Here is a 57671-nt window from a genome sequence, read left to right on the forward strand (position 1 = left end):
CAGGGAATTGATGGAAAAAAGCCAATCGAAATGATAAATCCGTTACCGAAATAAGTAACTTTTACAATTTCGACGAAGGAGAAATCTTCGCAAGTAGCTCTACAAAGCATATCAAAAAACAAAAATTCAAAAGAAAGAAAAATCCTAAAAAAATATTTATCTTTAGCCAAAAAAAAGCTACATCAAGAAGGCTATCATAGCTATTACATTTACGTACTAACAAACAAATACAAAACCGTTTTCTACACAGGAGTTACAAATAATTTAAGAATCCGCTTAAGTCAGCATAAAGAAAACAATATCAATGGAAGCAAGACTTTCACATCAAAATACAACGCAACATTCTTATTATATTATGAAAAGTTTACTTGGATTCAAGAAGCAATTGCTCGCGAAAAAGAAGTAAAAGACTGGCGCAGAGAAAAGAAAATCGAATTGATAAAAACTATTAATCCTGATTTGGATTTTTTGAATTATTTATTTGAATAATATTTCCAATCTTTGTAGAGCTACTTGCGAAGATTTGCTTCTCCTATTAGATATCGCTCGAGTCTCCTTCGTCGAAATGATATGATTGTGCATAATTAAGAAGTGATTAAAAGCTTTTTGGACTACTAAAACACTTATTTTTGAAGAAACACTATATTTGAAATAGAAAAGAAAATTGCAATATTTACAAACTATGAATTCCTTCGAGATTATTTATGATTTTGCATCCAGCGCAGGATTCAAAAAGCTTCAAATATTACTTTTTCCAATTGGATTTTTCTTATTCACAAGATTTCTCCTATTCTTGATTGAAAATGACAAAGATGAAGATTTATTCAAAAATCCCGAACAGCAAAAATTTAAAGTATATTTAATGCAATACGCTTCAATATTTATTTTTATAGTTTTCCTAATAATGTTCGGCAGTAAATATTACAAAACCTACAACTTATATAATACCTCTTTATTTAAAACTGAAGGATTTGTAACCAATTTTCATCCAATGCCTGAAGGTGGCCACGATAGCGAAAGATTTTCTGTTAATGGAGTGCAATTCCAATTCTCAGATTTTGATATTTCACATTTTGGATATAATAATGCAAAGTCGCATGGAGGAGCAATAGATAAAAATAAATATGTTAGAATAAGTTACATTAAAGTAAACAACTCAAATCAGATTTTAAAATTAGAAATCAGAAAATAAGAAACAGTTTTCTAATAACATTTCCAATCTTTGTAGAGCTACTTGCGAAGATTTCTCCTTACGTCGAAATGACAAGATTGTGGATAATCGTAACTTAAAAACTAAAACTTCAAATAACAATTCACCTCAGAAAAATCATATATTTACTCTTCAATAAAATCAAAAAAATTAAATACCTTTGAAACTATGAGCACGACATCAAAACCAAAACATATCGGCAGAAACATCAGCCGAATCAGAGAGCTTAAAGGTATGAAACAGGAAGCGCTTGCAATTGCAATTGGTGTAAGCCAGCAATCTGTCTCTAATTGGGAAGCTAGCGAAACGATTGAACAAGAAAAACTTATAGAAATTGCAAAAGCTTTAGGGGTAACTAAAGAAGCAATCGAAAATTTTTCAGAAGAAAATGTGATTAATTATTTCAATACATTTAACGAATCCGTTTCTGGAAGTTTCATAACTAATAATGAATGCACATTCAATCCACTTGATAAAGTTGTAGAACTTTACGAACGTTTGGTTCAGGCAGAAAAAGATAAGGTTGAATATTTAGAAAAATTATTAAAAGGGAAATAATTACTTCAAATATAAATTTTACGAAAGCACAGAGATTTACTTTGTGCTTTTTTTAAGCCCAGAAACAAAATGTCATATCTTCTTCTTGCTCTTTTTATTGTCATCGTAAATTGCTCCATTTTTTATTTTTTAAAATCTGAAAACGGACTAAAAAAAATACTTTTATATGCATTAGTCTATTTTATCATTGCTCTAATCTTTACAAAAATTTATATTTTACTAGATTTCAAAGCAATGCCAAATGATTTTGGGTTCTTTTTACTTTTAATGTTTAGTTGGACTATGATATTAATGCATTTTATAAAAAATCTAAACAACAGAAGAGTAAATATTGCCAAGCGATTACAGATGGAAGATAATCAACTTATCACACCTTCTGCTTATCTTACATTTATTGTGATCTCTGTAACTGCCTTTCAATTGTATTTAATTTTATCAAAAACTATCAATGTTTTTAGAAGTTAAGCAGAACGCTAAAATTTATCCCAACAAATAAAATTCTTATTTTAGCATCCAAAATCAAACCCAAAAATAAATGAAACCTACAATTCTACTATCAACACTATTACTATTATTCGCAACCAATTCATTCAGCCAAACTCTAGCCGATTTAAAACTAAAACCAAAAGAAATTCCAAAAGGCGGTTATATGGTAAGCGATGGTAATGTTTGCATTACACCGCAAGCTTGTAGTTTTTATAATGATATTGAAACCTACAGTAACATTGTTGGAACAATAAAAAGTAAAGCCATTCAGAGTTTTAAAAGCAAAGCAGATCGTGGTTCTATTATGTATTTTGAATTTGATCACGTTTTTAAAGGCGATCGTTTTCTGCAAGGTTTACTTTGGGGAAAAGCAGGCGAACCAACCGATGAGCATCCGGAAGAATATGTTGTAAAAGGAAAATTTCTAATTATTTGGAGCTTAAAGGCAGATAGTCCACTAAAAGAAAAATCGGAAACCAAAATAGAAACGCTTTTACCATAAAATTCTAATCAGAGTTTATTCTCAAAAATATTCGAAATAAATCACACATGAAAAAAATACTTTTTATTCTTATATCTCTTTTAGCAATAAGCTGTAGCAGTGACGATAATAGTCCTAAAACCGATAAAACTTCTATAAATCTTATAACGGGAATTAATTTTAGACTAACTACAGACGATATGGGATTGAAACTCGGTAACCCAAATAGTCTTGTAAAAAACAACTTTTTAATTTACCCTAATCCTGCACGTAGCACGCTTTACATTTCGACACAAGGTACTATTACGGCAGTATGGTTAGTTCCTGCAAATCCCGAAAAAATTTATCAGGATGTTGACTTCGGTACTATTTTAAACAATAGCCTGTACAGTGAAGAGACGATTATCTCAAATTCAAAACTTTCTTTCAATGACTTGTCTACAAATAACCCTAAACTCGATATAAGAACTCTTACTACAGGATATTATAAAGTTTTCGTTAAAATTGGAGGTGTTATTTATTGGGATAATTTATATGTATACACTGACGCAGAAGATAATGAAGAGCATTTTAACACAATCAAGAATTTTTGGAAATAGGTCTAAAATTATCTTAACGACATTTTAAGACATTAAATAGTATCTTCGTGTTTAAAAATTTATCATATTAAAAAATACAAAATGAAACCACAAATACGAATTCTAATTTATTCTATACTTTTCTTTTTATACCTTACTTCTACGCACCTTTTGCTTGAATTAAACGAAAAGTTTAAAGGTGATCCGTTTGTAACTTTAGGAGCTGGTTTTGGTATTTTAAATCTTATTTATGCTTTCACAGCTTTAAAATGGAAACCTTTGCTTAATGCACTTTGCGCTGTCGGAATTGCGGCTCTAGCAATGTTTCTTGCTCTACAGTTTACCAATTTGCATCTCTTTGTAAATTACGATCCTTATCAGGTTAAAACTGCTATTTTTGCTAATGCCATTTTTTCTATTATTTTTTGGGAGATTGTATATCGGGTGAAGATTAGGAAATCTAAATAATATATTTTAATTGCCTCCAGATTTAGCTGGAGATTCATAAAAAGTCCCAAAAAGGCTTTAGCCAAATCGTCTTTTTTGGCTAAAGCCTTTTTTATATCAATACTCTACCTCCAGCTAAAGCTGGAGTCAATTCATAAAAATCATTTTAGAGGATGACATTCAATAATCTATAAAACCATAAATTTTCGTACGTATTTTTTTATATTAGCATTTTAAAATTTATCTAAGCCTAATATGAAAATTAGAACTCTACTCCTTTTATCATTACTAAGTATTTCTTGTAAAAAAGAAACAAAAACCGAATCTGAAACTCCTAAAATTGCTTCAAAAGATTCTTTGGAAGTGACTGAAAAGAAAAAACCAGAAATGCAAAAAGCAGATACGATTGTACTTTCTACAAAACATAAAACCAATAAAATTTTATGTAATCTTGACGGAGATAGTCTAGACGAAACTGTAGAAATCTTTAGAAGCACAAACAACCAAAAAAGCGGTTTCAAAATCACTTACGGAAACGGAAAAAGAACCGATTATTTAGGTTTTGGACATGATATTTTAGGAAGAGGTTTTGATGAAATTGATTGGGCTGGAATTTTTGAAAAAGCGCCTAAAAATGAAGTTTATTTTGACAACGTAAATGAAGATGGCGACATTATCGGCGAAGAACAAGTTGCAGAAGAAGACAAAATAAAATTGCCAAACGACGGAATCTTTATTCATGCCGAAGAAAGCTGCGGAGGCGGTGTTATCTATCTGAAAAACGGAAAATACGAATGGATTCAGCAGGAATAAACAAATTCTGATTATAGATTCTCAAATAGTAAAACATGAAAAACATTCTCATTATATTACTTTCAACAATTCTCTTTTCAAGCTGTAAACAAGATAAAAAAGACGAAGTAAAAACTGCCGTTTCAAATGAAAAACTTTCAACTGAAAAACCTTTTATTTTGACAGTTGAAAAAATCGATTCTACTCAATTTCCCGCTTCCATAAAATATGAAGGTTTTATAAAAAATGCTGTTCGCTGGAAAGATAAATCAGGAGATAATATTGTAATTACTACAGAAACTGGTTACCATTTCAACAAAAAATTTGTACACGAAACTGATGGTTCTGATGCTGAATTATTTGCGTATCATTTTATAGTTTCTGGCAACGAAGTGAAACAAACTTGGAAAGTGTACGATTATATTTCAGATTGCCCAGTTGATATTGTTGCTTCATTTGTTAAAAACACTTTTCAAGTCACAGATTTAGACAAAAACGGAACCGCCGAAATCTGGCTCATGTACAAAACAGTTTGTCATGGCGATGTTAGCCCTTGCGACATGAAGATTATTATGTACGAAGGCAATACAAAATATGCTATGCGTGGCGAAAATAAAGTTGCCGTTGGCATAGATGATAATGGCAAAAAACAGTTTGAGGGCGGTGAATATAAACTGGATGAAAACTTTAAAAAAGGTACAAAAGTTTTTAAAGAGTTTGCTCAAAAATTATGGAGTGATAATGTAATTGAAACTTGGGAAGATTAATTTTTTCTTTCACATCAAAATCTCTATCCTGCTCCTCAAATAAATTAGAAAAAGGCATAGTTGTTGAAAGTTAAATAAAATATATTTGCAACTTCAAAAAACACACTATGCAAAAAATTACTTTTCTGGTTTCTATATTGTTTTTAGCCCTTTCTTCATGCGGGGTAAAAACAACACAATCAATGCTTAGCGACGGAAATTACGACGGTGCAATTGATCGCGCTGTCGAGGCACTTCGCACCAAAAAAGATTCAAAAGGAAAACAAGATTATGTTTATCTACTTGAAGAAGCTTTTGCAAAAGCTAAAGATCGCGATTTGCGCAATCTAGAAATGCTGAATAAAGAAAATAATCCTGCAAATGCAGAACGCATCTACAACACTTATATACAGCTAAATAACCGTCAAGAAAAAATTAGACCAATTCTGCCTTTGCCTTTATTGAAGCTGGGACGAAATGCAAATTTTCCGTTTGATAATTATTCGAATGAGATTGTAAATAGTAAAAATGCGCTTTCGAAATACTTATATGAAAATGCTTCGGGGCTTTTAAAATCAAACAACAAATTGGATTTCAGAAAAGCTTACGATGATTTTGCGTATTTAGAAAGCATAAACCCAGGTTACAAAAACACCAAAAAACTGATGGACGACGCTCAGTTTAAAGGAACTGATTTTGTTGATGTTTACGCGAAAAACGAAACGGAAATGGTGATTCCGAAAATGCTTCAGGAAGATTTATTGGATTTTAAAACCTACGGATTAAATGATAAATGGACGGTTTATCATAGCGCAAGACAAAAAAATGTGAATTATGACTATAGTTTAATTTTGAGTTTTAGACAGATTGCGATTTCGCCAGAGCAAATTAAAGAGAAAGAATTTGTTAAGGAAAGACAAGTTAAAGACGGCGTAAAAACGCTTTTGGACAGTCGCGGAAGACCCGTAAAAGACAGTTTAGGCAAAGAAATTAAAGTAGATAATTATAAAACGCTTCGTGCAACGGTTTACGAATTCAGACAGTTTAAGTCTTGCCTTGTAACAGCAAAAGTGGATTATGTAGATTTAAAAAGTAATCAGTTGGTGCAGACTTTCCCGATAAGCAGCGAATATGTTTTCGAGAATATTTATTCAACTTACAAAGGAAACAGAGGTGCTTGCGATAATAATTATTTAGGGTATTTTGACAAACGTGCTGTTGCGTTTCCTAATAACGAACAAATGGTTTATGATACGGGCGAAGACTTGAAAGCCAAGCTAAAAGACATCATTGTAAAGAATAAATTTAGAAAATAGAGGAGATTCTAAAAATAGCTTTTTGTTTTCATTAAACTGTATTTTTATTTTCTGATAATTTTAACATTTATAATTTAAAATACTATTTTCGCATAAGAAAACAATTATTTTTTTGCGCTGATTTTATGAAAATTTCCAAAGAGTCTATTATTTCATTACTTATCTTATTATTTTTTGTTTTTAATTCGTGCAGCAGTACTGATGATCCGCAATATGTACCTCCAACGCTAGTAAATTTTGAAGAAAGTGGGCTATTAGGTCAGCCAATTTCTATTGGGCTTGAGAATTTTGAAGTAGATAAATTACAGGTCTTTTTTGATACGGAAAAAGCAAGAATTGACGGAAGTTCCGAAAAAGGGATTACTGTTATTGTACCGCGAACTCTTAAAAGAAGCAATCCAACATTAAAGATTATTGACCTTAACGAAAACAAAACAATTTTCGAAAAGACTTTTTTACTAAAAAAACCAGTTATTAAAAATTATAGCAGCGAAAGCATCTCTTTTAATGAAACACTTAGTATTTATGGAGAAAATTTTGATACCGATAAAGATTTCGTTTCGGTTTTTGTAAACGACGAAAAAGCAGTAATTGTAAACAGCGATTATAATAAAATAGAAATACAAATTCCGACCAAACTTGTAAAAGCCAATCTAGAAGTAAAAGTTAAATCACAACTACAGGAAACTTCTTCCGCTCCTTCATTAGTTCTAAAAAATCCTGTTATTAAAAGTGTACAAAGTAATGAAGCCTGGCTTGGTCAAATTATTTATGTAGATGCCGAAAATATTAATCCAAATCAAGAATTTGGAGAAGTATACGTTAATGGAATTAAAAGCTATTTTTCTGTAAGAGATAACAAACTGGAAATTTCGATGCCTCCAGGACCTTTTAAGGATTTCATAATTACAAATATCACCTACAAAACTGCAGGTTTGACGACTAGTTTTGATTCTAATATTAAAATTTTAGGTGAGTATATTGTGGTAGACTATATAGAAAATGCAAACGTGCCTTTTACTGTTTTTGTTCACAACAATAAAGCGTATGCACTTAAACACCCTACTTCTGAAAATGGTGAATTTAATCGTAATTATACATTGTTAGAATTTTCTCCAAGTACTGAAAAATGGACTGAGTTATCAACTTTTCATTATAACGGATATATTGTAAACGCTGTATATGACAACGATGACACACTTTACTTATACAAAATGTCGGTAAGCGATCAGTCATTTTCGTTATCTAAGCTAAATCTTAATTCATTTAAAGAAACACAGCTAACATTGCCTAGCAATAAAATTGTTGCACCTATATTTTTTGCCTATCAAGATAGTCTCTATCTGCTCAGTGGCTTAAATAATAATGATGGTCAAATTTCTGTTCGTGACCAAAAGTATAAATACTCTAAAAATTCAAATAACTGGACTACGCTTTCTTCCTCAGCCTTTGAAGGTCTTCCACTAGTAAGCCAATATAGTGCAGGAGGCAACCCTTGCGACTATATTTTTAATGGTGGAAATATCTATATTTCGTACGGAATCAATTTCAAGACTTATAAAATTGCACCAAATCTAAGTGTAACCACTTATCCTTATCAACACTATTTTGAATACGACAATAATATTTTCGGACGCTACAATAATTTTTTCAACTACTTGTACAACATTGTAACAAATGCATCAAAACCAATGGCCCTTGATAGTCTGTTTGGCTACGGAGAATCTTTTTTTACAATAAACAATGAAGTTTATTACTTAAAAAACAGCTCAACGGCATATTATCAAAATAGTTTATATACACAAAAACTTGGAAAAGATTTTTTAAATGGATTATAAAAAAGGACAATTAATATACATTCTAATTGCGTTTATTTTTTTTGGATGTTCCAATGATAACGAAGTAGATAATAGTCAGCCAGCAATATCAATTACAAATTTTGTAGCCTCTTATAATCAGGTCAAAATTGATTGGACACTTCAAAGACCGGAAGGTATTATTATTGATAATTTGACGATATCTCGAATAGAAAAAAATGGCGAATCTGATCTTTATCAAGAAAAGCTGATTGCAAATCTGCCTTCAAATGAAACCTCATTTATTGATACTGATGTTCCCTATAAAGATGAAGTTTCTTACTCTGTTCGAATCATGTACAGAGATGAAAGAGTTACACCAGTTACTTACGACAATGAAATAAAAAGTGAGCCAAAAAAATTCATTCGTGACATAGTAAAATTCGATAGAGTTCCCTTTCAGGTTCAAAAAGATCCCACTCAGCCAAATATTTTTCATATTTTGAATAAAGAAAGAACTGGTTCTTTGGTAAAATATAATGCTGTAAAAAATAGTATTGAGCACAAAAGAACTTTTGAAAATGGTTTCTTTTTAAATAATAAATTCCACATTGTAAACAATAACGAAATTTACCTTGCAAACACTCAAGGTAAAATATACAAAATAAACCTTAACAGCTATGAAATACTAGACTCATATTTAGCAACAGTCGCTGATAATCTAAATTCTTTTTCTGTTTCAGGAAATCGTATTTACTATCAAGACGATGAAGATTGGTGTATTTATGATACCTCTACAAGGATATCTATAAAAACCGGATATCTTAGTAATTCTGACTACTCCGAATATATGGGTAACGACAAAACTTTCTTTCTATATTGCCAAAATGAACAATATGGATCGATGGGATTTGCAAGTTATACTGCAGAAAATTGTCCTGGATTTATGGATTGCTCACCAGTTACTTACTATTACACTCCATGGGCTCTAAAACCAAATTCTATTGATGCTAATATCTTTTCTTGGAATGCTGACAGATCAAAATGTATTTCTTCAATAAACGGCGCTGTTTTTAATACTAATACATTAAAACCAGAAATAAGATTAAACGACATTACAGGCAAACACTATTTCCAGTTTGCTTTTGATGCTAATAACAATATCTATGCTACTGTACAAGGCGAAAAAAAGATTCATAAATTTGACTCACAATACAAATTAGTTGAAGTTATTGACACAAAATTGTACCCACTATTTCCTTTGCTTACTACTGACGGATTAAAAGTTATAGGGAGTTATAAACCCGTCTCTTATTGGAGCTTTGGATATGGCTATAACTTTGATTTTAATATAAAAAGCGCTGTTGAGACATTTTAGGCAGTATTTCTATTCTTTTGAAGAATCTCTTAGGATGTATTAATACATCGATGTAATTTATAAAAGACACATTTTCATGTGTCTTTTTTTATTGCACTTCATTTATATAATAAAAAATTTCACATTTTTTTATTGCGCAACCAAAAAGTTGCGTATATTTGCAACTGATTAGTTGCGAATAAATATTCAAAAAAATGAAAAGAGATATTTTTCAAGCTATTGCCGATCCGACGAGAAGAGCAATATTGGTTTTGATTTCTTCTACTGCATTGACACCAAATGCTATTGCAGAGCAGTTTCAAACTACAAGACAGGCGGTCTCTAAACACATTAAAATTTTGAATGAATGTGATTTATTGGAAGAAAAAAAATTGGGCAGAGAAATTTATTATCAGCTCAAAATTGAGAAAATGAAAGAAGTTGATCAATGGCTGGAGCAATTTAAAGCAATTTGGGAACAGCGTTTTAGCCAATTAGATCAAGTATTACTTAACTTAAAATCTAAAGACAATGAAAACTGATTTATTAATGATTTTTTCTGTAGACAAGGAAAATAAAAGGGTGGATGTAAAACGCGAATTCAATGCACCGTTGTCAAATGTTTGGTCTGCTTGGACAAAAGCTGCAATTCTAGATTTATGGTGGGCACCAGCTCCATTTAAATCTGAAACAAAAAGCATGGAGTTTAAAGAAGGCGGAAGAAGATTGTACGCAATGGTTGGTGCTGAAGGTGCACAAGGCTGGAGCACTTTTGATTATACTTCGATTTCTCCGAAAACAAATTTTAAATACACTTCTACTTTTTGCGATGCCGAAGGCAATCCAAATTCTGCTTTTGGAAGTTCTTTTTGGGATGTTTCATTCTCTGAGCAGGGAGATTCTACCATTGTTGACATTGTAATTACAAGAGACAGTTTTGAAGAACTGGAAAAAATAATCGAAATGGGATTCAAACAAGGATTTACATCAGCGATGGAAGGTTTGGACAAAATCTTAGCCGAAAAATAAAACCATTTCTAACGAATTATTATTAACGAATTAAAATCTAAAGAAAATGAAATCAAATCTTTTAATGAATTTTACTGTAGATAAAGAAAATAATACTGTAAACGTAAAACGCGAATTTAATGCTTCGCTGCCTCAAGTTTGGTCTGCGTGGACAGAACCTCAGATTCTAGATTTATGGTGGGCGCCGGCTCCTTGGAAATCTAAAACAAAAAGCATGGAGTTTAAAGAAGGCGGACGTAGATTGTATGCCATGCTTGGACCAGAAGGTGAAGAGCATTGGGCTATTGCTGATTTTACCTCAATTGACCCGAAAACTAATTTTAAATATCTAGATGCTTTTAGCGATAGTGAAGGAAATCTAAACGAAGAATTTCCACGTTCTGACTGGAATGTGACTTTCTCTGAAAAAGACGGTTCTACTTTTGTTGATGTTATCATCAAACACGAAAAACTATCTGACTTAGAAATGATTATTCAAATGGGATTCAAAGAAGGTTTCACCATTGCAATGGAAGGTTTGGATGCTATTTTTGCAGAAAAAAATAAGAATTAAAAAAAAATCCTACTATTTGTTAAATCCTGCTTTTTTGCAGGATTTTTTTGTATTTTCGATTTGAAAATTAATTTTCTAATCTAAAAAACTAAAAAATACACAAATGATGAAATTTTTCACCTTTCTGTTTTTGTTCATTTCTGCCGCTGTTTTTTCTCAAAACAGATACGAGCTTTCTGACGAAGGGCAAGACAAACTCTATCTTTCCGATTCTATTTCAAATCTAGCTAAAGCTGGAAAAATCACAGATCATCCGATTGTGGTGGTTGACGGAATTCCGCATCGCTTTGAAGATCTTGAAAAAGAAAGACTTGTACTTTCTAAAATTGAAATCAAAAAAATTATTGCTCTTGAAAAAAAAGCTGGAATCAGTATTTATGGCAATTACGGCGAAGCTGGCGTTTTAATTGTTACTACAAATAGAAGCAGTTATTACAAGCCTGAACAAGAAGTGAAACAAGAATAAATAATGAAATTCCCCTCCAGCCCAGAAGATCTCAGAAATGAAATTTTTGAATCTGTAGATAAAACTAAAAAAAATGGAGACCTGAGAATTAGACAGTTAATTCAAGTATTGAAAAACGTAAATAACGAAATAATTATTGAAGGAGTTTTGAAAGTTTTTGGAAATGAGAATCGTAGCGACACCATTTACAGCGACCAAAAATATGCAGGACTAATTCTTCAAGAAATTAATCCCAAAACAGATAAAAATGTCGATTCAATTCTAGATTTCACTTTAAAAAACTGGAATGAAAGTGTTTTTGAACTTCCTTTTTGGATGCAGAAAAATTATGGAAATCAAATTTTAAAAAAAGGATTTAAAGAATATAAAACCAAAAATTTATCTGATATTGAAATTGATAATTTAAAAACAATGGAATGGTGTTTAAAAATAGAATCGTAAAGATTTTTTACAATTAAATAGTTTTGAAATCTCTTAATTAAAACTAATTTTATAAAAACATTTTACATCATTTTATAATGAACAATTTTTTTGCTATCGCATTTTTGCTTTTTTCTTCCACATTACTATTCAGCCAAAAAAAACAAACCAAAACTAACGAAATTTCTAAACCATTCGTTTTAGGTGTTATCGATGAAATTCAATCTAAAGAATTAAACGAAAAAAGAATTTTAAACATCTATCTTCCTGAAGGCTATAATCCATCTGAAGACACAAAATATCCTGTCATTTATTTATTGGACGGTTCTGCCGACGAAGATTTTATTCATATTTCGGGATTGGTGCAGTTTAATAGTTTTGAATGGATCAATCAGGTTCCTAAATCAATCGTAGTGGGAATTGCTACCGTTGACAGAAAAAGAGATTTCACTTTTCCAACTACTATCGAAAAAGACAAAACTCGTTTTCCAACAACAGGACATTCCGATCAGTTTATTGCTTTTATCGAAAAAGAATTACAACCTTTTATTGAGAAAAAATACAAGACAAATGATTCTAAAACCATCATTAGCCAATCTCTTGGCGGATTATTAGGAACTGAAGTTCTGCTTAAAAAACCGACTCTTTTTAATAAATACATTATTGTAAGTCCGAGCTTATGGTGGAACAATGGCTCATTGCTTGATTTGGATTCTGAAATGCTGAAAGAAAATTTCAATCAGCAAACTGAAATCTATATAGCAGTCGGCAAAGAAGGATTAGCTCCAACAGAAATTCCGCATGTCATGGAAGTTGATGCTAATTTATTGGCTGAAAAACTAAAAGAATCGAAAAGCAAAAGTGTAAAAACATACTTCGATTATTTCCCAGAAGAAAACCACGGATCAATTCTACATACAGCTGTTTCTAATTCTTTCAAATTCTTTTACCCGAAAAACAAAGAATAATATTTTTTTACAATTATCAATTGTTAATTGACAATTGATAATTGTAAATTTATCCTAGCCACCCCTCACGATCCAAACTTCTATATTGAATAGCTTCTGCAATATGAGATGAAACAATATTTTCAGAATGATCTAAATCGGCAATGGTTCTCGAAACTTTCAAAATTCTATCATAAGCTCTGGCCGAAAGATTTAATCTTTCCATGGCTGTTTTAAGCAATTCTTTTGAAGGTTCATCCAAAACACAAAACTCTCGAATCAGTTTACTGCTCATTTGTGCGTTATAGTGAACATTTTCAACGGTTTCAAATCTTTTGGTTTGAATTTCTCTTGCTGCTGTAACTCGTTTACGAATTTCGACACTGCTTTCTGCTTTTCGTTCGTCTGATAATTTCTCAAACGGAACGGGCGTAACTTCTATATGAATATCAATTCTATCTAATAAAGGTCCAGAAATTTTGCTCATATAACGCTGCATTTCATGCGGAGAAGAAGTATTCGGCATACTTGGATCGTTAAAAAATCCGCTTGGACTTGGATTCATACTTGCCACCAACATAAAAGACGATGGATACGTAATGGTAAACTTAGCACGCGAAATTGTTACTTCTCGATCTTCCAATGGCTGACGCATCACTTCTAAAACATCACGTTTAAATTCTGGCAATTCATCTAAAAACAAAACACCGTTATGCGCCATCGAAATTTCACCAGGCTGAGGATAACTTCCGCCACCAACTAAAGCAACATTAGAAATAGTATGATGCGGGCTCCTAAAAGGCCTTTGATTCATTAACCCAACTTCCTTTAATTTTCCGGCAACACTGTGAATTTTGGTAGTTTCCAAAGCTTCGCGTAAAGTCATTGGAGGTAAAATACTCGGAACGCGTTTTGCCAGCATGGTTTTTCCTGCTCCTGGCGGGCCAATTAAAATAATGTTATGTCCGCCCGCTGCAGCGATTTCCATACAGCGCTTAATGCTTTCTTGTCCGCGAACATAGTAATAACCATATTTTAATGTTAATAACTTCCTTTATTTTCAAGACTTTAAATTAAATAGAAACTCATTTAATTTATATTTTTATCAAAAAAGTAAGACACTAATAAGACACCAAAAATTAAATACATGAGCATAGTCAAAGTTATTTGGAAAGCAAAAAGAAAAGATGATAAAGTAGGTTATCTTAGATTTTCTTCAAGAATTGGTGGAAAAACTGTTTTAAGAAGTTTATCCCTCGACCCAGTTGAAAAAAAACACTTCAATTCAAGAACAGAGAGATTAAGAACTTCATTTGTTAATCACGAATACTATAACAATTTTATTCAGGTAAAACTCGATGAAATAAACAAAAAAAGCAACAATATTAAATTAATGAATGATGATAAAAAATCATTCATTGGATATATGGATCTTATTATTGAAAGTAATATTACTGGAAACCACGGAACAAAGAGTAAATATAAAAATTTACGAAATTTGGTTGTTGATTTCAATGAATATAAATATGGTGCATCAGATATTAAATTTTCTGAAATAACTGTGGACTTTTTAGTAGAGTTAAGAACCTACATGAAAAAGATTAGAAAAAACAAAGATAATAGCATATATTATAAATTCAGAACTCTAAAATCATTTATCTCAAAAGCCGCAAAAAACAAAGTTTACACTTATGACGTCAACCCTTTTGACCTTATTACCAACACTCTAATAGAAACAAAAATGGAGGTGCTAAACAAAGAAGATTTGAAGAAATTAATGAATACTCAATTTATTGAAGTATATAGAAGTAACAAAAGATTTGGTGAGCCTATTGAAAATTTAGATATTCTAAAAGGTCCTAAATATAAAAATTATTTAATGCTTGATGATTACAGAAACTTCTTTTTATTTCAATTGTTTTCCCAAGGATTAAGAGTTTCAGATTTAATAACTTTAAGGTGGCAAGACTTTTATATAGATTCTGAACAAATTCGCATAAAAAAACGAATGGTTAAGGTTAAAAAATCATTTGTTAGTGTGTTTGTTAATTACAATACTATGAACTATCTGGTAAACTATATCCCGACCGAAAAGCTATCTGAAAATATATTAAAATTATATTCTGAAATAGTTTATAGAAAATATACCGAAACCCGTTTTACTTACGGCATGTCCTTAAAGGAAATGAAAGAATTTTACAAATTTGTTGAAGTTTATATAGAAGATGATATTATAAAGAGATTTAACCTCCCATTCACATACTCACATTATAAGCTGACTATTGGTGGTGGAAAAGAAACTACAACAGAAGGAGTTTCTTATAAGATTTCCATTGATGAAGTTACAGAACTAATAGAAAGTAGAGAAAAAGAACTCTCCAAAATGATTAAGAAAAAAGATCTTGTTGCGTACGAACAACAATTAAAATCATTATTCACATCTGATGAAAAGATTTCTTATCTTAAAGAATTATTATCGATTTTACAAAACAAACTAAATATCAATAAAAACAACCTTACCGAAAATTTAGAAAAGAATAAGGCTACCAATTATAAACTTTTTACAGGTATAGTAGAATTTTTATCTTCAAATAAGAAAACTAAAAAATCATTTGTTTTCCCACTTCTTAATGATGACGATTTCAACGATATAACTGATGACGATTTTTCTTCAATGAGTGAATATCAATATAATAAATTTACTGGTAAAAGAGCCTACTATAACAGAATATTAAAAGTGATTGGTGAGCAAAGCAAAATAAATAAAAATTTAACCTCTCATTTAGCCCGACATTCTTTTACAACATTAATGCTTGAAATTGGTGTCAACTTAAATCTCTTTGATTTAATGACTTCATTAGGTCATAAACATTTAAGCACTACACAAAACTACATAAGCAAATTTAGTGACAAAAAAGTTGTTGATATAAATAAAAGTATTGCAGATTATGTAAATAACATTTAAGAGTTACGAGTATTTAATATTCAAAAAACAATTATAAAGATTGTAACATCTTTCTAATCTTAACAATTGTATTTTTTATTAGATTAGTTATAGATGCATTTTTTCTAATTATGTAGTTCTCCTCTTTGACTCACACTTACACACATAATCACAAACATCTCATTTTTAATATTATACAAAATATTTTGAAATTTTTACTTCATTTTTATTAACTGTAAGTAATATTTTATTATATTTGCACCATAGTTCTTTGAAATATGTTTTGAAAGTTAATCACTAAGTGGAGAGTTTAAATTTTTGTTCATTCATTTGAACAACCCTTTATTGGGATTTAAGACACAATTCCCTAAACTGCTGAAAGCCGTTAGATCTCGTCGAAAGGTATATAGCCAAATCGTTCAAAAAATTGAAACCAAAATTCAATTAGATCAAAGACGCTTAAATCAGATTAGACATGAAATGAATTGTATTATTAAAGTTTCTTTTTTTAGAGAAGCAGAATTTTAAAGTGGTGCCATAGAGAGCATTGTCTACACATTTAGTAATTAACTATTGTTAAATAAGCAGATAGCAATAAAGCTATTACTAAAACTTATTAATTATGTCAAGATTAAAAAGACTTCAAAACATCGATAGTTTATTAAATGTTTTAACTATCGCAATGAACCAGTGCTCTCTATCGGAAAATGATGTTAATTTATTAAATGATGCAATCGCTAAATTAAATAGATTAAGAATTAAAAAAGGTTTGACGGACAAGCAATATAAAGCTGAAATTGCTGAAATAATTGCTCTTCTAATTAACTTTTTTATTTAACGTTTTATGTTTATGAAAATTACATCGCCTATTCTCCGACACCCTTTAACTTTTTTTTATTCTAAATCATCATGAACATAGGTAAAGTCATAAAAGACAGTAGAAAACAAAAAGGGCTAACTCAAACCGAGTTTGCTCTTTCTTGTGGAATAACTCAAACATATCTCTCACAAATAGAAAATAATGCAAAAGACCCTAATTTATCAACTTTAAAAGTAATAAGTTCAAATCTTGACATCCCCTTACCCATATTATTTTTTATGTCTTTAAATGAGGAAGATATTTCCCCTGAAAAGAGAAAAGCTTTTGAAATCATAAATCCATCTGTAAAATCACTTATTAATGAGTTTTTCAGGGGCTAAACATAAATTATTCTTACCTTCAATAATAGGCGAAAAAGCAGAAATTCTTGATGAAATAATCAAAGACATAGACATTCATTATAGTGAGAGGATTGAACAGAAAATAGATTCTAAAACAGGACAACCTAAAACATATTTAGACGGGACTATCAAGGAAAGAGTAATTCGACCATCAAAAAAGAAATTGAAATTAATTCAATCGAAAATTAAAGATAGAATTCTTTCTAAAATTGAATTGCCACAGAATGTTCATGGTGGTGTAAAAAAGAGAAGTAACATCACTAATGCAAAACCGCATCAAGGCAATAAATATGTTTTCGTAACAGATTTAAAGGATTTCTACCCTTCAATCAAAGCCAAAAAAATTCACGATCTCTTTATTAGATTAGGTTACAATAAACAATTTGCTTTTTACATTACAAAATTAACTACTTGGAAAGGGGAACTACCACAAGGAACACCAACTAGCACTCACATTTCAAATATTTTTTTTCTTGAAACTGATTCTAAACTAATAAAACTGTGCAACGAAAACAATATTACTTATACAAGATATGTTGATGATTTAACATTTTCATCGCAAAAAGATTTTCAAGATTTAATCCCCTCCTTTTTATCCATAATAAAAGGTAGTGGACTTAAAATTAGTTATAGAAAAACAGATTATAAAGGAAAGCAAAATGTAACTGGTATCGTAGTCCTATTACACAAAATTGATGCTCCAAAAAAGCTAATTGAAAAATCAAAACTTGAAATAGACAACCACCCCTCCTGCAAGCCTAACACAAATTATGTAGAAAGCATAAGAAAAACTAATCGATAAAGTAAAAAGCCCATAAACGAGGGCTTTTTACATTTAAAATCCACAATTTCTTAAATCACTTAATCATTCATTTCACTTTATGATCGATTTTATTTAAGTATTAATGTCTTTCTAATCTTAACGATTGTATTATTTGATAGATTGGTTATGGAGGCAAGTTTTCTAATTGAATAATTTTTATCTTTGATTAGCTCTAAATGTGATTGATTATATTTAGATAAAAATTGTTCTGTTGTTTCATTTGTATTCATTTGACGCCCTTTGTAAGTTCCTTTTGCTTTCGCTATCAAAATCCCTTCTCTTTGTCTTTCTAGTAAAGAGCTTCTTTCCATTTCAGCAACATTACTTAAAACATCAGTTATCATCTTGAATATAGAATTAGTTTTATTTTCAATCATAGAATACAATCCTATGTTTTCCACATAAACATTTATATTAAGGGTGTTTAGAGTGTTTAAGGTTGTCTGAATATCATAGGCATTACGTCCCAATCGATCAATAGAATGAATGTGTAAAACTTCAACTTTATTGGCTGAAATATCGTTCAATAATTTTATTGCACTTGGACGTTCGTTAAATGGAATAGAACCAGAACATTTATCAATATAAGTTTTGTATGTAGTGTTTTCTTGTCTTAAAGTTGATTGCTCGATTGTACTTGTTCTAATATATTTTGCGATTTTCATTGTTCAATGCTTTTTGACTGAATCAAAGATAAGGAACCTCTTCAATTGTACCTAATTTAAGATAGTTATTTTTGATACATCACGAAATCAATAAAAATGGATAAAGCTCAATTTTAATTATAACCTGACATAAGTATAGTTTAATTTTAATACAACAAGAACACGCGGAGTAACTTTATTGTTTCAAACTCCTATTAAGTCAATTACCTAAATCCACTGTATCAGCATTAAGAATTTATTTTTTATTTTAACCCAATCTCTGATTTATATGCTTATCATAATTATTTGTAGGCGCAATTTTAATTCCTTTTATTGCGGACACTGTGCTTAATAAATCAAACTTTTTAATTCTTTGTAGCGATTCATTACTAAATCTTTTCGAAGCTACTGCAAACCAAATTATTAATCTTTCATGCGTAGTTAGATTATCTATAAAATATTCTAAATAAAATTCATTGTCTTCAATGCTATCTATATGCTTTAACATCATAGATATTGTTCTATAATAGCTATCAAAAAAAACAACGTGTTTATTAAAAAAAGGTCTTGTAACGTACCTGTAATATTTTGAAAAATATTCGTCTGTTTGATTATAAAAATTTTTCATAAAAATTTCTATCAACAAATCATTAAGACTTTCATTTCCAGAAAGCTCGTAATATTCATGATCGAAATCTCGGCTAAATATTATTTTTCGGTTTTCTTCATCTGCATTCAAGAAAGCATCTTTGAATACAGTAAGGTCTTGATATTCCCGTTTTTTAACTTCTTCATATAACTTGTCCCAAATTTCATCATCTAAACATTCTGGATTTAGTATTAAGATTTGTTTCCCAAAAAACCAACTTGATTTTTCAGCTTTACTGACCATTTCTGAAACGATATATTCAAGAATAGCAAAACCTTTTTCAACTTTTTCACTATTATAACGTTGAATTTCTGAATTTGAAATTCGACTTTGAATATTATCTATAAGTCTATAAAAATTCTGATCATAATTTTGCTTTATGAATTGATCTTGTATCTGTGAATTTGCTTTGATTTGTGCTTTAAAAGCAATATAAACAAGTACACTTCCAATAAAACTCAATAGAGGAGCTAACATACTAGCAAAATGGTCTCCTTCTTCAAAATTGTTAGTTTTTGTTGCACATATTGGTATTCCTAAAAAAACTATAATTCCTATAATAAAAAGTAGAGTTTCAATTAAAGTAATTCTTTTTAATTTTTCCATTATTTAATTATCTGATATTTAAACTTTCCTATTTTGGTGTACGCTTGCTAATAAAGTTTTTGACACTTGGCAAGGTTGAGCACTAATTCTTTTGACTAATAACTTGTGAGCTAGTGTTTACAGATTAAAACGATACACTTTGTAGTTTGATACATTTTGTAGCAAAAAGTGAATTGAGAATATTTTATTATTTATTAAAAATTTTTATTTTTAATAAAGCACGAAGTTTCAATTTTTCATTGACTTTTAATTAAAAGTAAATCGAATATTTGTTATAATTATATTTTAATACAGTTTTACTTTGATGTGATTATCCTATAATTGTTATAGTTTTTTTATTCGATTAAAAACAATGTTTCTTGCAAATATTCTTGTTGCTTATCATTTAAAGTATGTAATAAAGATCTTTCATTTGCTAAGTCGGTTAAAATCAATTTAGCTTCACCATTCATTATTTCTTTATTATATTCAGATGCAGTTTTTGCGTTTTTCTTAGATTCTGCAAACGAAAAGATTAGCTGATTGTTACTTGGCTTGTTTTTGAATATAAATTCAAGTATTAATTTTCGGTTATCTTCATCGATATCTTCTTTAAAAACTGCATCCATCATAAATGGGAGTATGTGAACATACTCAGTTTTTTCAATTAATTTATTAAAAGCAAAATAATAGGCAAGTAAAGTCTTCAATAATTCAACTCCTTGTTTTGGAAATATCTTCATCTGATACAATAACAAGTATAACTCATTATCAAAAGATTTCACATTTAACTCATCAAGAAAATCTTTGAAATATCCTTTAAAAATATAATCTTTATTATTACGCTCTTTTCTTAATTCGTCATCTGTTTTAAAGGCTTCTAACTCTTTATATTTTTTATTTAACTCAATTGTAGCTTCTCCTATTTGAGACAAAATATTATTTGATAATTGAATTTTAGTTTTATTATCTAACCAAGAAGTGAATGTTAAATCAGCAATTTTGTATTCATGCAATATTGAATAATCTGTTGAGACAATTTCTTTTTTTGCCGACATAGCAATTTCTAAACTATTAATTGCCCCTTTTATTTCTTTAAGTTCATTTTTCAGCTTAGCAATTTCTGATTCAGTATTGTTGAAGTCTTGATAATATTCATAAATATCTTCTATGGAACTTGGCAAATTTTGACGACAAGTTGGACAATCATTTTCTACTGGATTCTCTGTTTTTAAAGCCTTTTTAACGACTCTAAGAATTTTTAATCTTTCTTCAATAAATGTTAACTTATTACATTTTGTTAAATACTCTTTCTCTATTTGTATAAGCTCATCTTTGTTTTTCTTGTAAGACTCTATATATTCAACAGATTTAGTAACAAACGATTCATCTTTTAATTTTGAAAGTTTGAAATCATCATCATATTTCTCTGTATCAGTTAAAAATTTTATTCTACCTTCAAGATTTTTTTTATCTTTTTCTAATTCTTGTTTTTTTAACCTGTCAAATTCGTTCGTTATTCCAAGATAATAATCATAATAGTCCGTTTTAAAGTTTCTAAAAAAATCCAGACCTCTGAAAGATTTCAAAGCCAAAACCCATCCATAGTCTTGCGAGACATAGTACGGCAAAAACATTGCCTCTAACGAAGCTAATTTATATTCTCCGGATGATTCTAAATTTAAATTAAAACCAATTAATTTACTTAAATACTCTTTAAGCAGTACATGTTCCCTTGAATGATTTGCTCCAATACCAGAATATTTAATTAATGGAAGATTTTCTCTTTTTATGTATATAAAATCGTTATCTCTAATGATTGTTAAATTTTCGTCATTGCTACCTTTTTTTAAAACAAAGTCAAGTCTAAAAATCACTCCTTCCTCTAAAATTTCAAATAATTTATGTTTTTCATCATTAATACCAAATGTGTATTGTATCGCCTGTATTAGTGTGCTTTTTCCTGATGTGTTTTTTCCGTGAATTATATTTATACCTTCATCAAATTCTGTATAGAAACTTGTGTTATTTTTTTCACAATAGATAAAGAAGTTTTTATAAATTAATTGAGTTCTCATTTTTATTTTTCTTTAATATATAATACTTCAAAAAGTGAAGCAAATAAGATTGCTTTAATTTGTAATTCATTAAAATTTGTAGTGCAAGTGCTTTGAAATAAATCAAACAATTCCATTACATTTTCTTCTTCCGAAAAAGTGGTAACATTTCCAATTTGTTCTTTGGTAAATTGCAATATTTTTTGATGTTCAGCTTCTTGAATGCTTTTAAATAAATCAAATGCACTATCAAAAGCTAATTCAAAAATTTCCTTTTCAATTGGTTTGATTTGTAATTTTAAAGAAATTTCAGTTTTTCTTAAATGCCAATAATCAAAACATTTTGCCTTCGTTGTTAAAACTTTTAATGCCTTTTCTATTTTATCACTTTCAACTCGTTTTGTTTTGTCTAACAATTGGACTTCATTTCCGTGATTATATATTCCCTCAATTTTTCTAAAAAGACTAATAAGAGAATCTATTGCCGCTCTTTTATCAAAAATTTTATTTCCAAAAACCTCACTAATTTTACCCTCCAATTGATTTTCTTGCTCTTTTGCTGTTGTCGTAAAAGGTATCCATAAAAAATTCAATTTATCAAATTGATCGTGTAGGGTAGTTTCTATAATATTTGTTTTAAAATGCTCTTGGATGTCAGTATGTAAATTTCCAAATTGGACGCTTGGATTATCATTTTTTATAGATACAATAATATCTTTTTTATTGTCTTTTTTTGGATACTTTTTCTTTATTTCAATGGTTTGATTAGTTGAAAAATAAAGGATATGTTTGTATTGATCAGATTTCAAAATTTTATCTGAAATTAAATTTTTACCCGTTTTTAAAAGTTTGTTTAAAATTTCAAATAACTCGGGATTTGCTCGCCAAATGCTGGGCGATTTCTTCTTAGATTGATATGCTTCAATTAAATCAACTTCTTCTTTTTCATTTAGAAAACAAAACAAGAAATCATCATGATGTTCAAGACAAACAAAATAGTCTTTATCTTTAAACTTACTAATATAATTATCTAAAAGTAAATAAATAGCAGTATTTCTCTGTAATGCAAACCCATTATGAGCGTCTGGTCCTGAATTTATTGATTTATCTATCATTTTCCAATTTTGCTGATTTAGAATGTTCGCTAACTATATACTCGATAAAATTTTACAGATCTAATCTAAGTAAAGTTTGTTCACGAATTTTTGTAGTGATTTATTTTCAAATATATAGGAAAAATATTTAATAAAAACCGAAGTATAAAAACAAATAACATTTCTCAAAATATCTCAACTATAATAATAGATATTGAAACACCAAAAATCACTTTGATGTAAAAAGAGAAGATTTTTTTCAGTGAGAAGTTACGGGGTAATATTAAATAAGTTACTCAAAGATTCAATTTTCATTTTCAAATTTAAACAGCCATGATGTTTCAATATCTAAACCCTTAGCCAAGGATTTAATTGTGCATATAGTTGGATTTATAGCACCTCTCTCGATTCTAGTAATCTGAGGTAATGAAACTTCTGCTAAGTTTGCTAGTTCCTCTTGGGACATACCTTTTTCTTCTCGCATCTTTTTTAGATGTTTTCCAAATCTTATTAGATATTCTGTATCCTTGGTATATATCAAAATTTTACAAACTATGATTAAGTATGTAAAATTCCTCTAATTATCGACCATTTATCTAATCATGTATGATTAGTTCATAATGCTTTTTATATATTTGCTGATGAAATTATTACAAAACAATTAAAAGGCTGTCAAATGCTAAATCAAATCACTATGATGAAAACTTATCTATCCACAATGAGGACTATTATTTTGTTACTATTTATGAGCAGTATTGGATATGCTCAGACGCCATCTTTTCCCAATGCTCAACAGCAGGAAGTCAATAGTCAAGAAAATTTATCAGAAGAATACAGCGAATCTAATTTTCTCGGAGAAGAAGAAATTAAGCAAATAGAATCAAGGAAAAATCTAGGAATGATAAAGACTGAAAACGGATGGGAGGCGATTAATAGCAATAACAAAGCAAAAACTTCAAGCAATAATAAGACAGCTATTAATAAAAAACAGTTTGTTGGCAATTATACAGTGAAAATCAATATTGATGGCATGAATTCTACTTTTTACACTAATGTGAGTATAGTAAAAGGTAAACTTCAATTTATTGTAAATGAGGGAGGATCAATAAATTCTTATTATGAAGAGAAATCAGTTAAAGAAATTCAAAAGAATATTCAATACGACTTCAAGGCTAATGATTTAAATAGTGGAAATATTCGTACTTATCATTTTAAGAAAAAAGGGAGTCGTTTTGAGCTAAAATTTAATTATTAAGTTACATTCTAAAAAAGACAGAAATCGTAAAACCTAGCGAGCAAAATCTACTATAATTTCTTAGAATATGAAGCAACACAATAGACTATTGTTAGTAATGCTTATGCTAATATCCATCTGTTTATATATGAGTTTGCATCCTCTTAAATCAGGAGTAGTCGAAATTTTTGATATAAACACGAAGAAGGAAATCAATCGAGAAATATTTGTAGACAGTTATGCTGTAAAAATGAACATAGATGGTTCAAATCCTACTTTTTATGTAAACGTAAAAGCAATAAACGGAAAATTATACTTTACTGTGAATGAAGGTGGAACAAAAGATTTTGATTATGATGAAACATCTTCAAAAGAGATTGCGAAAAATTTAGAATATCATTTCGAGGCTATTGATTCTGATAGCGGAAATAATCGCATATACTGCTTTAAGAAAAAAGGAAATCGTTTTAAACTAACATTTAATTATTAAAATAAAAGCCTAGTTCATTAATCAAGCTTGGAGTTCAGAAACCAAAATAAAAGGGGTGTAATCGAAAAACCAAAAGAGTAGAAAAACAATAATTTTGAAAAAAAATATGAAAACAATAAAAATTTTATCAGCAGTAATGTTCAGCATTCTTCTATTTTCTTGCGGTGGAAAAGGCAATGATAAAGAAGAGAAAAGTGTAAATAAAAAAATAGAAAATGTTGTAGAGGATTGCAATTGTTCAGAACTTAGTGATGAAGACGAATGGGACATTGGGAGTTTAGAAAATCCATACATTATTAAAGGGGTAACAAAAAAAGATAGTAAAGAAATATTTACAGGAGTTTGTATAATAAAAGATCAACATGATACTATAATTAGAAAAAACACATATAAAAATGGTTGGTTAGTTAATGCAATAGTGAAAGAAAAAACTGGTAATGAGTATACAATCATTAAAGATATTAACTATGAAAACGGACAACCTAACACTTATAAATATGTCAAAACTGAGAAAAATAACATTGCCAACTTCATCTTTATTAAAAACTATAAACAATACAAAAACAAGAAGGGAGTAATAGATTACGATATCACAATATTCTCTAATGAAACATTCAGTTTGGCAGCAACTATGCACTATCTGGATGGAAATGAATTCTCGCACAAAAAACCTTATTCACAGCCCACTAGTATGCCAAATTCTTTTAAAACTATTGATGGTGGTTGGAGATTAGATAAACTTTCTCAGGAAGAACTTTATGAAATTTTAGATGGTTTAAAAAAAGAATTTCCACATTTTAATTATTGGAAAAATTAAAGAACTTATCTATAAAAAAAGCGGGATGATTTTCCCGCTTTTTTTTATCTTTTTTAAATTCTTCTTCTAGTAGTCTTATTAGTAAAGATTGTTAGATTAAAAATTTCGTATATTATTTCTGATGTTGTGTAAGCACTGAATTCATCAAATTCTAAGTTTTGAATATCATTCCAATATTTTAAATAAATATACGGTGTACCCTTATAGAAATCTAAAAATAAATAATGTGTGTAATCATATATCCCTAAATATGCGAATTCATTTAGGATTGCTTGATTAAATAAAGTAGTTTCACCTGTTACACTTTCATAACCAGACATTTCAAATCTTCTATGTTGTGTACGATCAAATTCACCTGGCACATCCTCTCTTATTTGTGATGAAATACCAAATGATAATCTTTCTCTAATAAAATTTAAAACTTCTTCCTTTGATTTTGTTTTTAAGATTTCTGCTGTCATAATGTTTTTTAGTTTTATAGTTATGGTAAATTTACTTTATGATACAAAAGTATTTTAAAGATTTTTTTTAAGCTATTGTATATATGAAAAGAATCATAACTCACACTCATGAATTCATTTTTCAGGTGTTTATACGTAGGAAATAACTTTTATTAATCATAATGCTATTAGCATCTTAAATTTTAATTTTACACTTATTCTATCTTCGACACTAATACCAGAGCCTTTCATTTGATATTGTAACTAAGTTCAACTTGAATCGGTAGCTTTTCAGCAAAATAATCAGTTTAAGTTAAATTTAACATTTCTCAAAAATACCTCAAATGTAAATACATACCTCAACACTAAAAATCACTTTATTGAGGTGCAATATTTCCAAATTTTTCTTTCTTTATTTAAAAGATTCTTCATTATATCTTTGCCAAAGAAATCAACAACAATATCCCTAAATAGCCTTTTAGATATTTAGAATTCAAGCAATTATAATTAAAAAATTAAAAAGTCACATTTAGTGAGAGTGGATTTCTATGCTTAAAAATTAGTAACAATTTAAAACAAAATAAAATTATGATGAGAACACATTTAAACAATTGTCCAATTTGCGCAAATAATAATGCATGGTTAAATTTTTTAACTTCAAACAATGTGAAGTTTAATTACGTAGAAAATGAACAAGTAAAACCTATTGAAACGAAAGTCATTCAAGTAATGCCCAAAGAAACTTTACAAACAAAGTTTAACAACTTTTATTGCGGACCCGAAAAGAACGGTAAAACTTCAAATGTAAATGTACTAACTAAGTATTTGGGGATAAAAAATGGAAAGAAATCAACACTTAAAACCGAATTCATTTCTACAAAAAAAGAAACACTTTATAATGGATTTCAATTGTCATTAAAAGTAATAGATGATGATGTAACTGTCATAATGAAAAAAAATGAGACATTAGAATTAAAATGTTGGTCGGTTTCACGTATTACCACTTTTATGAAAAAGAAAAACGAATCTATAACAGAAAACGATATTAGGACATTACTTGCAGATGGTTATTTACAAGTAAAATTTAATGTTTCGATAATCAAAGATCATGGGACATTATGGAAAGTTTTTAAGAAATAACTAAGTAATAAAGAACAAAAAAATCTATCAATAAAACAAATTAAATATGTATAAAGCATACGGAAAAACTGATAATTGGGGGAAAAGTATTAAAATAACTTATAATGACATATTAATATATGAAATGTTTTACTTGGATATAGAAGAAGGAGTAGACGAACCCGAATTTATTGATAAAATCTTTGATAGAGAAATCGCAAAGCATCAAAGAAATGAAAGAATAGATTTATTATTAAGTTAAACAAAACTACATTTGATGATGTAGTTTATAATTCCTAAACATGGAAAACATTTTTAACAAATTATCATTTGATGATAATAGAATAAAGAGCAGAAATACAAAACTGAATAGTATTCTAAAATGAAAAGCGATTTGATATTAATCAAATCGCTTTTTTATTGTTTGGGCGCAAATAAAGTTGTTTTGGGAGGTTATTTTGCGAAATATATAATACTAACTTTCTGCTCAGATTTAGTTCTATTAGGAAGCGAATTTTGATTTACTCTTTATAGAAAAGAAATCTCAAAATCTATATTTTCATATTTACTTTTACAATAATCAAGTATTTCATAAACTTCTCTATCTCTTACTAACAAACAATCGTGAATAGGTAAAGCGAAATCAGTCGGGATGTTTTCAAGTAAATCATCAATCCATATTTTACTTTCTTCTCTTTGTAAATAAGAAGAAGCATCTTTATAATTTTTGGTTTTTAGATTTGTAATAAACTTTGATGCAACAGGAAACAAAACGTGAATTTTATAATTCGGGACATATCCATTTGAGTTTAGGAAATACATAAACAAATCTTTTGCTTGCTGTCTATCTTTAAGTTCTAAATTTTGAACCAAATAATTATAAAAATCTAATTGAAATGCTTCTTTGTATCTCTTGTCAATTATTCCTTTGTCTTTCATAATATTCAAGAGTAGTTTAGGTTGCGAGCATTTTGCGTCTATAATTGCATATCCTTTATTTTTCAAGTCTTCTTTATAAATTGGTATTACAGGATGATGTACCCTTCGTCCAAAAGTATCTCTTGAAATTTTTCCCTCATAACCCAGTTCAGCCATTGAGTTTTCAATTATAGAGTACCATCTGTATTTTCTTTTGTTATCAAAATCTATTTCTTCAACAATGCCTTTTGAAATATCAATTAGGAATTTATATTTAATACAAATACCTCTCGATACGTTATAATATTTCTTTTCTATACTTTCAAACAATAGTTGTGGGTGTTGTTCAATTCGACTATATGGTTTAATAATCTTTGCTTCTTGTAAAGCATTTAGGGTTCTTTTATAGCGTTTATTTATCTTTTCCAAATAAGTAGATGGAACAGGAAAATATTTGTGTTTATTTTGTCTTTTAGACATCAAAGTCAATGCAGTATAAATTTTATAACCGTTTTTCTGTGCCGTTTTATTTCCAATTTTAGAAATACAATTAATGACTTCTTGGGGTATAATAACTTTCATATAATAAATTCTTTTTTTATTATATATAAAAGTGATCTAATTTTGTTTCCACTTATTTTTTAGAAACTCACTATTAAATTTTATAAACAAGTCTATCTATAATATAAAGTAATATATATCATCATCTTATTGTTGCTCGCTTTTTAAGCTTCTTGAAACTTCAATGTAAATACTTTATCGTATAGATGAAATCAAAAAAAGAATGGAAAAACCATTCTTTTTTTGATTTCAGTTTAATCTTTCAATTTTTACTTTTAAAATGTCTATTTGAATTAAACACCTCAACTTTTCTTTCTTTTTTATATCGGTTTCTGACTGTAACTTTTCTTTATTTATAGCAATCTTATCTTTCAAGTTTTTAATTTTATAATAGTCAATCATTCATCTTTTCTAATTTTTCTATTAGAATTACTTCCATCAAGTTAAACAGAGTATGTTCGTTATAAAGATGTAAATTTTTATACTTGACTATTTCAGTAACCTGTTTTTTCAGTTCTCTTTGAATTTTAGACTTTGATACATTTAGAATTTGTCGCATTGTTTCAATATCATAATACTTCCTATTTTCTTTCATTAAGAATGTTACCATCTGCTTGTATCTTATATTTTTTTACTAATGAAAGGTACTGAGTAATCAAGTCATCTATACTCTCACCATCATTTTCCACAGTTTCATTTTCTTCGTCACCATAATCCATTATTTCATCATATTCATCGCTGATATCTTTACGACAATTGGTTTCTTCTTCCGGAAGCTCTTGACTTTCTTTATCGTATTTCTCAACAATAAACTTGACAAAACTGGTGTGCAATCTTTTTTTCATTTTCTTTATTTATTTTTTTTGAGTTGATTCAGTTCAACCTTAAATTATATATAAAACTGAAAATGTATCATTTTTAATAAGATGGATTTTTTACAGTAGGTAATAAAAGCGCCAATTTTGTTTATACGGGTCAGAGCAAAAAAATACATTATAATGTTGTAAAAAAATAAAATTACAAGACACAATTAAGACACTAATTAAATTATTAATAGTAAAATGTTATTTATCAAGAACTTAAATAAATGCTTTCCTGTCCGCGAACATCTGAAAAATCATGCTCAGGAAAATCAAGTGTTTTATAGAATTCAGCTCTTGTGTCAATGACAGTAGGTTCTAGTGTTCCTTTTCCTTTAAAAAAATCAATTATTTCTTGCAAATTAGAAACACCATAAACATCTAAACCTGCTACAATAGCCGCTTCTTTTACATTCTGAATCGGAAGAAAAAAACCTTTATAACCTTCTTCTTTAGCTTTGATTGCAATAGGTAATGCTCCACGAATAGGCTGTAAACTTCCATCGAGAGAAAGCTCGCCCATAATAATATATTGCTCAATTTCAGGCGCTTTGATCTGATCTGAACCAACCAGAATTCCCATTGCCAAAGTCAAATCGTATGAAGAACCCTCTTTTCGAAGATCGGCTGGCGCCATATTGACCGTAATTTTCTTTCCCGGAAAAGTAAAACCGTTATTTTTTAAAGCCGCGGCGATTCTAAAACTGCTTTCTTTTATTGCATTATCTGGAAGCCCAACTAAATGATAACCAATTCCTTTGTCCATATGTACCTCAACTGTAATCGTTGTGGCCTCAACTCCAAAAACGGCGCTTCCGTAAACTTTTACTAACATAAATAAATTCTTATAAAAAGTAAAAGTATTTAATTAAATAGAAGTAAAAAATATTATTTGTAAATATTTTACTACTTTATATTTAAAATCTATTTATGTCATTTTCTTTGTCTAACCATTTCTGATCATCTAAGTCTTTTTCATATTCAGATGTTCCGGTAAAACCATATTTTTCAAGCTTTTTCAAATAGGGAGTATAATCAAAAAAAGGTTCGTTCCACCCTTCTGTTTCCCAAACACTATCAACTACTGACGCCAACCATCTTGGTGGTGGATTATATTTCTTAAAATAAGCAATTCTTTTTTCAGTTGTTTGACAATTTTCTTCAAACCAAATATAAAAACAGTCACAAAATTCATCACCACTTCCATATCTCCAAATAATACTGTAAGGATGTGAATCTGGTTTATAAATCCAATGTGGAGGCACTTCTCCATATTTCTCAATAAACTCATTTATTTTATTCGCTAGAAATTCTGTTTTTTCAATCATATAATTACACTATTACAACAATAGATATTTAAAATGGAAGTTTAACTTGAGTTTTAATCTCCTCTACTATTCTACTCAAATCCAAACTATTCTGATGCGACCAAAGTTTACTTTCAATTTCATTATTGAGAATACAATTTTGACATTCAGTAATTTCGTGAGAATATCCTTTTCCTAAAGTTGGCAAAGTAAAAGTGGCTTCTTTTTCTTCATTAATAAATAAAGAATAACCATCGGCAACATACCACGGAGCATTTAATTCTATTCGCCCTCTTGTTCCTGAAATAATCGCTTTCATATCAGATTCAGAAACTATCGAAGCATGTAAAAGAGATTGAGCTGTTTCGTATTGCAAAATCATAGAAGTCTGCAAATCTATATCGTTTTTATGCTTGATTGCTTTTGCTGCAATTTCTTTTGGATATCCTAATACTATGTAGGAAAGAAATAAAGGATAAACGCCAATATCAAACAATGCTCCTCCGCCCAATTCTTTATCAAAAAGCCTTTTGTTTTCTGTTTCACTTCCGCGAAAGGCAAAATCGGCTTTTATATAATTTACGTCTCCTATTATTCCGTTGCCAATTTTCTGAAGAAGATCTTGAACCGAAGGAATAAATCTTGTCCAAAAGGCTTCCATAAAAAACACATTATGCTTTTTTGATGCCGCTATCATTCTTTCTGCATCTTTATAAGACAAAGACATAGGCTTTTCGCAAAGTACATGTTTACCACTTTCTAATGCTTTTATAGACAATTCGGCATGCGAATTATGAGGAGTTGCGATATAAATAATCTCAACTTCTGAATCGTCAAAAAGCAAATCATAAGAATTGTACATTCTTAAAGCATTAAATTTTCCTCCAAATTCCTCAGCTTTAGTAAGATCCCTTGAAGCAACTGCCGTCAGTTCAGCGTTTTCAATCAATAGCAAATCTGATGCAAACTGACTTGCAATGTTTCCTAATCCTACTATCCCCCACTTAATACTTCTATTCCCCATACTTATATTATAATCATCAAAATTGTTAAAAAGATTAAAAAATATCCACCACAACATGCAACAGACGTTTTTTAAACAACAAATATCTATTATCCTACAAAAAATAGCAATCAATTACCCCAAAAATTATCAAAAAGGATGGTAAGTGAAAAAAAAATGTTGCCAAATTGTAAATTTTAAGTTTGTTTTAAGAAATTCACGCAAAATCATGGGGGTTAAATTTTAAATTTAACAAAAATTAAACACACAACCCTATTTTTTTATGGGGTATTAAATCATTTTATACTTTTATAAAAAATTTTAAAACTAAATAACTATGCGAAAAATTATTTTAAGTGTGATTCTTATCACGATTTTGGTCCTAACCTTTATTTCGAACTTTATCATTGCAGACAACCCAATTCCTGCTGAAGCTGTAAAGTTTGATACTGGAGATACTGCCTGGATGATCGTAGCAACTGCTTTTGTATTGTTAATGACACCTGGATTAGGATTCTTCTACGGAGGTATGGTAGGTAAGAAAAACGTAATTAGTACTATGCTTCAAAGTTTTATGGCAATGGTAATTGTTACTATTCTATGGACAATTGTTGCTTTTGGATTGGCTTTTGGACCAACAATTGGAGGAATTATCGGAAACCCGTCTGAGAATTTGTTCTTTGCAGGAGTTGGAACTAATACAGCGTGGAGCCTTGCGCCAACAATTCCATTTATATTATTCGCATTATTTCAGGCAAAATTCGCCATCATTACTCCTGCATTAATTACAGGTGCTTTTGCAGAACGTATTCGTTTCTGGGCTTATTTGTTATTCATGGTTTTATTCATCATTTTAATATACGCTCCTCTTGCTCATATGACATGGCACCCTGATGGAGTTTTCTTCAAAATGGGAGTTCTGGACTTCGCCGGAGGAACAGTAGTGCATATGAGCGCTGGATGGGCTGCTCTGGCTGGAGCTATGTTCTTAGGAAAAAGAAAAGTTCAAAAAGTTAATCCTGCTAGAATTACTTATGTATTATTAGGTACAGGTTTACTTTGGTTTGGATGGTTTGGTTTCAACGCTGGATCTGCTTTAGGTGCTAATGGTCTTGCTGCTCAAGCTCTAGGAACAACTACTGTTGCTGCTGCCGCTGCTGCAATGGCTTGGGTTTTCCTTGACAAAATTTTAGGTCACAAATTATCTGCTCTTGGAGCTTGTATCGGAGCTGTTGTAGGTCTTGTTGCTATTACGCCTGCTGCTGGTTTTGTAAGTATCCCTCACGCAATCTTCATTGGTTTATTCTCTGCAATTGTAAGTAACATTGTTGTGAGCAAATTCCCTAAAGGAAAAATCGACGATGCTCTAGATGTATTTGCTTGTCACGGTGTTGGTGGTATGGTAGGTATGCTTTTAACTGGTGTTTTTGCATCAAAAGCAATCAACCCTGCTGTTGGAGATAATCAAGGTTTAATCTTCGGAACTCCTACATTATTCATCAACCAATTAACTGCTTTGGTTATCGTTTCAATCTTTGCTTTTGTAGCTTCTTATGCTTTATTCTTCATCGTTAATAAAATTACTCCTCTAAGAGTTACTGAAGAAAAAGAAGAACTAGGATTAGACATCTCTCAACACGGAGAATTCTTATAATAAATTAATTTTCACTTTCGCTTGATAAATAAAAAAGCACTCTAAATTTGACTTAGAGTGCTTTTTGCTTTTTGAATTAAATCCCTTTTATATTTTAGATTTTAGAATGTAGATTTTAGATTTCTGAATCATCTTCTCGCTTCTATTATCTTGCTTCTATTATCTTTTCTCTTAATTACTTAAAATTAGAAATTCCTTCTTTCAGCCATTGCAAATATTCTTCTGTACTCACATAACTAATTGTTGGCTTTTTACTGTTTAAATTATTTCCTTCTAAATCGGTAATTACATACAAAGGCTGTGTATTGGTTTTATATTTAGAAATCATAAAGTCTGTCCATTTATCTCCAACTGTAATGATTTTGTCTCCAGATTCTGTTGTAAATTGCTCTTCTTTTGGCAATTCACGCTTATCATCAACATAAAGAGAAATCAAAACCACATCGTTTTTAAGGATTGGCAAAACGGAAGGATCTGACCAAACATTATTTTCCATTTTTCTGCAATTCACACAAGCATAACCTGTAAAATCAAGCATAATTGGTTTATTGATTTCTTTAGCATAAGCTAAACCATCTTCGTAATCATGGAAAACCATAATTCCGTGAGGCCCTAATTCAGCACCTTCTGGCATACCTTTAATAGATCCTGCCGAAACCGCTCCGTTTCCTGAACCTCCAACCCCAAACGGACTTTCGCTATACTGAGGCGGCGGCGGGAATGCACTGATTAATTTTAAAGGTGCTCCCCAAAGTCCCGGAATCATATAAATTGTAAAACTTAAAACAATTAATCCTAATGATAATCTTCCGACTGAAATATGATGAGTTGGGCTATCGTGCGGCAATGTAATTTTTCCGAATAAATAGAATGCAAGAGTTCCAAAAATAGCAATCCAAATCGCTAAGAAAACTTCTCTTTCTAAGAAATGCAATTGTAAAACCAAATCGGCATTTGACAAGAATTTGAATGCTAATGCCAATTCTAAAAATCCTAAAACAACTTTTACAGTGTTTAGCCATCCACCAGATTTTGGTAACGAATTCAACCACCCCGGAAACAATGCAAATAACATAAATGGCAAAGCTAATGCAGAAGAGAATCCTAACATTCCAACAATTGGCGCAATTCCTCCATTTGAGGCTGCTTCAACTAATAAAGTTCCAACAATTGGCCCAGTACAAGAGAATGACACGATTGCCAAAGCCAAAGCCATAAATAATATCCCAACCAAACCGCCTTTATCTGCCTGTTGATCTGCTTTGTTTGCCCATGAATTTGGAAGCATAATTTCAAATGCTCCTAAAAATGAAACAGCAAAAATGATTAAAATCACGAAGAAAATAAGATTGAACCAAACATCTGTAGACAATGCATTTAAAGCATCTGCACCAAATATTTTGGTTACAATCAATCCTAAAATCACATAAATAGCAATGATTGATAATCCGTAAATAATAGCATTTCTAATTCCTTTTGCTCTGCTTTTACTTTGTTTTGTAAAAAAGCTCACTGTCATTGGAATCATTGGGAAAACGCAAGGCGTAAATAAAGCTGCAAAACCACCTAAAAATGCTAGAAAAAAGATTGACCACAAACTTCTTGAAGGCGCTGGTGCAGGAATTTCTGCTGCAGCCGTTTCAGCTGTTTTCTCTACTTTTGGCTGTGTAGCTTCTTCTTTTTTAACGGTATCAACTGCTAGACCAACAACTTTTGTTTCGTCCAATTTAGCCTCTGAAACAACTGGAACTTCATCCATTTTAAATGTTGAAGGAACAGGAATTGAGAATTTCTTGCTTGAGTTGATACAAACTTCTTTACAAACCTGAAAATCAAAATCTACATCTACCGTTTTTAAATTTGGGTTAATAATTTTGATCTCTTGTTCAATATGAGCCTTTCCTTCAAAGAAAGTTTCATCTACGCCAAAAACATCGTTAAAAGCTGTTCTTGTTTTGCCTTCTTTAGCTTTTCCAATTAACTCGTAATTTCCTTTTTGGTTTTTAAACGAAATTTCCAATGCAAGAGGACCTCCGTCTGGCGTAAACTGAGAATACATATGCCAGTCTTTTTCGATTGTTCCATCAAAAATTAAAATGACTTTATCTCCTTTTTTCTCCATTTTAGAAGTCCATTTTACTGGCTCTAAGATTTGAGCGTTACTTGCTAATGCAAAAAAGAAAAAGAGTAAAAAAGCAGTTATTTTATTCCAGATACTTTTCGAAGTTATCGACTGATGGGCTTGAGTAAAGTTCATTATAGTAATTCTATTTTAAGTATTTTATTTGTGGCTTTTTTTATTTTAAAACGTTCGTCTTGTCTCATTCCGACTACCCAGACTATTTGATCTTCTGAGCATAAAATCCATGTTTTTTCTTTTTCGATCAAGGATAGTTTTTCATCTTTAAAAAGTTTACTTACTTTTTTTGATTTTCCGTGCATTCCAAAAGGCTGAAAAACATCGCCTTCTTTCCATTTACGCAAAATCAAAGGATAGCGGATTTTATCAGAATCGACAAATATAACTTTATTTGAGTCGAATGTTGTGTGACCTACGTTACAAAGGCTCATTTTTAAGGGAAAATTAACTTCTGAATCGTTTTCATTTATTTCATACTCATCATTTTCTGAGTTTTCTGAAAGCGGACTTAAAATTAATGTTTCTCTATTTTTCAATAATCTAAATTCTTCCGAAAACACCTGTTTTCCAGATTGTCCTTCGGCTAAATCATATATATCATTCCAAGCCGAAAAACCAAATTCTTTCAGCCATTGATATAGATATGATTTATAATTTGGAAGTTTTTTTAGTTGATTTAAATCGAAATGAATATCATCTTCAGCTTCTTTTGCTACCTGCTGATAAATCATAATCGACGCATCTTCAACCATTTCTTTTGATTCTTGAAGAAATGATTCCGTTTTCTGAAAAGCATCTAAAAAATTAGGATTGATTTCTTTTAAAACTGGAACTAAATTATGGCGAATCTTGTTTCGAAGATATTTTGTTGATGCATTGCTGCTATCTTCTCTCCATTCTATCTTATTCTCTTCTGCATATTTCAAGATTTCTTCTCTTGAAAAAGGAAGCAGCGGACGAATAATTTTATCGTTTTGCTCAGGAATTCCAGTTAAACCTTCTAAACCTGTTCCGCGCGTTAAGTTGATGATGAAAGTTTCCAGATTATCATCGGCATGATGTGCAGTTAAGATATAATCGAAGTTTTTTTCTTCTAATAATTCATAAAACCAGCTGTAGCGAAGTTCTCTTGCAGCAACTTGCGTAGAAAGCTTATAATCTTTAGCGAAAGCTTCTGTATCAAAATGTGTGGTAAAAATTGGAATATTATTTTGATTGCAATAATTCTGAATGAATTCCTGATCTCCAAAACTTTCTAATCCGCGAAGCTGAAAATTGCAATGCAAAACTGCAATTTCATAAGGCAGTTGATTCATTAAATGCAGCAAAACCATACTGTCTAATCCGCCACTAACAGCCAGAAAAAGTTTTTTTTCGGCTAAAAACGGAAATCTGGATACGATATGATTTTGAAATTTTGAAAACATCTGATAAAAGTAAAAAATTAAATTCGATCTATTTTTAAACGAAATGTTAAGCGTTGTTTTTTTCTGCCACTAATTACACGAATTATTTTTTTTGCCACAGATTAAAAAGATTCTCACAGATTTTTTAATCATTTTAATCCCTTTAATCTGTGGCTATTTTTATAGGATTTAGCAAAAAAAATAATTCGCGGAAATCGTGCAATTCGTGGCGAAAAAAATTACTGTAGAACTTCATGCATTGCTTTTGCTTTCAACAAACATTCTTCATATTCTTTTTCCGGAATCGAAAGCGAGGTTATGGCGCTTCCAACCGAAAAAGAAACATATTTATTCTCTTGATTGTATAAAATACTTCGGATTACGACATTGAAATCAAAATCACCTTCAGGAGTAAAATAGCCGACTGCACCACTATATAATCCTCTTTTGGTCTCTTCTATTTCTTCTACAATTTCCATTACTGAAATCTTTGGCGCTCCTGTCATACTTCCCATCGGAAATGTAGTTTTCAGAACATCGACCGCTGAATATTTAGAATCTAATTTTGAAATTATAGTAGAAATCATCTGATGAACCTGTAAAAACGAATAAATCCCGCAAAGTTCTTCAACCTCAACCGAACCTTTTTGCGAGGTATGTGACAAATCATTTCGAACCAAATCGGTTATCATGATATTTTCAGCACGTTCTTTGGCATCTGAAACTAAAATATTTTTTGATTTTTCATCTTCAATTGCATCTGCAAAACGCTTAGAAGTTCCTTTGATTGGCTGCGAAATAATCTTATCACCTACTTTTTTTAAATATCGTTCTGGTGAAGCCGAAAGCAGATATTGTTTGTAATTTTTAAAGAAAACAGAAAAAGGCGCTTGTGATATTTCGTTCAGTTTTTGAAACTTTTCTAACGGATTTATAATGGCATTTTCAGCATAAAATTCCATACAGAAATTCGCTTCGTACATATCACCAATATGAATATGATGAAGCATTTGATTCACTTTTTCAACATACGATTCTTTCGAAATGCGTTGCTTCACTTCGACTCCGCTCAGTGTAACAAATGTTTCACTTTGAGTTTTTATTATTTCTTCAAAATCCTCTTCAAGCTCATCATCACAAAGCATTAAGTACTGGATTTCAAGTTCATTCCCTTTCAGGATAAAAACTTTTTTAGGCTGAAAGAAAAACAAATCGGGAAAATTCAAACCATCAAAATTATTAGATTGAAGATTTTCGATATCATTCTTCAAATCATAAGAAAGATATCCAAAAAGCCAGTCTTTTGCATTTTGCTGATACTGCTTTAAATCTTCAAAAGCGTTGAAATAATCTGTTTTTAAAGATGTAAAAGCATCAACTGCCAAAATGCAGTCAAAACTTGAATACATCTGCGGATAAGAATTACTGTCTAAAAAAACGACTTCGCGAAATTGCTGCGCCCAACTTAAAAGCTGCTCTTTAAACAGTTTCGGATTGGCAATATTTTTACGGATGGAAACTCTCAAAAATGGTAATTTTAAAGGTCAAAATTACGACAAAATTCTTTCATTAACAGAAAACAAAAAAATAATCAAACGATTTGAATTGCATTACAAAACTGTTAAAAAGACATTTATTTTATAAGAAAAAATTCGTTATATTTGATATACAATTAGATTAATCCAAAAACAGTATTGATTTGATTGTAGAATCCTTAAAAAAGAGCCTTAAAAAAATTAAATTATGATTCTCTTTTGAGCTTTTAGATTGCATTTCTTCCAATAACTTAATTAATTTTTTTAACCTTAAAAAATCCTAAGTATTATGAAAATTGCCACAATTATTGTCCGCGTTTTAATTGGCCTTTTGCTACTGTTCGCCTCTATCAGTTATTTTTTCCACCTAATGCCTGAACCTGAAACTACAGGGAATTTTAAAGCATTTAATGTAGGTTTAATGGCCTCGACGTATTTAATGCCTCTGGCAAAATCTATCGAGTTATTGTGTGGTATTGCATTTGTATCTGGGCGATATGTAACTTTAGCAAACATCTTGATCTTACCGATTACGGTAAATATTTTGTTTATCAATTATTTCCTTACTCCAGATGGCCTGCCAATTGCAGCTCTTCTTTTTCTAGGAAACCTATTCTTGATTTACAGATACTGGGATAATTATAAAAGTGTTTTTACTGCATAAGCATTTTTCAAATCGAAATAAAAAAGTCCGTCAGTGTTATCATCTGACGGACTTTATTTTTTAATTTACCTTATCGTGTTTTACCCAAACCAAATCGGTTACTTTATACCCAATTTCTTGAGCTTTGATAAGAAAATCAGCTTTTACACTCTCCGGAATTGTTTTTTCTCTAGAAAGTATCCACATATACTTTAAACTTTCTCCAGCCACAAGTGCGTATTTATAATCTTGATCGATTGCTACGACATTGTAACCAGAATAAAAAGGACCAAAAAATGAGACTTTCAGCATACCAATGTTGTCTTTTTTGACAAATCTAGCTTTCCCGACACTTTGTTCCCATTTGTCTTTTTTGACATTATAGCCCTTATTATCTACCTTTATTGTTTTATCTTCATTTAAAGAATACTCGGCAGTTACATTGTTCAAATCTCTTTCCCATTTGTAATCCAATCTGGCAATTTCATACCATTTTCCGAGATATTTTGCGCTGTCAAAGTTTGTTACAGCTTTTGCATTTTTTGGAATTCCGCCTCCGCAAGAATACAATGCGAGTCCAATCCCTGCTCCGATCAAAACCGGAACTACATATTTAGTTTTCATAATACTATCTTTTTAATTATCATAAAGATAGCACCTGAAATACACATCTAATTTACAAAATTATTTTTGAATATTATATTATATGAAGCACAAAAAAACCGTCAGATCGCTCTAACGGTTTTTAAATATAATTTAACGTAAAAATTATACGTGTAAAGCTCTATTTTCTGTCGCTGCCAATGCTGCTTCTTTTACCGCTTCCGCGAAAGTTGGATGCGCGTGGCTCATTCTTGAAATATCTTCGGCAGAAGCTTTAAATTCCATTGCAGTAACCGCTTCAGCAATTAAATCTGCTGTACGAGCACCGATCATATGAACTCCTAAAACCTCATCCGTTTTTTCGTCAGCTAAGATTTTTACGAATCCGTCTAAGTCAGCACTTGCTCTTGCACGTCCTAAAGCTTTGAATGGAAAACTTCCTGATTTGTAAGCAACTCCTGCCGCTTTTAATTGCTCTTCAGTTTGTCCAACCGCAGCAACTTCCGGCCAAGTGTAAACAACACCAGGAATTAAGTTATAATCGATATGAGGTTTTTGACCTGCTAAGATTTCTGCAACCATAACTCCTTCTTCCTCTGCTTTGTGCGCTAACATCGCTCCACGAACAACGTCACCAATTGCATAGATATTTGGAACATTAGTTTGTAAATGATCGTTTACTTCAACTTGTCCTCTGTCTGAAATTTTAACTCCGGCTTTGTCAGCGTTTAATCCGTCTGTGTATGGACGACGACCAACAGAAACTAATGAATAATCTCCTTCTAGAGTGATCGTTTCTCCTTTTGCATTTTCAGCCTGAACTACAACAGCATCGCCATTTCTTTCAACTGATTTTACTTTGTGAGAAACGTAAAATTTCATTCCTTGTTTTTTCAACACTTTTGTTAATTCTTTAGAAAGAGCTCCGTCCATTCCTGGAATGATTCTATCCATGAATTCAACTACAGAAACCTGAGCTCCTAAACGAAGATAAACTTGTCCAAGCTCGATTCCGATAACTCCACCACCGATGATAACTAAGTGTTTTGGTACTTCTTTTAAAGCCAAAGCTTCAGTAGAAGTGATGATTCTTTCTTTATCAATTTTGATAAATGGTAAAGAAGATGGTTTTGATCCTGTAGCAATTACAGTATATTTTGCTTCGATAGTTTCTGAAGTTCCATCAGCTTTTGCAACAGCAATGTGAGTTGCGTCTACGAAAGAACCTAAACCATTGAAAACAGTAATTTTATTTTTATCCATTAGGTAGTTGATTCCGCCTACAGTTTGATCAACAACAGCTTGTTTGCGGGCGATCATTTTCTCTAAATTGATTTTTACATCGCCAGAAACTTCGATTCCGTGATCTGCGAAATGTGCGATTTCTGAATAATGATGTGAAGAAGATAATAATGCTTTTGAAGGAATACAACCTACGTTAAGGCAAGTTCCGCCTAATGAATTATATTTTTCTACAATTGCAGTTTTGAAACCTAATTGTGCGCAACGAATTGCTGATACATATCCTCCAGGACCTGAACCTATAATGACTACGTCAAATGAACTCATAGTATTTTGTTTTTATTTTAGCGGTTACAAAATTAAGCAATAAAGTTCTGTTTGAAGTTTAATTTTCAATGTTTTTTGCGTGAAATATTAGCCTGTTTTAATCTTGAAGCTGGTAAGATTGTATAAGGTTCCCTAAGTTTTGTTTTTAGTCTCGCAATCCCGATAATTATCGGGAGCAGAGTCGCTAAGTTTATACCCAAGCTTGTCATCCTGAGGAACGAAGGATCACACTAGAAGCTCCGCATGCAAAATCGCCAATCTTTGTAGAGTTTCATGTGTGATCCTTCGTTCCTCAGGATGACAAACAGGACGTTAGACACACTGAAGTGCGTCTCTACAGAAAAAACCTTTGAACCTTTGTTCCTCTGAACCTTTGTGTCTTTTTAAAAAGAAATCACCGTAGAACTCTTCACTTCACTAATCATAAACATGCTCTGTGTACTTCCAATGTGTTGCAAACTTGTAAGTTTTGTAACCAAAAACTCCCTGTAAGCTTCCATATCCTTTACCAGAACTTTCAGAATATAATCGTAATCGCCGCTTACATGATGGCATTCTAGAACTTCATTTAGTTTTATGACTTCACTTTCAAATTTGGTTAGGAATTCTTTGGTGTGTTGAATGAGTTTTAAATGGCAGAAAACGACAAAACCTTTTTCGATTTTGGATTTATCTACTAATGCCACGTAGTTTTTTATTATGCCTTCGCGCTCTAACTTTTTAATTCGTTCGTATACCGCTGTAACAGAAAGATCAAGTTTTAATGATAATTCTTTGGTTGTTTTTTTACTATCGGTTTGAAGTAAAACCAGAAGTTTTTTATCTGTAGCATCTAAAGTCATCTTTATTTGTTTTGGAAAGTGAAAGAAAATCTATTGATTGGGCTTTATCAATTCAAATTTAGATTAAAAATCATTACAAATACATTTATATAGTTTTAAAATCTAATTATTCAATTCATGGTTGATTAATTTTCTTATTAGACATTATTTTGACTAGAATTTCTTTTGAGATATGAATGTCCTAGCCCTGATAGAAGTGGAAATCCTTTTGTGCCAAGGTTCGGCACAAAAGATTGGAACGGATAGCAGGAATAGCTTCTTATCCTTCGACTTCGCTCAGGATGACAATTGCAATTTTAGCAACTTGAAACAAATAAAAACTTGAAACTAACTACAATGAAAAACTTTAACCCAGCAGATAAAATTCAGGACTTACAATATTTTGGCGAATTTGGCGGTGTAAATCCGTCGATTTCTGATTCTTCGACTTATACCTTTCTTTCGGCAAAAACCATGTTTGATACTTTTGAAGGTAATATGGAGGGCTGTTATTTATATTCTCGCCATTCGTCACCAAGCAACTTGTATCTGGATCAAGCTTTGGCAGCAATGGAAGGAACGGAAACGGCAAACGTTTCGGCATCTGGAATGGGAGCTATTACGCCTACCCTTTTGCAATTGTGCGGAGCAGGCGATCATATTGTTTCTAGCCGAACTATCTATGGAGGAACTTACGCTTTCTTGAAAAACTTTACACCAAGATTCGGAATTGAAACAAGCTTTGTTGATATTACAAAACTAGATGTTGTTGAAGCAGCAATTACGCCTAAAACTAAAGTTTTGTATTGCGAAACAGTAAGCAACCCATTATTGGAGGTGGCTGATATTCGTGGTCTAGCAAAAATTGCAAAAAGACATAATCTGAAATTGGTTGTAGATAATACCTTTTCGCCATTATCAGTTTCTCCTGCAAAATTGGGAGCTGATATTGTGATTCATAGTTTAACAAAATACATTAACGGAAGCAGTGATACGGTTGGCGGTGTAACTTGCGCATCTAAAGAATTTATTAATTCATTGAAGAATGTAAACTCTGGAGCAAGCATGCTTTTAGGGCCAACAATGGACAGTCTTCGTTCTGCAAGCGTGATGAAAAACTTACGAACACTTCATATCCGAATTAAACAACACAGCCATAATGCACATTATTTGGCAGATCAGTTTGAAAAAGACGGTTTAAAAACGGTTTATCCAGGATTGAAAAGTCACCCTAGTCATGAATTATACAAAACGATGATTAATCCAGAATATGGTTTTGGGGGAATGCTGACTATTGATGTAGGTTCTTTGGAAAAAGCGAACGAATTAATGGAATTAATGCAGGAACGAAACTTAGGATATCTAGCTGTAAGTTTAGGTTTCTATAAAACGTTGTTTAGCGCGCCGGGAACTTCTACTTCTAGTGAAATTCCGCTTGAAGAACAGAAAGAAATGGGATTGACAGATGGTTTGATTCGTTTTTCTATTGGTTTAGATAATGATATTCAACGTACTTACGAAATGATGAAAGCTTGTATGGTGGAACTTGGAGTTTTGAATTCGGCAATCCCGATAACTATCGGGATGTAAAGAAGTTTTCACAGAGGCTCGCTAAAATTTTTCTCTCGCAGATTTGGCTGATTATGCCGATTTATTATTAGGGTTATAAAGAGGATCTGTTAATCTGCAAAATCTGCGCGAGAAAATCATTCACAATAAAGGCAAACATTCCTCTATAAATAAATTTGCACATTTTTTATTAGATTGTTTGAATCCGCTAGAGATATTTCTCTAGCGGATTTTTTTCTTTACAAACAACATTAAAAACTCATTTACAACCACTTAAATATTAAAAAGTAAAATCTTCATTAAAAACTAACAAATTTTACGATTAAAGTTTTTTAACTCATTTTTTAAACAAAGTTTTAAACACTAAAACGTTGTAGTAACTGAATTTCAGATTATTACATATTTTAAATACTAATAAAATATATTTTTGTCAGAAATTTAACTATTTAACCACCAAAACTTAAATTATGAAGAAAAACCTACTTTTGTTTTATGCCTTGTGCATTCCCTTTGCTTTTCTGCAAGCTCAAGTGCATACTTCTTACTTATGGCATCTGCACCAACCTACTTATTGGGGAGATATAAGCAAGAAAAATCCAAATCGATACCAAATCGTAAAAGAATCTCAAGACTTGAAAGTTTCTGGTGCCAACAATGATAAAAACGGTCTGGCTCATCCTACAAACAACCTTGAAGAAATTTTTGGAGCAGGCGATCGTGTTGCCGCATATCAGTTCGCGCCAAAAAATGCTATTAATTCTATTCGTGATTTATCCAAAGCGGGAGCACAAATTACTTATGGTGGCTCTTTGATGGAAAACGTTAATGAATTGGCACAAGCAAATCAATGGGGATATTCGAATTCTTGGACGCAGAATATCAAAGATGCAAAAGCTTGGAAAACTTCTGGCGGATTTTCTCGTATGGAGGTAGTTTCTTTCACCATGCATCATGCGCTTTCTCCTTTATTGAGCGATGAAGCTTTGAAGAAAGAAATAAAAGCGCATCAATATTATAGCGCTCAATTATTTGGAACTCATGATTCTAAAGGGTATTGGCCTGCAGAATGTGCCTTTTCTGAAAGAATTATAAAAACTCTTACAGAATGTGGCATAGAATGGTCTGTAATTGCAAATAGCCATTTATCGCGAACTTTGGCCGACTATCCAATAAAATATGGTTCTGGCGGAAGTATGTGCGATCTTCCAAACAAGGCAGATCAGGTAGAAACTCTTGGCGGAACTTGGTTCTCTGCTCAAAAAGATGCTCGCGGCGGACAGTTTGCTGTACCTTATTCTTATCTTCCTTATAAAGCAAAATATGTTGACCCGGAAACAGCTCAGGAATATAAAATCACGGTAGTTCCTATGGCTGATTACGAAAGCTATGAAGATGGATATGCTACAATAGGAACTTCATTAATTGCTCCAATTGTAGCAAAAGCAGCAACATCTCCTAGACCTCCATTAGTACTATTTGCTCACGATGGAGATAATGCTTGGGGTGGCGGATCTTCCTATTACAACGAATCGGTAACAGGATTTTCTCATGCATCATCCGCTAATGGAAATATTGCAACTACAATTCCACAATATTTATATGACAATCCTGTTCCAGAATCGGCGGTGGTACACGTAGAAGATGGTGCATGGGTAAACGCAGATGGAGATTTTGGACATCCACAGTTTACCAATTGGTTATGGCCTTTCTTTGATCCAGTCTCAAAAAAATTCAACCCAAATGGTTGGACCGAAGATATGATGAATCAAGCGATAACAACTGCAGGAGAAAATCACGCCATTATGGCTGAACAATTGGAAGGCAATAATCTTAGAATGAGCGAAATTGTAAATCCGACCTCTGCAGTAAGTCCGGCTGAAAAAGCTTGGCATTTTTTAATGGCAGGCTATGACAGTGGAAATGCTTATTATGGATTAGCTGAGGATTTAGAAATAAAAACAACACTTGCTGTTAATAGATGTGTGCAATTTGCAAAACCTACTTTAGATGCACATCCAGGCGTTGATGCAACAAAACCATCTGTTTTTATTCCGCAGCGCTGGCCTTATAATCCTGGTGAAAAAGGATATGGAGCACCTTACGCTTATAAAGATTTCTTAAACTCTGCGGATTTTACTGTATACACTTTTGCTTATGATGTAAGCGGTATTGAAAAAGCCGAATTAAAATACAGAATTGATGTTGATGGAAAAAACAGCCCTAATTCTAATCAAAATGAAACTTATGCTGGAGGAAGCGAAGTGGGAAGTTGGATAGTATTGCCAATGGCAGAAAGAGTTTTCCCAAAAGGAAATGTTACCAATAATCCGCAAGCTGATTTGTACATGCTTCCAGATGTAATTGCAAATCAATATTCTGCTGAAATTGCAGGGATATCAGAAAAATTATTAGACTATTATGTGGAAGTCACTGACAAAAAAGGAAATACCACTAAATCAAAAATTCAGCATGTTTGGGTTGGAAAAAACTTAGATGTTGCACCAAAAATAGCTTTTACACCTGAGGCTGGAAATTCAACTACAGCTATAGATGTAACTATTACAGCAACAGACAGCACAGATCCTAAACCAAAATTGTATTATACTATTGACGGTTCTACTCCAACGACAGCTTCACCAGTTGTGGAATCGGCAAAAACAATAAACATTACACAAACTACAACAATTAAAGCTTTTGCAGTAGATAAAGACGGTAATCAATCTGATATTGTAACTAAAACTTATACAATTGGAACGCTTCCAGAATTTACAGTTTATTTCAAAAAACCATACAACTGGAATTCTGCCGTAAAAATTTATTATTGGTCACCAACGGGAACTGCTCCTGCAGTAACTTATCCTGGAGTTGCAATGACACAGGATTGTGGAGATTGGTATAAATATACTTTCCCATCGACGGTAAGTGCTTCAAATTTATTGTTTAATGATGGTTCTTTAAAAACTGGCGATCTAAATTCAACTGGCGGAATCAAATTTTATGATAACGGCTGGCTAAGTGCTGAACCTGCAAACAGATGTCCTTCTGTAGTTCCAAATTTTACATTCTCACAAGCGGGTGGAAATTTCACTACAGGAACCACTTTAAATCTGACTTTAACGGCAAACGAAAGCACTTCTGTAATTTATTATACTCTTGATGGAACAGATCCTACTACAGCTTCTGCTTCTGCGGTGGGTTCAAAAGCAATTACAATAACTAGCACAACGACACTTAAAGCTTTTGTCAAGAATGCCGCAGGAGTTAGTTCAGCCATAAAAACAGAAACCTATACTTTTAGTACTCCTGCTGCTTTTACGGTTTATTTTAAGAAACCATCCAATTGGAGTTCTTCAGTTAAAATTTATTATTGGTCACCAACGGGAACTGCTCCTGCAGTAACTTATCCTGGAATTGCAATGACACAAGATTGTGGAGATTGGTATAAATATACTTTTCCGTCAACAGTAAGTGCTTCGAATTTACTATTTAATGATGGAAACCTAAAAACTGGAGATTTAAGTACTACAGCAGGAATTAAATATTATGATTCTGGCTGGCTTAGTGCAGAACCTGCAAACAGATGCCCTGTTATTGCTCCCGATTTTACCAATTCTAAACCTGGAGGAACATTTACAACTGGAACTACTGTCAATGTTGTTTTAACTGCAAACGAAACGTCTTCTACTCTATATTATACTTTAGACGGCACAACTCCTACTACAAGCTCTGCATCGGCAATTGGCAGTAAATCTTTTGCTTTTACTGCAAATACAACTTTAAAGGCTTTTGTTGTCAATACATCTGGAGTTTCATCTGCTGTAAAAACAGAAACTTACACTTTTAGTGCAGTTCCAACACTTACAGTATATTTTAAACCTCCAACAACTTGGACCACCGCTCCAAAAGTATATTATTGGAATGCTGTTCCTTCAGGAAGTGTGGCAAATGCTACTTGGCCTGGCGCAACAATGACAGCTGACACCAATGGTTTTTACAAATACACTATCACTGGACCAACATCGATCAATGTTATTTTCAATAACGGTTCTAGCGGTTCTGCCAATCAAACTGCCGATTTATTAAGTAAAACTGATGGCTACTCGTACACATGGGGAGCAAGTACATCAAAAACAGCAATTAATGTGGATAATAAAGAAGAAACACAGGAAACCTATGCTGTTCGTTTATATCCTAATCCAGTAGATCAGACACTTCTTATAAACTCTACTATTGCAATAAGCAATTACACAATTATTTCTGCTCAAGGAAGTATTGTTCAGGAAGGAAAATCTAATACAAGCAGTATTGATGTAAGCCGTCTAAGCTCTGGATTGTATTTTATTACCATTCGCTTAGAAAATGGTGTAGAAACTCTGCAGAAGATTGTGAAAAAATAAATTCTACTTTTAATCACATTCTATCAATAAAAAAAGCCGTTCTGAATAAAATCAAAACGGCTTTTTGTACTTTATCTTGGTTCGTAATGCCTAAACGTTTGCCAGTATTTGTCTTTATAGATTTCGTAACTTATCTCAAAAGAGCTTCTGTATTTTTTAATTAATTGGTCCGCTGTTTTTGACGGTTTTCTGAAATCTTTGCAAGCAAAAAAGATTTCTCTACTGTTTGCTAATGTTTCCCTTCCTATATTTAAATAACCTTCCAAATCTTTAAGATGCAATATAACCTCATCTTCTATTTCGTTTAATAACTGATAGGTCTCTTTATCTGGCATTCCATTATTATTACTTCCATCAAATGGAATTGTTATAACAAATATCCAAGGATGAGATGCTTTTTGTTCCCAGCTTAAAAGATCCGTATTCATTAATCCTATCACAATCCCGCCATCTTTTGTAGTTGACTCGAAACCTGAATAGTTATCTTTTTCTGTATTATGTCTCGTACCTTCGTATTTCTCGACAAATTCTTTTTCTCTCCAGATTAAATAATCTTTTAATTTTTCAATCGGAATTAATTCTTCAGAAATATCATTTCCTCCTATTACTCTCATATTATCTATTAGAGTAACCGAATGCAGTTCTCCTAAATAGTTATCCAAAAAGATATAAACTCCATTGGTAACTGGCTGTTTTTTATCCTCTGTAAAATGATCGTAAACAATTGTCAAATCAATTTCGTCAGGGAAATTTTTATGTATTGTGGGATAGAACTTTAAATTGTTTTTATTAAAATCGAAATTTTCATAATTAATGCTAACATCTTTAATATCTGATGCTGGTTTTAGAGCTGTAAACTTCCAACCTGCAATTTTAGGTGCTTCATTTACTAATTCTTCAATTGCATAAATATTTCTAATTGCTCCATCTGGGGTAAGAATTAATTCGGCTGTTAGATTATCAAACATTCCAGTTAAAAAATAGATGCCGTCATGAACTTCATCAAGTTTTGGTGCTAGTCTATCAAGAAAGCCTTTGTGAATATTTTTTCCATCTTTAACAACTTCAAAAAATTCTTTTTCATTTTTTTGAAACCAATTCCAAAAGTCCGTATTAGATTGTATTAAAGTCTCTTTTTTGCCCAATATTTTATCGAGAAAACCCATGTATTACTAATTAAATTTAAAATTTTACTGAAAACAAACTTAAGGAAAAGCACTTTTAAAACATAAGAATATTTCTATAAAAAATCACAAAATAAAAAAAGCCGTTCTGAAGTGCTCAGAACGGCTTTTAGTGTGTACATTTTTATTTCTTATCCTATATTTTCAGTATTCAGTTTACTGTTTTTTCTACTGTACGTAAAGTAGATCACTAAACCGATAATTAACCAGATTGTAAAATAAATCCAGTTCCAAACGCTTAATTCTGCCATCATGTAAAGGCAACAGATTAATCCTAAAAGCGGAATTAAAGATAGATTTTTTCTGAATGCCCAAACCGCCAATCCAACTAAAACAAACAAGAATATCCACATTGGAATTTTGTGTTTGAATAAACTAAAACCTGATTCATATTTTGCAGAATCTGCAATTGGCAAGCCTTTTACAACTTCAGCATATTTTACTTCGTCATCTTGATATTGTCCTAATAAATGTTCTAAATCTGATGTTTCTGCAGTTTTGTTATTTACTTCGATACTTTCTAGGTATTTAAAAACCTGCTCAGATTCTGATTTATCTAGTGAAGTTACAATCGAAGTCGCATCATAAATCTGCGGATCGTTATTAATAAATGCCATTGTCGCTTTACTATTAAATGCAAAAGCATAATACAAGCCCACAATCATTAATATTGGCAAAATGAATTTTGAATTGATATAAGGCGTTTTGAATTTACCTCTTGGAATTTCTGGTTTATTCTGTAAAACTAGAACTCCTGCACAAACTAATACAAAGGCAAACAAAGTTCCGATACTGCATAAATCGGTAACCATTGTCAAGTTTAAAAATAAAGCTGGAACAGCCACTACAAATCCCGTTACAATAGTTGCAAAAGAAGGCGTTTTGAATTTTGGGTGAACAGTTGAGAATTTCTTTGGCAGTAAACCATCACGACTCATACTCATCCAAATACGTGGTTGTCCCATTTGAAAAACCAATAAAACGCTCGCCATCGCCACTACTGCACTTACTGCAATAATTCCTGACATCCATTTTAAGTCTAATTTATCGAAAACAAATGCAAGAGGATCTCCAACATTTAATTCGTGATATTTTACCATTCCTGTCAAAACCAAAGCGATAGCTATATAAAGAATTGTACAAATAATAATAGCCCACATCATTCCGCGTGGTAAATCTCTTTGCGGATTTTTACATTCTTCGGCAGTTGTTGAAATCGCGTCAAAACCAATGTAAGCAAAGAATACGGCAGAAACTCCTTTTAAAACTCCGCTAACACCATTTGGCGCAAACGGATCCCAGTTTGCTGTATCTACATAAAAAATTCCGACAGCGATAACTAAAAGAACCACACAAAGTTTTACTACAACCATTAAATTACTCGCATTACGAGATTCTTTCATTCCTCTATAAACCAACGCTGTAATCAGAATAATAATGAATAATGCTGGTATATCGGTTACGAAATGAAAAGATCCAATTGTTGGCGCAGTTGTCCAGGCTGTATGCGCTTGCTGTAAAGCGACACTTAAATTTTCGAATGATTTTCCGCCTCGCATTAAGGCCTCGGCATCTTTAAATCCGTTTGAAGCAGTTAAGTAATCCATCTGAATCCATTGCGGTAAATGAATTCCGCCACTCTGGAGAAGTCCCGTAAAATAATCACTCCACGATATGGCGACGGTTATATTTCCAACGGCATATTCCATGATTAAAGCCCAGCCAATTATCCAAGCAATTAATTCTCCAAAAGCTACATACGAATAGGTGTACGCACTTCCAGAAACTGGAACCATTGAAGCAAATTCTGCATAAGCAAATGCAGCAAAACTACATGCCAAAGCAGTAAATAAGAATAAGAAGATTACAGCTGGTCCGCCATCTGCACTGGCTTTTCCAATGGTGCTAAAAATTCCCGCTCCAACAATCGCTGCTATTCCAAAAGCCGTTAAATCCCTAGTTGTCAAATGTTTCCCTAAGGCATTATGACCATCTGTTTCGTTCTGTGCAACCTGCTTCAGAATATCCTGTACTGTTTTCTTTCGGAATAAACTTGAAAATGCCATATAATGTTTTACTGTTATAAATTAATTTAATTCAGTTCTTTTTGTTTTATTTTGCAAATAATGCAAAAAATATCTTGATTTCAAATATATAAAACGATTTTGTTTTTACAGATGTTTTTTTTCTGCCACGAATTACACTAATTTCTCGAATTATTTTTTTTGCCACAGATTTAAAGGATTAAAAAGATTTTTCAATCTTCATCTAAATAATTCTTCACGCAGATTTCGCAGATTACTGCAGATTTTATTTATTTCAAAATTTTAAAATTACATCTGCAAGAAAAAATCTTTTTAATCCTTTAAATCTGTGGCAAAAAATCTTTGCGCTCTTTGCGGTTAGAAAACCTTACTTCAAGCAATTTCTTAAAATACTAACCGGATGCTGTGCTTCACGTTTTGTTCCATCATAAATTTGATGGCGGCAGCTGGTTCCCGCAGCGGCGATTTTTACATTTTCAGCAGTGTTTCTAACTTTCGGGAAAAGCGTATCCTCTCCCATTTGCATACTGACTTGATAATGCTCTTTTTCATAACCAAAAGAACCTGCCATTCCACAACAGCCTGAATTATAAACCGTAACTGTATTATTTTTAGGAAGATTCAGCATCGCAAAAGTAGCTTCAACAGAGCTTAAAGATTTCTGATGACAATGTCCATGGATCTTGATTTCTTTGGTCTCTTCTGAAAATGAATTGGCTGTGATTTTTCCGTCGATGATTTCTTTTTTGAAGAATTCTTCGATTGTAAATGCATTTCTAGATAACTTTTCTGCAGCTTCTTTATCATCCGCTAAACGAAGATATTCATCTCTGAAAGTTAAGATAGCAGAAGGTTCAATTCCGATTAAAGGCGCATTGGCTAAAACCAAATCTTTAAAAACATTTACGTTGTGATTCGCAATTTTCTTCGCTTCTTCCAAAAATCCTTTTGAAAGATACGTTCTTCCGCTTTCTTCATGATCGACAACCAAAACCTGATAACCCAATTTAGTCAACAATTCGAAAGCATCGATTCCGATATTGACGTCGTAGTAATTCGTGAATTCATCCACAAACAAATACAATCTTCCATTAGGAAAATCTGATGTTGCAGGTTTATTGTTTTGATACCATTTTCTAAAAGTCTTTTTCGCCAATAACGGAACTTGTCTTTCGGGTGCAATTCCCATAGTTTTTTTAACCAAAGATTGATTCGAAATAAAATTCGTAATCGTCGGGAATTTGCTCCCCATTTTATTCAATTTGGCATTGTTGGCAAAAATCTTGTTTCTAGTGGAGAATCCGTTTGCTTTTTGGTATTGGTATAAAAATTCCGCTTTTAGAGTCGCAACGTCAACATTACTTGGACATTCACTAGCACAGGCTTTACAGCTTACGCATAACTCAAAAACTTCGTATAATTCTTTCTGGTCAAATTTGTTTTCTTTTTCAGAATACGTCAAATATTCACGTAATGCATTTGCTCTTGCTCGAGTCGTTTCTTTCTCGTTTCTAGTTGCACGATAACTTGGACACATCGCTCCTCCTGCCGATGGCATTTTTCTACAATCGCCAGAACCGTTACACTTTTCGGCAGCACGCAAAATTCCCAAACTGTCTGAGAAATCCTGAAACGTTTTAATATCTGGTTCTACTCTACCCGAAACTACACGATGATTTTCGTCCATTTTCAAGGCGTTGACAATCTTCCCGATATTTAAAACTGAATTCGGGTCAAATGCCAATTTTAATCTTTTCAGCAATTCGTAATTCTTATCGCCAATCATAAACGGAATAAACTCTCCACGCACGATTCCGTCGCCATGCTCACCACTTAGCGAACCTCTATATTTCTTCACCAAATGCGCTACTTCCGTCGCAATGGTTCTGAATAATTTTAGATCTTCCGTTTTCTTCAAATTCAAAACCGGACGAAGGTGCAATTCTCCCGCACCCGCATGCGCATAATAAATCGCTTCCTGTCCGTGACGCAACATCATTGCAGAAAACTCTGCAATATACGCTGGTAAATCGCTTAATTCTACTGCCGTATCTTCAATAGAATCGGCTGCTTTATCGTCGCCTACAATACTTCCTAAAAGACCTAATCCTGCTTTTCTAAGTTCGTTGGCTTTATCAATATCAGCTCCAAATAATTTAACGCTGGCATATCCAAAATTATGTTTCTCTAAATCGTCAATTAATGCGTTTGCTTGATTTTCGGCATCTTCTAAAGTGTGTGATGCCACTTCAAACAGCATAATCGCTTTTGGTTCTCCAACCAAAAAGAAACGGTTTTTAATATGTTCCCGATTTGTTTTAGTACAATCCAAAATCGTATCGTCGATCATTTCACAAGTGTACAAATGGTGTTTCATAGCCACCACAACAGATTCTAAAGATTCCTGAATCGTATGATAATGTGCCACGACCATAATACTGTGAGGTGGCGGCAAATCGTCAACTTTTAAAGTTACTTCGGTTGTGAAGGCTAAAGTTCCTTCGCTTCCGCAAAGCAGTTTTCCGAGGTTTATTGTCGGTTCAGTTCCGCCAAATAATTCAGATTTTAGCAAAATATCTACAGCATAACCCGTATTTCGTCTGTGAATTTCTGGTTTCGGAAATTCTCTTATAATTTCTTCCTGATTTTCTTTTACCGAAAGCTCGTCGTAAACGCTCTTATAAATTTTATTTTCTAAAGAATCGCCTTTGGTTTTCTCGATAAATTCTGCCGAAGTCAATTCGCCAAAAGTCACTTCCGATCCATCGCTCAAAATCGCTTTTACTTCCGCAATTTTATCACGCGTAACGCCATAACGAATCGAAGTAGTTCCCGAAGAATTATTTCCTACCATTCCGCCAATCATTGCACGGTTTGATGTTGATGTAATTGGTGCAAAGAAAACGCCGTAAGGTTTTAAATATAAGTTCAATTCATCGCGAATAACTCCAGGCTGAACCGTAACCGTTTTTTTCTCGGCATTATAACCTAATATTTTCGTGAAATGCTTCGAAACATCCACCACAAGTCCGTCGCCAACAGCTTGTCCTGCCAATGAAGTTCCTGCAGTTCTTGGTGTGATCGAAATATTATGTTCTGCCGCAAAGCGAATTAACCTGCTGATATCTGCTGTAAATTTAGGCAAAGCCACCGCATTTGGCCGAATCCGATACACCGATGCGTCTGTCGAATAAAGTGTTTTATGAAGATCATCGTATAAAAGTGTGCCTTCGAGTTCGCTGGCTAATTGCTCTAAATGAGATTGGGTCAACATGTTAAATGGTGCTTTTTCTTTAAAATAATTGCTCAAAAATTGAGACAACAAATATAAAGATATAGCGGTTTAAAATGTACAAAATGGCAATTTATCTAAACCTCAGCCTCGCATTTTTATAAAATTAAAGTCGAATTCTATAAACACTCCCAATATCGAAATCGTAATTTTAGGAATTTACATTTTACGCCTTATTATCATGGAAAATTTCGTTCAGGACGTCTTTAAACATTTAGAAAACTATTATTACAGTATTGTCGATCTTACGCCAAAATTTATTCTGGCCGTTGTCGTAATTCTTGTTTCATGGTTTATCGCAACGCGAATTGGCCTCTTTGCGGGAAACCGACTCAAAGCCAGAATGCACGACCGACTTCTAGCGACTTTTATTGCCCGTTTAATCAAATCGGTTCTGATAATTATTGGAGTTCTCTTCATGTTCAAAATTATCGGACTTGATGGCGTTGCGCAAAGCATGCTTGCCGGTGCGGGAATCTCGGCTTTTGTTATTGGCTTTGCGCTTAAAGATATTGGTGAAAATTTCCTTGCCGGAATTCTGCTCGCTTTCAAACGTCCGTTTTCTATTGGCGATATTATCGAAAGCAATGGCGTAAAAGGCGAAGTCATCAACCTCAACCTGCGCGATACCGAAGTAAAAAGCGATTCTAAAATCATTTATATTCCGAACGCGCTTCTTATAAAAAACACTTTAATTAATTACAACAGCGAAGGTTTTCTGCTCCAGACTTTCACAATCGGACTAGAATATGGTTCAGACTATACCCGCGCCATCGAACTCGTAAAAGAAGTTCTAGGCAACAGCGAAGAAGTAACCGAAAAAGACCACGAAAATGCCGCCGTAATTACCGATGTTGCCGCCGCAGGTATTATTCAGCTCAATGTTCGTTATTGGGTTAAAACTGCATCAACAATTCAAAACTCAGAATGCCGTTCTAAGATTATTGCTGCTGTTTTGAAGAAATTGAAAGAAAATGAATTTGTGTTGAAATAAGGTACAAAGGCTCAAAGTTACAAAGTGACAAAGGTTTTCTCTCTAAATCAATTGTCATCTTGAGCGATCTTATATCCATCGAAAAGGCTCATAAAAACATAAAAAACGATTGTCACCCTGAGCGGAGTCGAAGGCTTATGAAAACGAAAACATCGTCTTTTGGAATTTGGGATTTTAATAAGGAGCTATTTCCTGCTGTCCGCAATATCTTTTACGCCGAACCCCGGCGCAAAAGGATGCCGCTCCCATCAGGGCTAGAACACTCAGTTTCATTAGAAAATTTACTGAATAAAAAAAGACTCTTCTACAACTCTATAACATTTAAAGACACATCCAAAAGCTTTGCCTTCAACTCCTTCAATAGTTATCCAATTTAAAAGTCCTTTGTTTATAAGCTGAAACAATTCATATTCAATATAATCTTCACTATAATTTAATTTCTGATATTCAGGATGAGTTCTAATAAGTTCTGTGAGATCCCATTGCGTGAAAGTAATCTCGTTTATTGAAATATCATAAGTATAAATAACACCATCTTTTTTAACAGTGCAGCCACTTCCGTGAAAATAATATTCAATTCCGTTAATTGATCCTACTCTTTCAAAAAAAGTTCGAGAAAACGAACATGGATTTATGTTTTGTTTGTATTTATCTTTTAATAAAGCTTCGAAGCTTCTGATGAAATTAATGTAGTCTGTTAAGATTTTTTCGATCATAATTAAAAACAAATATCCAAAACTTTTTATATTTAGCCTGACATTCTTTTAAAATAATTCCAAATATACAATGGCAACAGATGGCGTAAAAATAATTGATGGTGATTTAGCTCGAGATACTTACGAATCAATAATGGATTTATATGACAGCGACGCAACTATAGAAACCATTAAAAAAGAAATTCCTTTTATCATAGAAGATTACGGCGACAATACCGATTTCTATCACGAAATATTTGTAACCTCGTATGCACTTGCTTTTTGGGAAATTGGTGAATTAACCAAAGAAATTCTTGAAGAAGTAAAACGTGTTATTGAACTAAAAGCTGGGGTAAAAACCTGGACTGAAGAATGTGATGCCAATGAAGGTAAAAAAAGGCAAAAAGAGCTTGATAAACTTTTAAAGAAAATAAGTCAGCCAAATTTAAAAGTTAGAAAAAGAAAAAAATACAGGATTATTAAAAATCTATATTTTCAGCCAAATGATTTGTTAACTTTCCAACTTTCAGACAATAATTATTATGCCGTAATTTGCGCCAAAGTTACACAACAAAGAGGACAATGTTCATATGATTTGGCTGTCACAACATATAAAGGCATAAACAAGCCAACTGTTGAAGATTTAAAATCTTGTTTCATTTCTGGCAGAAAAATTCCTTCAACTTATGATTGGAAAACAATTTTAGAGCAACAACCAAATGTAGATGAAATTTGGGAATATGCTAATCAAGATAATTTTTTATTTGGACTTTGCTATCATTTAGTAACTCATAGAGATATTATATCTTTTAAAGATAAATTTGAAGTTATTGGTACACTTAAAATTAAAGAAAGTTTCAAAAAAGATGGAAGCTATGGTTATGAATCTTCTTTTGATAGATTTGAAAGCATATTTTCTGATCTTGATAATCATATGAAAATATTTCGTGAAGAAAAATATCCTGTAACTTTACTTTGTGAATTTTAAAAATATATTATTTTTCTTACTTTTTGTAGTTTTTTTTTGATACTTTTACAACTCTTAAACTACGACCTTAAGAACTAAATAGGCTTTGCCCTTGTATTATGTGGACGGTATCGGAAACGACCGTAACGCTGTCGTAGGCGTTAGAACCACTAATTTACAAGGGTTTTATTATTTTTAAACTACGACTT

General features: G+C 31.7%; 53 protein-coding genes and 2 pseudogenes. 33 read left to right on the top strand and 22 right to left on the bottom strand.

What is annotated here, in order from left to right; all coding sequences use genetic code 11:
* The first annotated feature begins 141 nt into the window (after window positions 1-141).
* From ABXT06_RS17375 to ABXT06_RS17460, 18 genes are all read left to right on the top strand, one after another.
* A complete protein-coding gene (locus ABXT06_RS17375) occupies window positions 142-489 on the top strand; it encodes a GIY-YIG nuclease family protein (RefSeq protein WP_354591994.1) in 348 nt (115 codons plus the stop codon).
* A 193-nt stretch (window positions 490-682) separates the two neighbouring features.
* Window positions 683-1192 (top strand): hypothetical protein, encoded by a 510-nt coding sequence (locus tag ABXT06_RS17380; RefSeq protein ID WP_354591868.1) that lies wholly within the window; start codon window positions 683-685, stop codon window positions 1190-1192.
* A 186-nt stretch (window positions 1193-1378) separates the two neighbouring features.
* Complete coding sequence (locus ABXT06_RS17385) at window positions 1379-1768, top strand: helix-turn-helix transcriptional regulator (protein WP_354591869.1); 390 nt, start codon at window positions 1379-1381, stop codon at window positions 1766-1768.
* 69 nt (window positions 1769-1837) lie between these two features.
* Window positions 1838-2233 carry a hypothetical protein gene (locus ABXT06_RS17390; RefSeq protein WP_354591870.1) on the top strand — a complete coding sequence of 132 codons (396 nt, stop codon included), beginning with the start codon at window positions 1838-1840 and terminating at the stop codon, window positions 2231-2233.
* 70 nt (window positions 2234-2303) lie between these two features.
* Window positions 2304-2756, top strand: a complete 453-nt coding sequence (locus tag ABXT06_RS17395; protein ID WP_354591871.1) for a hypothetical protein — start codon at window positions 2304-2306, stop codon at window positions 2754-2756.
* Window positions 2757-2803: 47 nt separating this feature from the next.
* The gene (locus ABXT06_RS17400) at window positions 2804-3334 is read left to right on the top strand and encodes a hypothetical protein (RefSeq protein ID WP_354591872.1); all 531 of its coding nucleotides are present in this window, start codon (window positions 2804-2806) and stop codon (window positions 3332-3334) included.
* A gap of 81 nt (window positions 3335-3415) precedes the next feature.
* Complete coding sequence (locus tag ABXT06_RS17405) at window positions 3416-3781, top strand: hypothetical protein (protein ID WP_354591873.1); 366 nt, start codon at window positions 3416-3418, stop codon at window positions 3779-3781.
* 234 nt (window positions 3782-4015) lie between these two features.
* Window positions 4016-4573 (top strand): hypothetical protein, encoded by a 558-nt coding sequence (locus ABXT06_RS17410; protein ID WP_354591874.1) that lies wholly within the window; start codon window positions 4016-4018, stop codon window positions 4571-4573.
* A 35-nt stretch (window positions 4574-4608) separates the two neighbouring features.
* Complete coding sequence (locus ABXT06_RS17415; protein WP_354591875.1) at window positions 4609-5319, top strand: M949_RS01915 family surface polysaccharide biosynthesis protein; 711 nt, start codon at window positions 4609-4611, stop codon at window positions 5317-5319.
* Window positions 5320-5426: 107 nt separating this feature from the next.
* Window positions 5427-6614, top strand: coding sequence for a hypothetical protein (locus ABXT06_RS17420; RefSeq protein ID WP_354591876.1), 1188 nt, complete (start codon window positions 5427-5429; stop codon window positions 6612-6614).
* Between the two features lie 125 nt (window positions 6615-6739).
* Complete coding sequence (locus ABXT06_RS17425; RefSeq protein WP_354591877.1) at window positions 6740-8452, top strand: IPT/TIG domain-containing protein; 1713 nt, start codon at window positions 6740-6742, stop codon at window positions 8450-8452.
* Window positions 8442-9788, top strand: coding sequence for a hypothetical protein (locus tag ABXT06_RS17430; protein WP_354591878.1), 1347 nt, complete (start codon window positions 8442-8444; stop codon window positions 9786-9788). The genes ABXT06_RS17425 and ABXT06_RS17430 overlap by 11 nt, the downstream gene beginning before the upstream one ends.
* Window positions 9789-9982: 194 nt before the next feature.
* The gene (locus tag ABXT06_RS17435; RefSeq protein ID WP_354591879.1) at window positions 9983-10309 is read left to right on the top strand and encodes an ArsR/SmtB family transcription factor; all 327 of its coding nucleotides are present in this window, start codon (window positions 9983-9985) and stop codon (window positions 10307-10309) included.
* Window positions 10299-10796 (top strand): SRPBCC family protein, encoded by a 498-nt coding sequence (locus ABXT06_RS17440; protein ID WP_354591880.1) that lies wholly within the window; start codon window positions 10299-10301, stop codon window positions 10794-10796. Before ABXT06_RS17435 ends, ABXT06_RS17440 begins: the two co-directional genes overlap by 11 nt.
* Before the next feature lie 46 nt (window positions 10797-10842).
* The gene (locus tag ABXT06_RS17445) at window positions 10843-11349 is read left to right on the top strand and encodes an SRPBCC family protein (protein WP_354591881.1); all 507 of its coding nucleotides are present in this window, start codon (window positions 10843-10845) and stop codon (window positions 11347-11349) included.
* A gap of 103 nt (window positions 11350-11452) precedes the next feature.
* Window positions 11453-11815 (top strand): hypothetical protein, encoded by a 363-nt coding sequence (locus tag ABXT06_RS17450; protein ID WP_354591882.1) that lies wholly within the window; start codon window positions 11453-11455, stop codon window positions 11813-11815.
* A 3-nt stretch (window positions 11816-11818) separates the two neighbouring features.
* The gene (locus ABXT06_RS17455; protein WP_354591883.1) at window positions 11819-12256 is read left to right on the top strand and encodes a hypothetical protein; all 438 of its coding nucleotides are present in this window, start codon (window positions 11819-11821) and stop codon (window positions 12254-12256) included.
* Between the two features lie 77 nt (window positions 12257-12333).
* Complete coding sequence (locus ABXT06_RS17460) at window positions 12334-13203, top strand: alpha/beta hydrolase (RefSeq protein WP_354591884.1); 870 nt, start codon at window positions 12334-12336, stop codon at window positions 13201-13203.
* Between the two features lie 49 nt (window positions 13204-13252).
* On the opposite strand, the pseudogene ABXT06_RS17465 reads toward ABXT06_RS17460, so the two are convergent.
* Window positions 13253-14206: pseudogene (locus tag ABXT06_RS17465) on the bottom strand (YifB family Mg chelatase-like AAA ATPase); the annotation flags it as partial.
* Window positions 14207-14329: 123 nt separating this feature from the next.
* Between ABXT06_RS17465 and ABXT06_RS17470 the strand changes: the two are divergent.
* From ABXT06_RS17470 to ABXT06_RS17485, 4 genes are all read left to right on the top strand, one after another.
* Window positions 14330-16147, top strand: a complete 1818-nt coding sequence (locus ABXT06_RS17470; RefSeq protein WP_354591885.1) for a tyrosine-type recombinase/integrase — start codon at window positions 14330-14332, stop codon at window positions 16145-16147.
* Between the two features lie 601 nt (window positions 16148-16748).
* Entirely contained in the window at window positions 16749-16964 is a 216-nt protein-coding gene (locus tag ABXT06_RS17475) for a hypothetical protein (RefSeq protein ID WP_354591886.1), read from the top strand.
* Between the two features lie 71 nt (window positions 16965-17035).
* Window positions 17036-17326: a helix-turn-helix domain-containing protein gene (locus ABXT06_RS17480; protein WP_354591887.1), complete on the top strand. Its 291-nt coding sequence runs from the start codon at window positions 17036-17038 to the stop codon at window positions 17324-17326.
* Window positions 17307-18149, top strand: a complete 843-nt coding sequence (locus ABXT06_RS17485) for a reverse transcriptase family protein (RefSeq protein ID WP_354591888.1) — start codon at window positions 17307-17309, stop codon at window positions 18147-18149. Before ABXT06_RS17480 ends, ABXT06_RS17485 begins: the two co-directional genes overlap by 20 nt.
* A gap of 89 nt (window positions 18150-18238) precedes the next feature.
* Here ABXT06_RS17485 and ABXT06_RS17490 read toward each other — a convergent pair whose 3' ends face one another.
* The 5 genes from ABXT06_RS17490 to ABXT06_RS17510 form a co-directional block, all read right to left on the bottom strand.
* On the bottom strand, window positions 18239-18835 hold the full coding sequence (locus tag ABXT06_RS17490) for a recombinase family protein (RefSeq protein ID WP_354591889.1): 597 nt from the start codon (window positions 18833-18835) through the stop codon (window positions 18239-18241).
* Between the two features lie 247 nt (window positions 18836-19082).
* Window positions 19083-20069 carry a hypothetical protein gene (locus ABXT06_RS17495; protein ID WP_354591890.1) on the bottom strand — a complete coding sequence of 329 codons (987 nt, stop codon included), beginning with the start codon at window positions 20067-20069 and terminating at the stop codon, window positions 19083-19085.
* A 335-nt stretch (window positions 20070-20404) separates the two neighbouring features.
* Complete coding sequence (locus tag ABXT06_RS17500) at window positions 20405-22126, bottom strand: hypothetical protein (RefSeq protein WP_354591891.1); 1722 nt, start codon at window positions 22124-22126, stop codon at window positions 20405-20407.
* A 2-nt stretch (window positions 22127-22128) separates the two neighbouring features.
* Window positions 22129-23220 (bottom strand): hypothetical protein, encoded by a 1092-nt coding sequence (locus ABXT06_RS17505; RefSeq protein ID WP_354591892.1) that lies wholly within the window; start codon window positions 23218-23220, stop codon window positions 22129-22131.
* A 283-nt stretch (window positions 23221-23503) separates the two neighbouring features.
* On the bottom strand, window positions 23504-23740 hold the full coding sequence (locus ABXT06_RS17510; protein WP_354591893.1) for a helix-turn-helix domain-containing protein: 237 nt from the start codon (window positions 23738-23740) through the stop codon (window positions 23504-23506).
* A gap of 153 nt (window positions 23741-23893) precedes the next feature.
* On the opposite strand from ABXT06_RS17510, the gene ABXT06_RS17515 reads away from it, so the two are divergent.
* From ABXT06_RS17515 to ABXT06_RS17525, 3 genes are all read left to right on the top strand, one after another.
* Window positions 23894-24454, top strand: coding sequence for a hypothetical protein (locus ABXT06_RS17515; protein WP_354591894.1), 561 nt, complete (start codon window positions 23894-23896; stop codon window positions 24452-24454).
* A gap of 127 nt (window positions 24455-24581) precedes the next feature.
* Window positions 24582-24923 (top strand): hypothetical protein, encoded by a 342-nt coding sequence (locus tag ABXT06_RS17520; RefSeq protein WP_354591895.1) that lies wholly within the window; start codon window positions 24582-24584, stop codon window positions 24921-24923.
* A gap of 106 nt (window positions 24924-25029) precedes the next feature.
* Window positions 25030-25740: a hypothetical protein gene (locus ABXT06_RS17525; RefSeq protein WP_354591896.1), complete on the top strand. Its 711-nt coding sequence runs from the start codon at window positions 25030-25032 to the stop codon at window positions 25738-25740.
* 53 nt (window positions 25741-25793) lie between these two features.
* On the opposite strand, the gene ABXT06_RS17530 is transcribed toward ABXT06_RS17525, so the two are convergent.
* Complete coding sequence (locus tag ABXT06_RS17530; protein ID WP_354591897.1) at window positions 25794-26201, bottom strand: hypothetical protein; 408 nt, start codon at window positions 26199-26201, stop codon at window positions 25794-25796.
* A 567-nt stretch (window positions 26202-26768) separates the two neighbouring features.
* On the opposite strand from ABXT06_RS17530, the gene ABXT06_RS17535 reads away from it, so the two are divergent.
* On the top strand, window positions 26769-27320 hold the full coding sequence (locus ABXT06_RS17535) for a hypothetical protein (RefSeq protein ID WP_354591898.1): 552 nt from the start codon (window positions 26769-26771) through the stop codon (window positions 27318-27320).
* Between the two features lie 46 nt (window positions 27321-27366).
* Window positions 27367-27561, top strand: coding sequence for a hypothetical protein (locus ABXT06_RS17540; RefSeq protein WP_354591899.1), 195 nt, complete (start codon window positions 27367-27369; stop codon window positions 27559-27561).
* 266 nt (window positions 27562-27827) lie between these two features.
* Here ABXT06_RS17540 and ABXT06_RS17545 read toward each other — a convergent pair whose 3' ends face one another.
* The 5 genes and pseudogenes from ABXT06_RS17545 to ABXT06_RS17565 all read right to left on the bottom strand — a co-directional run bounded on the left by ABXT06_RS17545 (window position 27828) and on the right by ABXT06_RS17565 (window position 31969).
* Window positions 27828-28799 (bottom strand): hypothetical protein, encoded by a 972-nt coding sequence (locus ABXT06_RS17545; RefSeq protein WP_354591900.1) that lies wholly within the window; start codon window positions 28797-28799, stop codon window positions 27828-27830.
* 560 nt (window positions 28800-29359) lie between these two features.
* Window positions 29360-29623, bottom strand: coding sequence for a hypothetical protein (locus tag ABXT06_RS17550; protein ID WP_354591901.1), 264 nt, complete (start codon window positions 29621-29623; stop codon window positions 29360-29362).
* Window positions 29624-29864: 241 nt separating this feature from the next.
* Window positions 29865-30473 (bottom strand): annotated as a pseudogene (locus tag ABXT06_RS17555) (magnesium chelatase domain-containing protein); the annotation flags it as partial.
* A gap of 82 nt (window positions 30474-30555) precedes the next feature.
* Entirely contained in the window at window positions 30556-30966 is a 411-nt protein-coding gene (locus tag ABXT06_RS17560) for a hypothetical protein (protein ID WP_354591902.1), read from the bottom strand.
* Between the two features lie 28 nt (window positions 30967-30994).
* Window positions 30995-31969: a Gfo/Idh/MocA family protein gene (locus ABXT06_RS17565; protein ID WP_354591903.1), complete on the bottom strand. Its 975-nt coding sequence runs from the start codon at window positions 31967-31969 to the stop codon at window positions 30995-30997.
* Between the two features lie 316 nt (window positions 31970-32285).
* Here ABXT06_RS17565 and ABXT06_RS17570 point away from each other — a divergent pair, with 316 nt between their 5' ends.
* Window positions 32286-33602, top strand: a complete 1317-nt coding sequence (locus ABXT06_RS17570; RefSeq protein WP_354591904.1) for an ammonium transporter — start codon at window positions 32286-32288, stop codon at window positions 33600-33602.
* 175 nt (window positions 33603-33777) lie between these two features.
* Here ABXT06_RS17570 and ABXT06_RS17575 read toward each other — a convergent pair whose 3' ends face one another.
* The 3 genes from ABXT06_RS17575 to ABXT06_RS17585 form a co-directional block, all read right to left on the bottom strand.
* Window positions 33778-35859 (bottom strand): protein-disulfide reductase DsbD family protein, encoded by a 2082-nt coding sequence (locus tag ABXT06_RS17575; protein WP_354591905.1) that lies wholly within the window; start codon window positions 35857-35859, stop codon window positions 33778-33780.
* Entirely contained in the window at window positions 35859-37169 is a 1311-nt protein-coding gene (gene tilS / locus ABXT06_RS17580) for a tRNA lysidine(34) synthetase TilS (protein ID WP_354591906.1), read from the bottom strand. Before tilS ends, ABXT06_RS17575 begins: the two co-directional genes overlap by 1 nt.
* Window positions 37170-37387: 218 nt before the next feature.
* Window positions 37388-38674: an anthranilate synthase component I family protein gene (locus tag ABXT06_RS17585; protein WP_354591907.1), complete on the bottom strand. Its 1287-nt coding sequence runs from the start codon at window positions 38672-38674 to the stop codon at window positions 37388-37390.
* 298 nt (window positions 38675-38972) lie between these two features.
* Between ABXT06_RS17585 and ABXT06_RS17590 the strand changes: the two genes are divergently transcribed.
* Window positions 38973-39347, top strand: coding sequence for a DoxX family membrane protein (locus tag ABXT06_RS17590; RefSeq protein WP_111365426.1), 375 nt, complete (start codon window positions 38973-38975; stop codon window positions 39345-39347).
* A gap of 60 nt (window positions 39348-39407) precedes the next feature.
* Here the strand turns inward: ABXT06_RS17590 and ABXT06_RS17595 are convergent, their stop codons facing one another.
* The 3 genes from ABXT06_RS17595 to ABXT06_RS17605 form a co-directional block, all read right to left on the bottom strand.
* A complete protein-coding gene (locus ABXT06_RS17595; RefSeq protein WP_354591908.1) occupies window positions 39408-39950 on the bottom strand; it encodes a lipocalin family protein in 543 nt (180 codons plus the stop codon).
* Window positions 39951-40094: 144 nt separating this feature from the next.
* The gene (lpdA, locus tag ABXT06_RS17600; protein ID WP_354591909.1) at window positions 40095-41498 is read right to left on the bottom strand and encodes a dihydrolipoyl dehydrogenase; all 1404 of its coding nucleotides are present in this window, start codon (window positions 41496-41498) and stop codon (window positions 40095-40097) included.
* A 383-nt stretch (window positions 41499-41881) separates the two neighbouring features.
* Window positions 41882-42340 (bottom strand): Lrp/AsnC family transcriptional regulator, encoded by a 459-nt coding sequence (locus ABXT06_RS17605; protein WP_354591910.1) that lies wholly within the window; start codon window positions 42338-42340, stop codon window positions 41882-41884.
* Between the two features lie 336 nt (window positions 42341-42676).
* Between ABXT06_RS17605 and ABXT06_RS17610 the strand changes: the two genes are divergently transcribed.
* Together ABXT06_RS17610 and ABXT06_RS17615 are read left to right on the top strand one after the other, a co-directional pair.
* Entirely contained in the window at window positions 42677-43909 is a 1233-nt protein-coding gene (locus ABXT06_RS17610; protein WP_354591911.1) for an aminotransferase class I/II-fold pyridoxal phosphate-dependent enzyme, read from the top strand.
* 446 nt (window positions 43910-44355) lie between these two features.
* Window positions 44356-48285, top strand: a complete 3930-nt coding sequence (locus ABXT06_RS17615; RefSeq protein ID WP_354591912.1) for a starch-binding protein — start codon at window positions 44356-44358, stop codon at window positions 48283-48285.
* Window positions 48286-48356: 71 nt separating this feature from the next.
* On the opposite strand, the gene ABXT06_RS17620 is transcribed toward ABXT06_RS17615, so the two are convergent.
* The 3 genes from ABXT06_RS17620 to ABXT06_RS17630 form a co-directional block, all read right to left on the bottom strand.
* A complete protein-coding gene (locus tag ABXT06_RS17620) occupies window positions 48357-49451 on the bottom strand; it encodes a DUF695 domain-containing protein (protein ID WP_354591913.1) in 1095 nt (364 codons plus the stop codon).
* Window positions 49452-49600: 149 nt separating this feature from the next.
* Window positions 49601-51535 carry an amino acid permease gene (locus tag ABXT06_RS17625; protein ID WP_354591914.1) on the bottom strand — a complete coding sequence of 645 codons (1935 nt, stop codon included), beginning with the start codon at window positions 51533-51535 and terminating at the stop codon, window positions 49601-49603.
* A 346-nt stretch (window positions 51536-51881) separates the two neighbouring features.
* The gene (locus tag ABXT06_RS17630) at window positions 51882-54788 is read right to left on the bottom strand and encodes an FAD-binding and (Fe-S)-binding domain-containing protein (RefSeq protein ID WP_354591915.1); all 2907 of its coding nucleotides are present in this window, start codon (window positions 54786-54788) and stop codon (window positions 51882-51884) included.
* Window positions 54789-54987: 199 nt separating this feature from the next.
* On the opposite strand from ABXT06_RS17630, the gene ABXT06_RS17635 reads away from it, so the two are divergent.
* Window positions 54988-55800 (top strand): mechanosensitive ion channel family protein, encoded by an 813-nt coding sequence (locus ABXT06_RS17635; protein WP_354591916.1) that lies wholly within the window; start codon window positions 54988-54990, stop codon window positions 55798-55800.
* Between the two features lie 281 nt (window positions 55801-56081).
* Here the strand turns inward: ABXT06_RS17635 and ABXT06_RS17640 are convergent, their stop codons facing one another.
* Window positions 56082-56516: a DUF6896 domain-containing protein gene (locus ABXT06_RS17640; protein WP_354591917.1), complete on the bottom strand. Its 435-nt coding sequence runs from the start codon at window positions 56514-56516 to the stop codon at window positions 56082-56084.
* Between the two features lie 70 nt (window positions 56517-56586).
* Here ABXT06_RS17640 and ABXT06_RS17645 point away from each other — a divergent pair, with 70 nt between their 5' ends.
* Complete coding sequence (locus tag ABXT06_RS17645; protein WP_354591918.1) at window positions 56587-57483, top strand: hypothetical protein; 897 nt, start codon at window positions 56587-56589, stop codon at window positions 57481-57483.
* The last annotated feature ends 188 nt before the right edge of the window (window positions 57484-57671 follow it).

This window comes from Flavobacterium sp. UW10123, assembly GCF_040538975.1.
GTDB lineage: Bacteria > Bacteroidota > Bacteroidia > Flavobacteriales > Flavobacteriaceae > Flavobacterium.

Excerpts from the sequence above, each read along its gene's own strand:
- ABXT06_RS17560 (WP_354591902.1), bottom strand. The coding sequence starts at position 30,966 with ATGATTGAAAAAACAGAATTTCTAGCGAATAAAATAAATGAGTTTATT.
- ABXT06_RS17635 (WP_354591916.1), top strand. The coding sequence starts at position 54,988 with ATGGAAAATTTCGTTCAGGACGTCTTTAAACATTTAGAAAACTATTAT.
- ABXT06_RS17620 (WP_354591913.1), bottom strand. The coding sequence starts at position 49,451 with ATGGGTTTTCTCGATAAAATATTGGGCAAAAAAGAGACTTTAATACAA.
- ABXT06_RS17400 (WP_354591872.1), top strand. The coding sequence starts at position 2,804 with ATGAAAAAAATACTTTTTATTCTTATATCTCTTTTAGCAATAAGCTGT.
- ABXT06_RS17595 (WP_354591908.1), bottom strand. The coding sequence starts at position 39,950 with ATGAAAACTAAATATGTAGTTCCGGTTTTGATCGGAGCAGGGATTGGA.
- ABXT06_RS17440 (WP_354591880.1), top strand. The coding sequence starts at position 10,299 with ATGAAAACTGATTTATTAATGATTTTTTCTGTAGACAAGGAAAATAAA.
- ABXT06_RS17550 (WP_354591901.1), bottom strand. The coding sequence starts at position 29,623 with ATGAAAAAAAGATTGCACACCAGTTTTGTCAAGTTTATTGTTGAGAAA.
- ABXT06_RS17425 (WP_354591877.1), top strand. The coding sequence starts at position 6,740 with ATGAAAATTTCCAAAGAGTCTATTATTTCATTACTTATCTTATTATTT.
- ABXT06_RS17450 (WP_354591882.1), top strand. The coding sequence starts at position 11,453 with ATGATGAAATTTTTCACCTTTCTGTTTTTGTTCATTTCTGCCGCTGTT.
- ABXT06_RS17385 (WP_354591869.1), top strand. The coding sequence starts at position 1,379 with ATGAGCACGACATCAAAACCAAAACATATCGGCAGAAACATCAGCCGA.
- ABXT06_RS17470 (WP_354591885.1), top strand. The coding sequence starts at position 14,330 with ATGAGCATAGTCAAAGTTATTTGGAAAGCAAAAAGAAAAGATGATAAA.
- ABXT06_RS17540 (WP_354591899.1), top strand. The coding sequence starts at position 27,367 with ATGTATAAAGCATACGGAAAAACTGATAATTGGGGGAAAAGTATTAAA.
- ABXT06_RS17645 (WP_354591918.1), top strand. The coding sequence starts at position 56,587 with ATGGCAACAGATGGCGTAAAAATAATTGATGGTGATTTAGCTCGAGAT.
- ABXT06_RS17640 (WP_354591917.1), bottom strand. The coding sequence starts at position 56,516 with ATGATCGAAAAAATCTTAACAGACTACATTAATTTCATCAGAAGCTTC.
- tilS (WP_354591906.1), bottom strand. The coding sequence starts at position 37,169 with ATGTTTTCAAAATTTCAAAATCATATCGTATCCAGATTTCCGTTTTTA.
- ABXT06_RS17630 (WP_354591915.1), bottom strand. The coding sequence starts at position 54,788 with ATGTTGACCCAATCTCATTTAGAGCAATTAGCCAGCGAACTCGAAGGC.
- ABXT06_RS17530 (WP_354591897.1), bottom strand. The coding sequence starts at position 26,201 with ATGACAGCAGAAATCTTAAAAACAAAATCAAAGGAAGAAGTTTTAAAT.
- ABXT06_RS17405 (WP_354591873.1), top strand. The coding sequence starts at position 3,416 with ATGAAACCACAAATACGAATTCTAATTTATTCTATACTTTTCTTTTTA.
- ABXT06_RS17575 (WP_354591905.1), bottom strand. The coding sequence starts at position 35,859 with ATGAACTTTACTCAAGCCCATCAGTCGATAACTTCGAAAAGTATCTGG.
- ABXT06_RS17455 (WP_354591883.1), top strand. The coding sequence starts at position 11,819 with ATGAAATTCCCCTCCAGCCCAGAAGATCTCAGAAATGAAATTTTTGAA.
- ABXT06_RS17395 (WP_354591871.1), top strand. The coding sequence starts at position 2,304 with ATGAAACCTACAATTCTACTATCAACACTATTACTATTATTCGCAACC.
- ABXT06_RS17535 (WP_354591898.1), top strand. The coding sequence starts at position 26,769 with ATGATGAGAACACATTTAAACAATTGTCCAATTTGCGCAAATAATAAT.
- ABXT06_RS17520 (WP_354591895.1), top strand. The coding sequence starts at position 24,582 with ATGAGTTTGCATCCTCTTAAATCAGGAGTAGTCGAAATTTTTGATATA.
- ABXT06_RS17485 (WP_354591888.1), top strand. The coding sequence starts at position 17,307 with ATGAGTTTTTCAGGGGCTAAACATAAATTATTCTTACCTTCAATAATA.
- ABXT06_RS17460 (WP_354591884.1), top strand. The coding sequence starts at position 12,334 with ATGAACAATTTTTTTGCTATCGCATTTTTGCTTTTTTCTTCCACATTA.
- ABXT06_RS17545 (WP_354591900.1), bottom strand. The coding sequence starts at position 28,799 with ATGAAAGTTATTATACCCCAAGAAGTCATTAATTGTATTTCTAAAATT.
- ABXT06_RS17490 (WP_354591889.1), bottom strand. The coding sequence starts at position 18,835 with ATGAAAATCGCAAAATATATTAGAACAAGTACAATCGAGCAATCAACT.
- ABXT06_RS17610 (WP_354591911.1), top strand. The coding sequence starts at position 42,677 with ATGAAAAACTTTAACCCAGCAGATAAAATTCAGGACTTACAATATTTT.
- ABXT06_RS17380 (WP_354591868.1), top strand. The coding sequence starts at position 683 with ATGAATTCCTTCGAGATTATTTATGATTTTGCATCCAGCGCAGGATTC.
- ABXT06_RS17525 (WP_354591896.1), top strand. The coding sequence starts at position 25,030 with ATGAAAACAATAAAAATTTTATCAGCAGTAATGTTCAGCATTCTTCTA.
- ABXT06_RS17500 (WP_354591891.1), bottom strand. The coding sequence starts at position 22,126 with ATGAGAACTCAATTAATTTATAAAAACTTCTTTATCTATTGTGAAAAA.
- ABXT06_RS17515 (WP_354591894.1), top strand. The coding sequence starts at position 23,894 with ATGATGAAAACTTATCTATCCACAATGAGGACTATTATTTTGTTACTA.
- ABXT06_RS17615 (WP_354591912.1), top strand. The coding sequence starts at position 44,356 with ATGAAGAAAAACCTACTTTTGTTTTATGCCTTGTGCATTCCCTTTGCT.
- ABXT06_RS17445 (WP_354591881.1), top strand. The coding sequence starts at position 10,843 with ATGAAATCAAATCTTTTAATGAATTTTACTGTAGATAAAGAAAATAAT.
- lpdA (WP_354591909.1), bottom strand. The coding sequence starts at position 41,498 with ATGAGTTCATTTGACGTAGTCATTATAGGTTCAGGTCCTGGAGGATAT.
- ABXT06_RS17420 (WP_354591876.1), top strand. The coding sequence starts at position 5,427 with ATGCAAAAAATTACTTTTCTGGTTTCTATATTGTTTTTAGCCCTTTCT.
- ABXT06_RS17410 (WP_354591874.1), top strand. The coding sequence starts at position 4,016 with ATGAAAATTAGAACTCTACTCCTTTTATCATTACTAAGTATTTCTTGT.
- ABXT06_RS17435 (WP_354591879.1), top strand. The coding sequence starts at position 9,983 with ATGAAAAGAGATATTTTTCAAGCTATTGCCGATCCGACGAGAAGAGCA.
- ABXT06_RS17495 (WP_354591890.1), bottom strand. The coding sequence starts at position 20,069 with ATGGAAAAATTAAAAAGAATTACTTTAATTGAAACTCTACTTTTTATT.
- ABXT06_RS17565 (WP_354591903.1), bottom strand. The coding sequence starts at position 31,969 with ATGGGGAATAGAAGTATTAAGTGGGGGATAGTAGGATTAGGAAACATT.
- ABXT06_RS17605 (WP_354591910.1), bottom strand. The coding sequence starts at position 42,340 with ATGACTTTAGATGCTACAGATAAAAAACTTCTGGTTTTACTTCAAACC.
- ABXT06_RS17390 (WP_354591870.1), top strand. The coding sequence starts at position 1,838 with ATGTCATATCTTCTTCTTGCTCTTTTTATTGTCATCGTAAATTGCTCC.
- ABXT06_RS17570 (WP_354591904.1), top strand. The coding sequence starts at position 32,286 with ATGCGAAAAATTATTTTAAGTGTGATTCTTATCACGATTTTGGTCCTA.
- ABXT06_RS17625 (WP_354591914.1), bottom strand. The coding sequence starts at position 51,535 with ATGGCATTTTCAAGTTTATTCCGAAAGAAAACAGTACAGGATATTCTG.
- ABXT06_RS17590 (WP_111365426.1), top strand. The coding sequence starts at position 38,973 with ATGAAAATTGCCACAATTATTGTCCGCGTTTTAATTGGCCTTTTGCTA.
- ABXT06_RS17475 (WP_354591886.1), top strand. The coding sequence starts at position 16,749 with ATGTCAAGATTAAAAAGACTTCAAAACATCGATAGTTTATTAAATGTT.
- ABXT06_RS17415 (WP_354591875.1), top strand. The coding sequence starts at position 4,609 with ATGAAAAACATTCTCATTATATTACTTTCAACAATTCTCTTTTCAAGC.
- ABXT06_RS17505 (WP_354591892.1), bottom strand. The coding sequence starts at position 23,220 with ATGATAGATAAATCAATAAATTCAGGACCAGACGCTCATAATGGGTTT.
- ABXT06_RS17430 (WP_354591878.1), top strand. The coding sequence starts at position 8,442 with ATGGATTATAAAAAAGGACAATTAATATACATTCTAATTGCGTTTATT.
- ABXT06_RS17480 (WP_354591887.1), top strand. The coding sequence starts at position 17,036 with ATGAACATAGGTAAAGTCATAAAAGACAGTAGAAAACAAAAAGGGCTA.